This is a genomic window from Legionella septentrionalis, from assembly GCF_003989745.1.
Classification (GTDB): Bacteria; Pseudomonadota; Gammaproteobacteria; order Legionellales; family Legionellaceae; genus Legionella_A; species Legionella_A septentrionalis.
Genome location: NZ_RZGS01000001.1, coordinates 115,343 through 173,013, shown reverse-complemented (window position 1 = coordinate 173,013; position 57,671 = coordinate 115,343). Strand labels below are relative to the sequence as shown.

Below are 57,671 nucleotides of genomic sequence, written 5' to 3'. Positions count from 1 at the left end.
CCATGGCTGCTGCAGGAATTGTGCTGTGCTATAAAATAGCATATATCCCAAACGCCCGCCCAGGATAACACCTAACGCAGCGAAGAAAATTAAATCCCCGATTTGCTCGGATGTCCAGTTAAGCTGGTAACGCTTCACCCGCCAATGTGCCAGCAACCAAGCGCTGATAAAACCCAGTAAATACATCAAGCCGTACCAATGGACTCGCAGAGGGCCTAACGAGAAGGCCACCGGATCAATATGAGGAAAAACCAGTATGCGCATGGTTATAAAACCCTTATTAAAATTATAATCTTACGTTTTAAAGCATGAATTTTAAAGACCAAAAAACCATTATGATTTACCGGGACGGATTAAACCACCTAATCCTTCATCGGTAAGCGCTTTTTGCAAATACAAACGGATTTCATCGGAATGCTCAAATTCCAAAACATCGGCAAGAATTTTGCGGGCATGGGTTATCGAAAAACTGCGGATAACCCACTTTATGCGCGGCAAGCTGAACGAATTCATGCTCAACGTATCAAAACCCATAGCCAATAGCAAAATGACCGCCAGGGGATCACTTGCCATTTCACCGCAAATACTCACTTCTACACCTGCGGCATGCCCGCCTTCAACCACTTTGAGCAGGGTACGCAGCAAGGCCGGGTGCAAGGGATCGTAAAGTGCTGCAACACGGGCATTGTTGCGATCGACTGCTAAAAGATATTGGGTTAAGTCATTGGTGCCGACGGAGAGGAAATTTACCCGCCTTGCCAATTCGCGCGCTTGGTAAACTGCAGCCGGAACTTCAATCATCACCCCTATTTGCGGTTTTTCAATGGCGCACCCTTCTTCCAGCAATTCACTGTAAGCTTGCTCGATCAGTGAGACGGCCTCATCCACTTCGTTTAAAGCAGTAACCATAGGCAGCATGATGCGTAAATTATTTAAATGTTCGTTGGCACGCATCATCGCCCTTACCTGCAATAAAAAAACATCCGGATGATCCAGGGTGACGCGGATACCGCGCCAGCCAAGGTAAGGATTGTCTTCTTCAACCGGGAAATAAGAAAGCACCTTATCGCCACCTATGTCCAAGGTGCGCATGGTAACCGGATGCGGGGCAAATGCTTTGAGAATTTGGCGGTAAATGATGTATTGTTCATCTTCCGAAGGAAAACAATCGCGGCTCATGAAAGGTACTTCTGAACGATAAAGTCCAACGCCTTCTGCGCCAACGCTCATGGATAAACCAGCGTCCATGGCAAGTCCGGTATTGACCTGCAGGGATACGCGGTAATTATCCGTAGTTTCTGCAGGCTTGTCCCGTAAGCTGACTAAACTTTGATTTAATTCATCTTCTTCTTGCGCCAGTTTTTTATATTCGGCAAGCAAGGGTTTTGCCGGGGAGATAAACACATGACCGTAGTAACCATCCACAATGACAGCACGGCGCGATAATTGCTCGACATGAAGGCCACGCACCCCCATTACCGTCGGCACACCCATGGCACGCGCCAAAATGGCGACATGCGAATTGTTCGAACCTTTGGCGGCTACTACCCCGGCCAATTGTCCTTCAGGCACTTCTGCCAAAGCCGCTGCCGTGATTTCTTCACCTACCAAAATAGTGCGGCGCGGATAGACGATTTCCTCCTGTTGCGACGATTGCAGCTCAGCCAGCACACGGCGGCCGAGATCGTGAAAATCACTTGCCCGTTCACGCAAATATTCATCTTTCACGCTTTCAAACTGCAATACGTGTTTTTTTATCACGGCAGCCAGGGCGGCTTGTGCGCTGAGCTTTTCCGCTTTGATGACTTCAACTACCTCAGCGCCTAAGTTATCATCATCAAGCATGCGCAAATACACGTCGAATAAAGCATGCTCATTTTCGGCAACGCTTGTTTTCATGCGCCGGCTTAAGCGATGCATATTGTCGCGCGCGGCCTGCAGTGCCTGATAAAATACAGCGATTTCCTCAGCTGGATCATCCACGATAAGTCGCGGAACCGCATCGATATCGGCAGGAGGGTAGACGACCAAAGCGGTACCGATGCCAACGCCTGGCACACTGCCAATACCAGTTAAAGCAATCTGCGTGACTTCAGGGCGCGCCAACCCTACCGGGTGTGGTTGTGTTAATTGCATGAGTTCACCACTGGCTTCTGCATTGGCAATGACTCCACCCAATTGCGCCGCCAGTGTGATGAGAAATGCTTCTTCCGTGTCATCAAAAAAACGCAGCTCCGCTCTTTGTGCCACCAAAACTCCATACAATTTGCGGTGTTGAATGATGGGAACACCTAGGAATGCCTGGTAATTTTCTTCTCCCAACAGGGGATTTTGATAAAATTCAGGATGCGCCGGCGCATTGTCAATATTGATGGGTTCTTCACGGCGTCCTACCAGGCCAATTAATCCCCGGTCAAGCGTGACGCGCACCCTTTGCTCGGCTTTTTTATTTAAGCCATCAGTAGCAATCAATACATATTCCGCGTATTTATTATCAATGAGGAAAACAGAGACAGCTTCTGCGACGATGGCTTTTTTTACTCGCTGCACCAAAATACCGAGTGCATCCGATAAACGACTGGCTGTGGTTACGTCTTGTACTATGCGTTTTAATATCTTTAACATTTAACGACCATGATTGCCTCGTTTGCGGCGTAGCCCATAAGGATTACGCCGTCTTTTCAAGAAATATTCGAGTTCTTTTAAAGCCTGCATATAGACTTGTTTTTTAAAAAAAATAACTTGTTCCTGAGGCTCGTAGTAATCGATCCAGCGCCAGCTATCAAACTCTGGGGAATCACTTAAATCCAAACGGACTTTTTGTTCGCTGGCTACTAATCGTAACAAATACCATTTCTGCTTCTGGCCAATAACCAAAGGTTCGCTGCCGTGGCGCAAATATTGTTTGGGAAGGCGATATTTAAGCCAGCGCTTGGTAGAACCCAAGACTTCAATATCTTCACGTTCCAAGCCTATTTCTTCGCGCAACTCACGAAACATGGCTTCCAATGCGGTTTCACCGCTGGCCAATCCACCCTGAGGAAATTGCCAGGCATCGTGACCATGTCGTCTTCCCCAAAACACGCGGCCGGATTCATTGACTAGAATAATTCCAACATTTAACCGGTAGCCGGCACGATCAACTATCATGTTTACTGCTTACATTAACCATTAATACGCTGATTTTTTCATAAAATGCAAGACTTTGGCAAATAAACCTATAGCGCCACCTCTTCTAATAAATAGTTTAGTTTGTTTTGCCATTTCTTTGCTAAGATGCAAGCCTACGCAGAGGAACACGCCAGCATTCTGCATGATCATTTTTAGGCAAAGCAAACATGAAAAAAAAGATTTTAATTATCAATACAGGTGGAACCATCAGCAGCATTAAAACCGGCCATGGGTATGCGCCGATGCAAGGTTATGTAAAAAAAGCCTTGGAACGAATCCCCGCTTTCCTGCATAAAGACATGCCGCAATACGTCATTAAAGAATACACGCCGCTGCTTGACTCTTCGAACATGACCGTACGTGAATGGAACCGTATCGCCAAAGACATTGCACAAGAGTATGCCAATTTCGACGGCTTTGTTATTTTCCACGGTACCGACACCATGGCGTATACCGCCTCCGCCTTGTCTTTTATGCTGGAAAACTTGCATAAACCCGTTATTTTGACCGGATCACAAATACCTTTGTCAGAAATCCGCAATGATGCCATCGATAACGTCATTACTTCCTTGTGGTTGTGCGCGCATCAATCGCTTAAAGAAGTTTGCATTTATTTTAATCAAAGCTTGTTACGGGGAAACCGCTCGCAAAAAGTCAGTGCCCAGCGTTTCGCTGCGTTTGACTCCCCAAATTTCCCGCCGCTTGCTTCGATAGGAATTGATATCAAACTTCACGAAGACTTGTTGCTACCAGTACACAATAATCCATTCCGTCTACAAACCATAGAACCGCATTTTATAGCCAATTTCCGCTTATTCCCGGGTTTTGCCACCGAAGTATTAGCTTATATTTTGCAACAACCTTTGCGTGGTTTAATTCTGGAAACCTATGGGGCTGGCAACGCACAAAACAATGATCCGCGCTTTCTGCACTTGTTAAAAGAAGCCTGCGATCGCGGCGTCGTCATTGTAAATTGCACGCAATGCCAACACGGGCATGTTGAAATGAATCAATATGCGACCGGTTTTACTTTAAAGGAAGCCGGATTGATCAGCGGGCATGATATGACGCCGGAAGCTGCCCATTGCAAGCTTTTATATCTTTTGAGCAAAACTTCCGATATTAAGCAAATTAAACGGTTAATGGAGGCTAACCTATGCGGGGAATTAAGCCACTAGCTATGTACGTGCTTGGTGTTGGCTCTTTACTTCCTCTTCATTGTTTTCTTCTATGATGGATGAATTTGTCAAGCCTTGCACCACTTCCCCTTGCTGTTGCAGCGGTGGGATGGTTTCATTTTGTTCAACCGTTTTTTCCACCACCCCGCTCCCTGACTGCTGGGCATTTTTGTCAATGATCTTAGACTGTAGAGGGAGTTTTTCTCTGCGCCTCTCGTTTTCTTGCTTCTTTATCAGTTCAATGTGCTCCAGCGCATTATCCATACACTCGCCAAAGAAACCTATATGTTTGCGCTTCTGGGCACATTTATCTTGATTACCATGTTTTAAATTAGTAATGGCTTGCTGCACAATTTTATTGGTGATTACGTTATAGTTTTCACTTTCCTTGTCCAGAGTCTTCAAATGTTCCTTACAAGAATTAATTTCATTCTTTAAAATTTCTTCTTTTTCTTGCCTTATTTCCAGATTATTTGAAATAGCCGGGTTATTCAGGATTCTTTCCCAAAAACTAGTCTTTTTCAGGCGGACCACGTTTTGGGTATAGTAAGCAGCCCCGCTCAAAAGAAACATGCTCAAAGGGCTCTCTTTATCATAAGCAATATTGAGTAATTCTTCCGTTTCTAATTTTTTATGGATAAGCAGCATTAAATCCAATAAATCGCTTAAGGATTTTTCAGTCTCGCCGGTAGGGTGGGTATGCTTGGAACACAAACTGATGAGTTCTGTCTTGCAATCCGTTACCAGCGTGGATAATTTTTTATAACTTTCCTCATCATCTTTGCCCGCCACAAAATTGGTGATTTGATTGTGGAGCTCTTCTAATTTCTTACGTTTCGCTGCTGACAATTTAAGATCGCGCCCGCCCAAACCAACGGCCGAAAAAAAACCGTTCAGAAAAGACTGATCTTTTGCTTTTGAAGCTGCAATGGCTTCTGCAATTTCATCAATCAATAATTGTTTCATTAAATGAAGAAAAATACTCATAACACTACTCCTTTCCCGGCAATTTTTTTATCATAGCAGCATTTGTTAAGTCTGCAATTCATCAAGGAATTAAACATGAACCTTCATATTGTTGTTTTGGCGGCAGGTCAGGGAAAACGCATGCATTCAAAAACGCCAAAAGTATTGCATGAAATTGGCGGAAAACCGATGTTGCAGCGCGTAGTTGAAACCGCGCTTACCCTTAATCCTGAAAAAATCCATGTGATCATTGGGCATGAGGGTGAACAAATCCAACAAAAATTAAATGCATTACCCATCCATTGGGTGAAACAGGAACAGCAATTAGGAACCGGGCATGCCGTAATGCAGGCATTGCCTTTTATCCCGGCTGCAAGCCAAGTTTTAATTTTATCAGCCGATGTCCCTTTAATCCGTCAATCTACTCTGCAAGCGCTGGTGGCAGGCAATGTCAGGGAGCAAACTTCGTTAAGCCTATTGCTGGCAACCGTACCCGACCCTACCGGCCTTGGGCGCATCATACGCAATGGCGGATACATACAAACCATCGTTGAAGAAAAAGATGCGACCCCCGTGGAGCGCGATATTCAGGAAATTTACAGTGGCATTTGCTGCACGAATGCTTCCCTGTTACAACGCTGGCTGCCGCGATTAAATAATGATAATGCGCAGGGCGAATATTATTTAACGGAAATTATTCAAATGGCAGTAAGCGATGGCGTGCACATTGCTTCACAGGAAACTGCTGATTTTCGCGAAATCTGCGGCGTGAACAATCGCTTGCAGTTACAGCAATTGGAGCGCGTATATCAGTCATGGCTCGCAGAAGATTTAATGTTACAAGGGGTAACGCTGGCTGATGCAGCCCGCATCGATATCCGTGGCGAATTGCATTGTGGCATGGATGTATTTATTGATGTTAACACCGTATTTGCGGGCCGGGTCACCCTGGGCAATAACTGTAAAATTGCCCCCAATTGCCTATTGAATAATGTGACCTTAGGCGATAATTGCGAGATATTGGCCAACAGTATTCTTGAAGATTGCATCATAGGGGATGGTTGCCATATAGGCCCTTTTGCACGCTTAAGGCCAGGAACGCAGCTTGGCGTCCAGTGCAAAATCGGCAACTTCGTTGAAACCAAAAATGCGGTTTTCGCTGCCAACAGCAAAGCCAGCCATTTAAGTTATCTGGGCGATGTCAGCATAGGCAAAAACGTCAACATCGGCGCGGGAACCATCACTTGTAATTATGATGGCGCAAATAAACATCATACCATCATTGAAGATGGCGTTTTTGTGGGCTCGGATACCCAATTGATAGCCCCTGTCACCATAGGTGAAAATGCGACAATCGGCGCTGGCAGCACCATCCGGAAAAATGTTCCGCCGGGGGAGTTAACCCTGACTGAAGCCAAACAAAAAACCGTGTATGGCTGGGCCAGGCCTAAAAAGCGGGAAACTTGAGCATAAGCCGACGAAGAGCGGCTTATGCTCAAACAGTTATTCAATAGTCTTATGCTTATATTCACATAGATCGCGGATAATGCATGCAGGGCAATGCGGCTTTTTGGCAACACAAACGTAGCGCCCGTGCAGCACCAGCCAATGGTGGGCATTTACTAAAAATTCCTTGTCTACGTGTCGCAACAAAGCTTTCTCTACAGCCAGGGGAGTTTTTCCTTTGGCTATGCCAGTACGGTTGGAAACACGGAATACATGCGTATCCACAGGAATTACTGGCTGACCATATAGCGTATTTAAAATGACATTTGCCGTTTTACGCCCTACTCCCGGCAAGGCTTCCAATTCTTCACGCGTTTGCGGAACCTCGCCGTCGTATTTGCTCAATAGCAACTCACATGTTTTTATGATGTTAGCGGCCTTGCTATTATATAAGCCGATGGATTTGACATACTCTTTAAGGCCTTCTTCACCCAAAGCCAATATAGCTTTCGGCGTATTGGCGACTGCGTATAATTTGGCAGTCGCTTTATTTACCCCGGAGTCCGTAGCTTGTGCTGATAAAATAACGGCAATTAATAATTCAAATGGGGTTTTATAGCAAAGCTCGGTAGTAGGATGCGGATTTTCGGCGCGAAACCGCTCAAAGATTTCCCGTCTTTTTTCTTTATTCATGCTGATATCATCCCGCTTGTGCCTTTCTTGCCAAGGCTTGCAGAATGAATTCTTTTTTAGCCTGCAAATCTTGTTCCTTATCGGCAGCCTGCCGGGCGAGGCGTTTTTTGTCGCGGTAAGCTTGCTGTTTTTCATGCTCTTCACGCAACAGGCGAACTTGCCGTGCATGATGGCGCTCACGTGCAATTTCCGGGTTATAGGCAGGTTCCGGCAACGGCAATAGGTCAATGCAGTCCACAGGACAGGGTTCCACACACAAGCCACAGCCCGTGCATTCATGGGATAAAACCGCATGCAGCAGCTTGCCGCTGCCTATGATTGCATCCACAGGGCACGCGTTAATGCATTTCGTGCAACCAATGCACTCATCCTCACGTATCCTCGCCACTGAAGGCTGTCTGGTATTTGCATCCATGTCGGCCATATAGGGAGAAGCATCCACACGCAACAATTGCCCCAAAGCCTGCAATGTATTCACGCCACCCGGCGGGCACCGGTTAATCGAAGCATGTCCGCGTGCCAGGGCTTCAGCATAAGGTAAACAACCGGCATAACTGCATTCGCCGCATTGTGTTTGTGGCAATAAAGCATCGATATCTTTTACATCAACCATCAGCTTGCCTTCCCCGCCTCAAGCATTGCTGCAATTTTATCTTTTTCAACCCGCACCATGAGCGGCACAAAACTATTGATTTTATGGTTTGTTAACGGCTCATCAATACTGTCCCAGGTTAATGGTTCACAATTTAAAAATTGTTCAGCAGAGGCTGCCATCTGCGGCAGCACGGGTTTTAAGTAGGTAATGAGGATGCGGAATAAATTAAGCCCCATCGTACAGACTGCTTGCACATCTGCCAGGCGCTCAGGCTCCTTGGCCAAAACCCATGGCTTTTCAGCATCGATGTATTGGTTAACGCGTCCTGCCAAATCCATGATTAAACGGATGGCTTGTGCATAATCACGATCCACGAATGCTTGAATAACCTGGCGCCGCTCTGCCAAGAGTTCAGCATAAAGCGCAGGTTCGCTTATGCTATCGGCTAATTGATTAGCAAATTTTTTATTGATAAATCCGGCACAACGGCTGGCTATGTTGACGACTTTACCCACCAAGTCTGCATTAACCCGATTGGTAAAATCTTCAAAATTCAAATCCAAATCATCCACCCGCCCATTTAATTTGGCAGCAAAATAATAGCGCAAATATTCGGGGTTTAGGTGGGCAAGATAAGTGCGGGCTTCAATGAAAGTGCCGCGGGATTTTGACATTTTTTGCCCATCCACCGTCAAAAAGCCATGGGTAAATACAGCAGTCGGTAAACGATGCCCGCTGCCTGCCAACAAAGCCGGCCAAAACAAGGCATGGAAATAAACAATGTCTTTACCGACGAAATGATAAAGTTCAGTGCCTGCATCCTTGTCCCAAAACTCTGCAAAAGATACACCGTGCGTATCGCAATATTTTTTAAAACTGGCCATATAGCCGATGGGCGCATCCAGCCAAACATAGAAATATTTATCTTTTGCATCGGGAATGGGGAAACCAAAATAAGGCGCATCGCGCGAAATATCCCATTGTTTCAAGCCGGCTGCAAACCATTCATCCAGTTTGTTTGCCACTTCTTCCTGCAAATGCCCCTGGTGCGTCCATTCTTTAAGCAACGCTTCATAGCGGGGTAAATCAAAAAAATAATGCTCTGATTCTTTCTCGATAGGCTTCGCCCCTGAAATCGCAGAAAGCGGATTTAAAAGATCAATAGGTGCATAAGTTGCGCCACAAGCTTCACAATTATCCCCATATTGATCTGAGGCGCCGCATTTCGGACACGTGCCTTTCACATAACGATCCGGCAAAAACATTTCTTTAACCGGATCGTAAGCCTGGCGAATGACTTTTTTTATGATATCGCCGCGCGCTTGCAACTTGTGATAAATCTCGCTTGCCAGCTCCTGGTTTTCTCTGGAATGAGTAGTATGGTAACAATCGTATGCAATGCTGAACTGAGCAAAATCGCGTTCATGGCTTTGTTTCATTTCCAGAGTTAAGGCTTCCGGCGTCATGCCAAGTTGTTCCGCCTTTAGCATAATGGGGGTTCCGTGTGCATCATCACCGCACACGCTCACGCATTGATGGCCAAGCATCTTGTGCGTCCGTACCCAAATGTCGGTTTGTATGTGCTCAACCAAATGCCCCAAATGCAAATGCCCATTGGCATAAGGCAGCGCACTGGTTACCAGCATTTTACGCCGTGTTGTCATAACTCTCATCCACGCAGTGAAAATGCGGAATTATAACGCATCTATGAAGGGATTGCTGCATATACGTTATAATGCTTGCCATGCCCAGTCCGTATCTAGTTGAGACATATCATGAACAAACCACGTTTAATAATCGGTATTAGCGGTTCTTCAGGAATCATTTACGGGATCCGCATGCTTGAAGTGTTGCGTTCCATGCCTGTTGAAACGCATCTGGTGATCACCAAGGCCGGCCAAATGACACGTGCCTATGAAACCTCACTGAGTGCAAACGAGCTTAAAGCCTTGGCTGACGTCTATCATCCATGCAGCGACATTGCTGCCACAATAGCCAGTGGCTCCTATAAAACCATGGGAATGATCATTGCGCCCTGCTCCATGAAAACCTTAGGAGAAATCGCGCATGGCATTACCGGCAATTTATTGACTCGTGCAGCCGACGTGGTGTTAAAAGAACGCCGCCGGCTGGTCATTCTGCCGCGCGAGGCACCCTTGCATCTTATGCACCTACAAAACATGGCCACCATTACCCAAATGGGCGGCATTATCTTTCCACCCGTGCCTGCTTTTTATCATAAGCCGCAAAGCATTGAAGATTTGGTGAATGACACGGTAGGACGGGTTTTGAATTTATTTGATTTGGAAAATGATTTGGCAAAACCATGGGGAGAATAAAAACGCGGCAAAGCCGCGTTTAAACCGTTATTACTGCGAATTGTTCATATTCATGCTGATATCATGCTTTGGTTGCTGCTCTTGTGATTGCTGCTCTTTGGATACTTGAAACATAGCCACACCTGTTCTCAGTATTGATTGCAACTGTATCGCTTCCTCGACTGGCTGTTTTTCAACTTGCTGCACAAGAGTTTGTGTATCTTCTTTTGGTTCTTGCTGTTGCTGCACTACGACTTTAGGGCTTGGTTGTTTCGCATTTACGTTACTAGATTCTTCTAGGGCAATAACTTCTTCCGTTTGTGTTACCACAAGAGGCACTGGTTTCACCGGACTGGATGGTTCTTCTACAACAGGTTGTTTAACCTCTTCTTCCTCTTCCTCGCTTTCTTCATTTGCCTGAATGTCTAAGAGCGGGGTTGCCTGGTTGTGCAAGCCATTAGCCTTCACGCTGCGGTCTTCTAAGATAATAGAATTACTGGGATGGGAATCCTCGCTTGTGCTTGTGGCACTGGCTCTAGCGGCAATCATTTGGATGCCTTTAACAATCAAAGCCACCGCCCCGATGAAGAGCAAACTGGCTGCCAGAGTAACTGTAGCCGCGGCAACCGCTACAAGTGCTGCGGCAACTGGAACAGCAGCAGCGCCCAAAGCCCCGAATCCAAAAGCAAGAGCCTGAATGGCAGTTGCTAGAGGTCCAAAAGGTGCCAGTCCGGCAATCAAGCCTACTGCTAAAGCCAATAAGCCTGCTGCAAACAACGGCCAATATTTTCTAAAAAACATAATTTGCTCCTGGGGTTAAGAAACTCGTGGATTATATCAACGCCTTGTTAATTTGTGAAACAAGTCTACATAAAAACATAAGAATTCTGTTAAGAATACTTGGCAATGGCGAAGGCAAAGCTAGTCCTCCCCATCACCCGCCCATGCTTTTGCGCCACCGGCAAGCCACAATCTACACCCTATTTCAATCAGACTGCAACAGTTTTCGCGCCACTTAGTACCGAAGCTCCCGGGGGCTGCATTTAACCCATGATGTTTTTCACTTTTGTATACAGAATGAGCTATGCCATGAAGCAAGCCAAGAGTTACTTCCAGGTTGCGGGAAAGGCTTAGGTATTGTTAAAATGCTGCGCAATAAAATTGTTTTGGAAATCCATGAGGCAGAAAATTTTTCCCGTAGTATTAGCTGGCGGCTCCGGTACGCGTCTATGGCCTTTATCAAGAAAAAATTTTCCTAAACAGTTTTTGCGCTTGCAAAGCGATGCTACTTTGCTGCAACAAACCGTGCAACGCGTCATGAAACTGCCGCATACAGAGCTGATCATTATCAGCAACGAAGCCCACTATTTTCTTTGTCAGGAACAATTGGCAGATTTTAGCCCCACTTATCTGCTCGAACCCTGCGCCCGCAATACAGCACCGGCTATCGCTGCAGCCGCGCATTATATCACAGGAAAAGCCGGTGCTGATGCACTCATGCTCATCCTGCCTTCCGATCATTGGCTGGCGGATGACGCTGCCTGGGCCGCCGTCATGCAACAAGGTCTTAAGGTTGCAGAAAATGAAGCATTGGTTACCTTCGGAATAAAACCTAACGCTGCAAAGACAGGATATGGTTATATTGAAGCAGGGAAATCCTTCAGCGATGAAGTATACAAAGTACAAAGTTTTCGTGAAAAGCCCGATGTAAAAACGGCTGAGGAATTCATAGCCCATGGCCGTTATTACTGGAACAGCGGGATGTTTGCCTGCCGTGCTGACGCATACCTTAATGAGCTGGAAAAATTCGCCCCCGATATTTATGCCGCCAGTAAAAATGCCGTCAAACAAGGGCTTGAGCATCATAATTACTTGCGCTTAAACCTGGATGCCTTTTCACAATGCCGCAGCGAATCCATTGACTATGCAGTTATGGAAAAGACCAGCAATGCGATGCTCATCCCTACTGACATCCCCTGGAGCGATTTGGGCTGCTGGTCTGCTGTGGCCGAAGCCACTCCTGCCGATGCTAACGGCAATACCCTTTATGGCAAAGTGATTGCACAAGACAGCCGTGACTGCCTCATCAGCAGTGAAGACACGTTAGTGACTACTTTGGGCATCCGCGATCAAATCATTGTAGCAACTTCCGATGCAGTGCTGGTAGCCGACAAACGCTATTCCCAACAAGTTAAGGATTTAGTCCATGCTCTGGCCAAGGAGCATGAACAACTAGCCGATGAACATGTCCGGGTTTTTCGTCCCTGGGGTTATTATGAAATATTGGCGCAGGGGGAAACATTCAAAGTCAAACGCTTGATGATTAAACCGGGAGCGAAATTATCCCTACAAATGCACCAGCATCGCGCTGAACATTGGGTAGTGGTGAGCGGCAAGGCAGAAGTGGTGAATGATGAACGCATTCTCAATCTTTCGGTCAATCAATCGACTTACATCCCGAAAAAAACACGGCATCGGCTGAGCAACCCAGATATTGAACCTCTTTATGTTATTGAAGTGCAAAGCGGCGATTACCTCGGGGAAGATGACATCATACGTTTTGATGATGTGTATCAACGCGAAACCATAAAAACATAGTGAATCCCTTCCCTATAATGCAGCAAAAGTGCGCCTAATAATTAACAAATTATGTTTGCGTGCCATACCTTAGGCAACAAGTCAACCCATCTATCAAGTCAATAATTTTACACTAAAATTAGTTTATCGGTTGAAATTATAATTAATATGCAAATATTTTTCCCATTGCTTTGGGGTAGCAATTCATGTATTTTATATATGACAGAAAAAAATACACTTTGTTCTTTTTTGAGAATAACTAACATTAACCAATTAACGGGCAATATCATGACGACCAGCAGCATACTAGAAAGTACATCCTACGGGGCACTCAATGCAAATGCGCAAGCTGCTGTACGCCGTCTTTTCGAGCAATTGGAAAGAGGGGAAAAACTTGATTTTGCAATGAAAGATGTATTCCACAAACGAAATGAGCTACGCGGCTCAATAGACATTTACGAAAGCCGGGTCAATCGTTTAAACCCTGCTATTTTTCCTTACCTAAGCGATGCAAAACGCAAAGCGTTAGAACAGGATCTTAATTTTGCTTTTTATCTTTTCTCCGCGCAGTTTTTTTTGGATGAAGCCGAACACCGCCGCCAAAATCATGCCAGCCACTACGCACGCATCAAGCTTTGTGCGGATTTGCTCTTTAAGCTGCGGGCCGCGAAAGAGAAAAAAAACCCGGAAACCATTTTGCAAGAAGCGGCTGATGGTGACAAATTATTAAAATATTTAGGCCTCACACACATCGCCCCTGTTATCGTCGCGCAAGTGGATGATTTACTCAATACCAAAAATCCCAAGGCACAATGGGAAGCAACGCTTAAGGAAAATCTCGAAGATTTGAGCAATGCCGGCACCAAAGATACGAAAGACGCCATGCGTGCCGTGAATGAGCGCCGCCTCTATTGGGTGTGGGGCGGGACTTTCCTTTGGACCGTGCTTGATTTATTGCCGGCAAATTTTGCCAACAAGCTGCAGACTGAAGAAGTATTGACAAAAATTTCGCCCATCACAGGCTATATGAGCTGGCTTTTATACTACACCCGCTTTGGCATTGAACTGGGGTTGCTGCTGAAACACACCATCAAAGGCCCCTGGATGAGTGACGCAGAACAAAAAATGAGTGTTAATGAGTTATTTAAAACGCAGTGGGAACAACGCAAATTTGCCCTGCTCAACGATTCAATCTGGGCTACTGTAAATTTAGTGACTTTTTTCTGGCTGACCGGCAAAGGCATGGCGGGTTATGCCGGCAATGTGCTCACTGCAGGTTTATTATTAGTCGATGCAGCCTTGGTTTCCTGGAGCTTTTACGAAGAAAGCACGCGGCATAACGCCAATATATTACGCTACCAACGCGATATAGTGGCAATTGAGAAAAAACTAAAAAATGAAGCATTCACCAATGAACATGCCGCTCTTCAAGAACAACTTAACCAATTAAAAGCTGATAAAAAAGCATGCGAATTTAATTGGAAATATGAAAAAATAAAACTTGCCACGGGTTTGACTTATTCTGTGGCTTTATTGGCTGCGTTTATCGTCTTTGCTGCTTTCCTGTTTCCTCCCACCGCGATCGCTGCTTCCACTGCTTTAATTTTTGCCATAGTTGGGGCTGCCCTTTGTTTCAGCCTTAATGTCATCAGTGCTGCCATCACCAGTTCCTGCGACATTGCCAAGGCATGGGAACTTAGCAAGCCGCCGACTGACAAAGAATTTGCAGACATCATGCAGAAATTTAAGGAGGGTGACGAGGATTGTAAAAAACTCATCTACCTGGAGCTCAAGGAAAGGCGGGCAGAAACGGAATATCAAGCCCGCGTGGTTCGCTATCAAACCTTGCAATTGATACGTGCAATCTTCATTGATGCACTCATCCCGCCCCTGGTATTTGTTTCATTCACCTTTCTGCCATTGGGGGGAGGAATTGCTGTATTGGCCTTGGGGTTAGCGTTGGCAATTGCCTCACAGCTCATCCTCAAGCAATTTCAACCCAAGGAAGCTGAATTTCCTGAGTTTAATCAAGAAGAATATGAAGTCTTTGCACAGCATAAAACCTGGGATTCGCTGCAAACCAGAGAAAAACCCTCTTATTCTGCTAAGTTTTTTGATGGCCGCAAAAAAAATGACGAGGAAGAGCCGCCACTGCCTAGCGAATTAGGCTATCAGCAAAATTAAACCAGGATTTACTCTAAGAATAACTACGGCCGGATGCATTCAGCATCCGGTTCTGGCACTATACCTTGGCCTCAAGGCTGAATTTAACGCTCCCAGCTATGGCTTGCCGACTGCCCGGGCGCTGAGAATACTTTGACCACTATGCGTTCAATACGGTGGCGTTCTAACTCTGCCGTATCTTTAATCAACTCATTAATAAACCAGCGTGATAATTCTTCCACGGTGATATTGGCTAAAGGCATTAGCGTGACGTCTTCTTTAAGAAAAGGAATTTTTTTATGATTGAAGGTAAAATAATAATATTCATCATCTTCGGCATACTGTAAAAAAGGCGAGAATTGCGGCATCAGAAAAGTCTGGTTGAGTTGGCGGCAGAGTTCATGGATGCGTTTTTTATAATAACGGTAATCAAACGTCATGCCATTATCTTCAACCCAAGTGGTTAGTGCCAGATAAACCCCATACATATGCCCATGCAAGGGTTCGCGCTCGGTAGCTGAAAAAATGGTAGTATGGCCTGCAGAAAATTTCATGGATTCTTTCTGCAATTCCACGGTGGTTAAATATTTCCCCATCACAAACTCGCTCGTTTATCGTGCAATTGAAATCCGTGCAAATCCATATCCATGTTTTTTGTTAATGCCATCACTTTAAACAATTCCCCCATTTCACTTTCCTGCAATAATTGTTTGGCTGCTTGCTGGGCTTTAAAGCGCGCACGCTCATCAGGAATAGAAGCAAGCAAGCTTAACAAACCGTTAGCCAGTAAAAAAGATGCCTGATTAGTATAGCCTGCCACGTGAAAGCCTGCTGCATACGCAGCTTCTGCTACATGGGTAAAATCCACATGCGCCGTGATGTCTTCCTCGCCCGGATGTGCCAATGGGTTGGCATGCGCTTGGTGCCGGTAATGGCACATTAAAGTCCCTTGCCTACGCTCGGGGTGGTAATATTCATGCTGTGGAAAACCATAATCAAAAATGAAAAAAGCGCCGGCAGCAAGCATAGCTGAGCAATGGCAAAACCAAGCGTCTAAAAATAAATTCGCCTCCGATTGATAAGGATACAGGCCAGGCGGCAAAACAGCACGGGCACGCGCCAACAAACGCTCATTTTCACAAGGCTTATAAATCTCAGCAAGCCTGCCTTCTGCATCAAGGCGAATATAACTTTCCAATAGCCCGTCTGCTGTTTGCATGAAACGGTGCACAGGCATGGCGTCCAATACTTCATTGGCAATGATCACGCCTGTAAACGGTTTGTGCGGCCATTGCGACAACCACTCCACCCTGGAAGCCAGATGCGGAATTTCGGTATGGATCAATGTTTCCTGCCGTTGGCGCAGCGTACCGCTTACCTCCAAAATATAATAAGCTTCAGGCAAACTGTTTAAGTGTTGCAAATGCTTTAAAATATCCACGCATAAACGCCCGGATCCTGCTCCAAACTCAAATAAGACAGGAGTATCTAAGGTATCCAGCACTTGCTGGCATTGGTTCGCCAGTGTTTGTCCGAATAACGGCGTTAATTCAGGCGCGGTTATAAAATCTCCCGCTACGCCAAATTTTTGCAGTCCGGAACTGTAATAACCTTGCCCTGGTGCATATAATGCGTATTGCATGAATTCAACAAAAGGTATTTCGCCCTGCTGGCGTAGACGTTGGCAAAGAGATTCGAGCAAATTCATAATTGTTATCTAAAATAAAAACAATAATTGGTTTTAATTAACACAATTGAGGGAGAGAACCATACCTTGAATCCGCTAAATACACAAGCGCCCGTCGCTTTAATCACGGGTAGCGCGCGGCGAATTGGAGCCACCATTGCTGAATATTTGCATGGTGCAGGTTATCAAGTAGTGATTCATTACCGGCATGCAAAAGAGGACGCTTGTGCACTAACACAACGGTTAAATCAAGCACGGTTAAATAGTGCGTTTGCATTATGTGGCGATTTAACCCATCCGGGTGTATGCGAGAAACTAGTGCAAGAAACCATTGCATGGGCAAAACGGCTGGATTTATTAGTAAACAATGCATCTTTGTTTCTGCGCACAGATATTACCAAACCTGACGAACAAGACTGGCACAACTTGTTTATGGCCAATGTGCACGCTCCATTTTGGCTTAGTAAAAGTGCATACCCTTATCTTGCAGAGCAAAAAGGCTGCATCATCAACATTACGGATTTGCATGCGACAAAACCTTTAAAAGACTATGCAATCTATTGCCAAAGCAAGGCCGCTTTTGCCATGCAAACTAAAGTTTTGGCACGTGAGTTTGCGCCGGATGTACGCGTTAATGCTGTAGCACCGGGTGCTATTGCTTGGCCGGAAGGCGAGAATCAACTGTCTAAAGCCATACAAGAAAAAATCATCGCGCAAACGCCGCTAAAAAAACATGGAGAACCTCTCTATATTGCCCAAGCATTACTCGCACTGGCGCAAAATCCTTTTGTGACCGGTGAAACCTTGCACGTAGATGGCGGCCGGCATTTGCTGTAATTTTTAAGTAATGGAGTTTTTATGGAAAAACAATTTTTAAGCCCGCTGGAATTATTAAACATTGCTACTCAACATGCTTATTGCGCTGAATATTTGCTAAAAAGCAACGGCGAAATTCCCATTGATGAACAATTAAGCGTGGATGCATTATTGCCTGTGATTTCCCTAATCCATATTGCTTTTGAGTTAACTCTGAAAGCTTATTTAATGCACGATCACCGCAATGGCAAGCAATTTAAAAACCTAGAGGAATTACTTGAGCTTAACCAACATTTGGGTCTTTCCAAACAAGAAAAGCAGCTGCTCACGCTGCTTGCCCGTCAACAAGCATTCCGCAAAGGTTCAGATTACCAATTGTGGGAAAATCGCCAGCAGCTGCATGTATTTTGCGAACAACTCATGAGCTTGTACGTACGCCTGCAGGAATTGATGCCGCTTGAACTGCAAAGCGATTATAACAGTTAATATGCCGCAACTCTTCCACATTCGAATATCCGAATTTCAACCTTAACTACAATGTGAAATGATCCACTCCGCAACTGAAAATTGATCCATTTTTAACGACGATGTTTTATCCAAGAGACAGGAGCAATTATCAAAAAATAGAGGATATAACTACACATGCACTATGATAATGCCTAAGAAGGGCAAGCTATCATGAAAGTATTTTTTATAATTATATTTGCTGGATACTCTAATTGTTTTGCAGCAAATGAAATTTGGTTGCAAGATACTGATTGTAAAATTCTCAGCGGCGATGGCTATTCAGTGAAAGTAGCTAAGGGATCGCTCATCACGTCTATATGCAAAAAAGAAAATATTGTAATAACTTGTTCCAATACTTCAAGCGACGGCACCATGTATAATAAAAAGCCTTCGGCAATTAATAATTATATTGATAATGATTTTGTGTTTTGGAAGCCACTTCTTTTGCAGGGGTGGTTCTGCTTAATTTAAGAAATAAACGATATTTGGCTACAGGTACTTATTTTATTGGAGGAAAGCTTTTAAATAAATATTGTGTTGGTGAAATTAAAATTAGAAAAATATTGCGAAAAAACATTAGCTCTTTTCGAGCGTATTGATATCACTGGGTAACTCTTGTTATTTGCACCCCCAACTCTAAACAACCATCGGAATAAGTTTGTAGCTGACAAATGATAAGAGCGCTGATTGTGCATAAGTTGACTCCATTTTTGCCTAATAACAAAATTCTACGGCGTTTATTTGTTTGATACAGTCCATAAAGGTAAGCAAGCTTCCTTACGTACCGTTTGCCGAATAGATTAGAACGCATTGGTGATGGCAGGCTAAAATCAAAACGCCCGCCTGCACACATAGGCAAATCATCCGCTTTAACGGCATGGAGGGAGCCAGTCTGTATTGACTACTGCAACCATAAAAAAAGACTGCTTTATTCAAGCAACCACTTTGTCGCCCAGTGGTTTCGCCATTCCTTGTTTAAACTGCCCCCAGGTCAAAACGCGGGCAATTTGCTGATTGGGGCTTAAATATAAAATCCCGCTTTTTTCGTTAACACCTAAAGCAGGGAACAAGAGTAATTGATTTAATTGGGTGGCTAAAGCATAACTATCCATGCCTAGGGCATATAAACGATTGTAGCTGTTAAACTGTTCCGGCCAGTTTTTATTCCCTGAATGGTGTGTAAAAACCCAAGGCATATCACAAAAAATGATCCCGTTTAAATCCCTATCTTTTAATGCATTGATACTGCCGGCATAAACGCTTGAAGTCGAATAAACCGGCACATCTCCTGCATAGTAATATTTTAACAGGGGCATAATTTGCCGGGCCTTGCTAGGATAAGCCAGGAGAAAAATCATATCAAAATCCTGCCTGCGCATGGGTACTCCTTCAAGGTTGCGCCCGAATAAACGCTGCAAATTTTTTTTCCGCGCCTCTCCCTGGGTAATGCGTAGAAATTCACGAACCGAATTGTCTAAATCTTCCTTCGGCTGGTAATGCCAGGTATCCACCACGCGCCCACCGCTAGCTCGCCATTGGTTCATGAAAGCCAAGGATACTTCATCACCCCAAGTTCCTGCAGGGGCGATGATTAAAGCCCGGCTGTGGCCTTGTTTTCGGGCTTTAACTGCCACTTGTTTAGCTTCATTACTGGGAGAAAGTCCGAATTGATACACGTTATTTTTAGCGGATCCATTGTAATCATTCAGCAATAAAGTAGGGACCGGATGCTCAAGCCCCCCTACTATTGCCACATCTGCCTTGGTCAAAGGGCCGACGATGTAATCTGCTCCTTCATCCACCGCTTGTTCATAAAGCGTCGTTATGTTTGCAGAATGGGTGTTATAAACTTTTATTTTTGTATTCTGTCCCTTCCCTGCCGCGTGAGCTGCCATGAACCCATCCCGAATTGCGTTTCCAGGACCTGCCAAGGGACCCGTGGTCGGCAGCAACAATGCAACTTGTCTTGGCGATGCAAGCAAACGCTCTTCACTACGATGTAGGGGAAAAATCCTATTGGCAGGGTGCTCTGGGTATTGCGCTTGCCAATGCCTTATGTCAGCGGCCATAACCTGCGGATCACGGTAATTCTTGCGTGAAATCAAAGCCAGCTGCATCCACCCTTTTAATTCGGAACCATCCGCAGTTTCTATAGCCAATGTGTTAAGCTCAGCTACAGGCAATGTCGTCAACGTCAGCCATAATGCACGCAAATTATTAGCCTGCGATTTTACATCAGGAAGTAATTGGCCGAGCTTGATGCGTTCTGCTACCGATTCCACGGCATTGCCACTGGATTGATAAGCTTGTGCCAATACATCGTGAAATTGTGCCTGATAATAGACAGGTAGTGAATTTACCGTGCTTACTGCCGCCAAACGGCGAATTGCCGAGCGTGGCTCATCTTTCGCCAAATCTATTTTCGCCAGTAATATGTTCCTTTCACGCTGTGATGAGGGCGTTGTGTCGTGCATTCGTGCTAGAATTGCATTTGCCTGCTTTAACTGACCATCATGAATTAAACGGCCTGCGGCCATTAAATAATAGGATTGCTGTTCATCTCCTGCATGATTTTTGCCCAAAGCAAGATATGCGTCAGCAGGCAGTGTGTAGGGGTTGGCTATTGCCAGGGTTTCTTGAAGAGTTTCCTGCGGCGGGTTACTGTTTGATACCTGCGTGCAATTTGCCAAGGCAAGCACACAAACCAATATAATCAACTTAAATGAGGGAATATTTGACCGCATGAAACTTCCAAGGCTAGTTGAATATTTACAAGAACCACAGGTGACATGGCTTACCATGCAAAATACGGGCTCATAAATAAAAAATAGAGAGGATAAACCATGACCGCCAGTTCAGCAACCACTCCAGGAACTCTCTATGTGGTGGCCACTCCCATCGGAAACCGCGACGACATCAGTGTACATGCCCTGCATGTTTTGCAAGCAGTTGATGCCATTTTGGCTGAAGACACCCGCCATTCACAACCATTGCTGGCTACCCTGGGCATTAAAAAACCCTTGATTTCCATGCACGCACACAATGAGACTAAAAAATGCGAAGGCATTGTTGCTGAATTACTTGCCGGCAGAACATTTGCCCTCATTAGCGATGCAGGCACTCCCTTAATTAGCGATCCAGGGTTTCCTTTAGTGCGCTTGGCACGGGAAAAACAAATTGCCGTGGTTCCAATTCCTGGAGCCTGCGCATTAATTGCGGCACTCTCAGCTGCTGGCGTCCCCTGCGACACGTTTACTTTTGCAGGATTCTTGCCCGCAAAACAAACAGCAAGGCTTGCGCGTCTGGCGGCTTTAAGCAAGCTTACGCATACATTGGTTTTTTATGAATCAACGCATCGCATTAAAGACAGTGTTGCCGATCTCATGCAAGTACTTGGAGCATCTTGTGAATTGGTTTTAGCGAAAGAATTAACCAAAACATTTGAAACCTTTGTCACAGGAAGCTGCGAGCAAATCTTACGCTGGTTAACCGAAAATCCTGCCCATTGCAAAGGTGAATTTGTCTTGATTGTTCCGCCTCGTGCAACAATAGAAAATATGGAAGTACAGCACCACGTTTTACGGATACTGCTTGCAGAACTCCCGCTTAAACAAGCAGTCAAGTTGGCATGTGAAATCACCAATGGCAATAAAAATGAGCTCTATAAAATAGCCCTGCAGTGGTCACGTACTCCCTAACCATTCCTATACTTAAATTAGCAGAAATAAAGCCAAGGATAGGCATATGCTTTTAGTGAAAAACCAACTTAAGCAAGCTATGGCAAGCAAAAATACAGTTTCTTTCATCTATAAGGGCAAGCCACGCACTGTAGAACCGTATCATTACGGACAGTTAGGGGGGAAAGAGCAATTGCATTGCTATCAAATTCGTGGGGAAAGTAATTCCCGCGTGCCGGAATGGAAGAATTTTATGCTTGCTAAAATTCAGCAATTAACCGTAAATTTTCAGGAGCATTTTACCATCCGCAACAGTTATAAGCCCAGCAACTCACACTACACAACCATTACGCAGGCTGTGCACACATCTCATGAAGGCTAGGCTCTGTTGGGTCAAGTGAACCTAGCCCCGACCTTATAAAGAAAGCACGGGTTGCGACTCAGCTTCCCCTGTTTTTATCAAGTTCAAATACCCTTTACTGCATTCGTAAGCAATATAAACCGCGGTAAATATCAAGGCAACTTGCCAGGATATAGCCAATAAAGACATGATAAACAAAGGCATGGCAGTATTTTTAACCATGCTCCATAAAAATTCATCGCGCGCCTCAGCGACCTCGGCTTCCATTTTATTTTTTTGCGCTGCCGTCAAATCGACCTGCTGCGCTTTCAGCACTTTTTCTTGATAAGAACCATATAAATCCGCCGACAGATACATGGAAATCGCCAGAGTGCATACGAGAAAACAAACTGGCGTAGCAGCGGGAATTGCAAGAAGCAAGGAAGCAGAAAAACCACTCATTAGTAAAATTGCAGCAACAATATTAAAGTTAAAGCTCGCCTGCTGCGCCTGCCAACTGATTTCCAATTGGGCGGCTTGTTCCTTTACCATAATGCAATATGCTTCATCGTCACTGTTTTCTTCAATTTCCAGGCGATATTGTTCTTTTTTAGTCAAATAATCCTGTTCGGCCAGATGACGGCGGTAAGCCAGCAAAGCAACATCAAAAAATAAAAACCCTGCTGTAAGCCAATTGGCTACAGGAGCTGAAATATTAAAATAACCGGCAAAATTGGATGTCAAATTAACCATGGCCCATACAGAATCATTAAGAAAAACAGCATGCCGTTTTTTTAACTCATCTTGAAAGCGCGCCAATAGTCCGCGTTTTTCTGCTTCTGCCGGAATAAACACGTGCTTGCACATCATCGCGGCATTAATGACAAAACGTGCCACAAACAAACCTACGCTTAGTACGTTAAACACTGGGTTGGCTTTATTTAAACGAGAGAGCATGCCATCGACATCGGTATGTCCACCGAAAAAAGCATCCCACTTATCAAACCATTCCATGCTGCGGGCAAAGTTAATCGTTTGCGCAACCGTAATTCGCGAAAAAGTAATCTGTAAACGGGTGATGTTGCTGAATGCAACCCAATCTCTTATTTTTGAAATGTGCAAAGGGGTACTTATTAACTCGGATAAATCGCTGCCGATTTTTTTCTTGAATTCTTTAAAAAATTCTTCCTCAACGACATGTGGTGGCGAATTTTCTCCGCTCAAATATTGAATTTGTGCACATAAAGCTTGGTATTTTTTCACTTCGGCTTGCTTACCGTACGCCTGATAATAAGATTCAAGCATGGCGCAACAGTAATAACAATAAAACCAGTAAGTTTGCCGGTTTTTGGAATTTTTTTTAAGGCTTTCTAATAAATTACTCCATTCTTGCTCGAGTAATAACCGGTGGGTTGCCAGAAAATCATAACTGGCCACAGCGGCCATTTCTTTTGCAGCCGGGAGGTCTCGTGGCGGATTCGTAAAAAAAGCTCTTTTATTTTCGAGATATGGCCGGTACGCAAACTCAACCATAATAACCCCTCCCAATTAAACAAAAAATTAACAAAAAGACAAAAATAATACCTTACAGCGAGTTGTAAATGAGATCAATAGATTTTGTGTGTATTTTTTTCATGGTGGTTTTATAAAGGCAAATTGAAAAATACAGGAACGGTATGTTTTATCAGGAAAATGATAATTTATTGAATTATTGTTTATTTACCGATACAAAAGCTTGAGAAAATTTTGCCTAACAAGTCGTCGGAGGTAAACTCGCCGGTGATTTCACACAAGGCCTGGTGTGCTAAACGTAAATCTTCTGCCAGTAATTCCCCGGCCTTATGCAGGGTAAGTTGTTCTTGGCCAGTGCACAAGAAATTAAGCGCTGCATCCAGTGCTTGCAAGTGCCTCCTGCGTGCTAAAAACTGGCCTTCTTCCGCATGGTAGCCGACCATTTCTTTGATTTTTTCTTTAAGAACAATCAATCCTTCCCCGGTTTTAGCCGAAATATATACGGCGTCAGCCTCGCTTTTAATTTTACCGGATTGATCAATCTTATTATAAACGCGAAGAATTGGTACTTGTGCCGGCAAAGCCTTGCGGATTTCAGCATCCAAGCGCGCCACTTCATGCTGTACTTCGTTTGCATCGATAACGAAAAGCACACAATCGGCACGCTCTACTTCATCCCAGGCGCGCCGGATCCCTTCTTTTTCCACAGGATCATCACTCTCGCGCAACCCGGCTGTGTCAATTAAATGGACTGGAATATCATCCAATAAAACATGTTCACGCATGACATCGCGGGTGGTGCCAGCAATATCGGTTACGATGGCAACTTCCTTCCCCGAAAGCGCATTGATTAATGTCGATTTACCAGCATTCGGGCGTCCGGCAATCACCACCGATAAACCTTCGCGCAAAATAACGCCTTGGGCGGCATTTTTCTTGATGGATACCAATTCCTGAATTACTCTTGCCAACTGTGCGGCAATTTTGCCATCGCTTAGGAAATCAATTTCCTCTTCCGGAAAATCAATAGCAGCTTCAACATAAAGACGTAATTGAATCAATTGTTCGTTTAAGTTATGGATTCTGGCAGAAAATTCTCCTTGCAATGAGCGCATTGCCAAACGCGCGGCAGTTTCGGAAGTTGCGTGAATCAAATCAGCAATGGCTTCTGCCTGGGTCAAATCAATTTTATTATTAAGAAAAGCGCGTTCAGAAAATTCTCCGGGTTTTGCCAGGCGTGCACCCAATGCGGCACACACGGCAACCAATTTATCCAATACAATGGGAGCGCCATGCCCTTGTAACTCCACTACATCATCACCGGTAAAGGAATGTGGCGCCTTAAAATAAATGGCAATGCCTTGGTCAATGATTTGGCTGGATTGGTCGTGGAATGTGCAATAAACAGCCAGACGCGGCGGCATGTTTTTTTGTTTCGTAATGGATTGAGCAATCGTACAGGCCAGGGGGCCCGAAAGACGCACTATCCCTACCCCGCCCCGTCCGGGCGGAGTAGCGACAGCAACAATGGTATCTACCATCATTTTGATTTGACAGCCGCCAGTTTTTTAGTCGGCTTATCATCACTGTATTTGCGAGTGATATACCACTGCTGCAGAATGGACAGCGTATTGTTCACAATCCAATACAACACTAAACCTGCAGGGAAGCTCCAAAATAAAGCCGTGAATAAAACCGGTAAAAACATCATAATCCGGGCTTGCATGGGATCCGGCGGTGCAGGGTTCAATTTTTGCTGCACCAACATCGTAGCTCCCATAATGATGGGCAATACGTGGTAGGGATCCGCTGCAGCCAAATCATTAATCCATAAAATGAATGGCGCCTGACGTAATTCCACGCTTTCCAACAATACCCAGTACAATGCGATGAACACGGGGATTTGGATTAAAATCGGTAAACAACCGCCTAATGGATTTACCTTTTCCTGCCGGTACAACTCCATCGTAGCTTGGCTTAATTTTGCTTTATCATCGCCATAACGTTCACGCAATGCAGTTAGCTTAGGTTGTAATTTTCGCATGTTGGCCATCGATTTATAGCTGGTAGCTGATAAACGATAAAAAGCCAGCTTAATCAATACCGTCACTAAAACAATAGACCAGCCCCAATTGCCGACGAACGAATAAATTGCTTTCATCAATGAAAACAGCAGTGAAGATAAAAACCACAACCAGCCATAATCTACCGTGAGTTCAAGACCGGGAGAAATGGTTTTTAAAACTGCGGTATCTTCAGGACCTATATACAGTTTAGAACTTATGGAAGCATTTTCCCCAGATGCCACCTGGATCGGTTGGCTCACCGTACCAATGGTATAATCACCAGAAGCAGCACGGGTGTAAAAGCGGTTTTTACCAGCTGCATCAGGTACCCAGGCACTTAAAAAATAATGTTGCTGCATGGCAATCCAACCGCCTTGAGCTTCCGTATCCAGATTGTTTTTAGTCATGTCCTTAAATGTGACCTTTTGATAACGATGCTGGCCAGGACTTGAATAGGATGCGCCGGTGAATGATCCTATGTGGAACATGCTGGATTTATCTTCCTTAGGCGAACTGCGCAACAATTGGGTATTCATATACCCTTTCCAGCTGTCGGCGGAATGGTTTTGCACTTCATAACGCACTTCAATAAGGTAGCTGTCTTTGGTGAAAATAAATTCTTTTTTCACCTCTAACCCTGCAGACGTTTTCCCCAGCAAAGTAACAGTCAGTTGCTGTTCATCCGGGGACATTTTGTATTCTTGTTTTTCAGCAGTAAAATTTAAATCCACATTCTTTATCGTTTGTCCGCTTACGGTAAACAGACTGCTGTTAGCCACATAACGTTCTTCTGGATTATTTTGCAATAAGGTAAACGGCTTATCTTTTTGCTCAACGCTAACCGGATAATCCAGTAGTTGTGCATGTACAATATCTCCATGTTGCAAATCGATGGCCAAATCAAGGACATCAGTCTTCACCTTAATGATTTTGCCCTGTTCAGTGTCTTGTACTGGAGAGGTTGCAACGGTTTGTGCTTCACTGCCAGGCATGGAGGGAAGCAGCGGATCATTAGCCGTATTGCCCTGCAATCCATCAATCGGAGCCGAATGGACGGCAGGAGGTGGATAATCAGCCTGCCAGCTGGTCCACAATGAATAAAGCACCAATATCAGTGCTGAAAATAATATAATGCGTCGAATATCCATTAAAACTTCTCTTCTTTATCAGGTAATACAGGATCGTAGCCTCCAGCAGACCACGGGTTGCATCTTAACAAACGCCAGCAGGCTAACCGTAATCCCTTGCCAATGCCAAATGTCTCAATAGCCGTTAGGGCATATTGAGAACAACTTGGATAAAAACGGCAACAAGGTCTTAAGAATGGACTTAGAATATAGCGGTAAAGCTTAATCGGAAAGCAAATTATGTTTTGCATAAAGCGGATAATTTGTCCCATGCCTTACCTAATTTGGTGGTTATGATTGAATTGTCCACATTGCCAACACCATGCCTACCTAATACGACTATGTCAATGGCGGGTAACTGCCTGGTACGAAAGGTTTCACGTACAATACGTTTCAAGCGATTTCTGTCATGGGCTTTAGCAACCACTTTTTTTGAAAGTGCCAACCCAAGCCGCGCCTGACCCACTGTGTTTTCACAATATAAAAAAATAAATTCAGACGTTACCAGTTTTTTTGCTTGTTTAAAAACACAATCATAATCGCTTTTTTTCAATAAGCGTCGTGTTTGATTAAAACAATACACCCTTAAGCAGATAAACGTTTACGGCCTTTTGCACGGCGGCGTTTCAGCACCAATCGGCCAGTCCGTGTTGCCATACGGGCACGAAAGCCGTGATCACGTTTGCGCTTAAGATTGCTGGGTTGGAAAGTACGTTTCATGATGAACCTGTCATTAATTTTTTCAAGGCGGCAATGATAGAAAACTTTATATCAACTGTCAAACACTTGCCATGGCTGCTCAGAAGCTGGATGCGTACCGACGTTAAGTTGCATTGGCTAGGTCGCATCCTCTTTTACAAATTTTTATCGAAATGGATGCACGTAATCATAATAAATTAAAAAATGATTTATTTTTTATTTGTTATATAGCAGATTTTTTCTGTGCATAAGTAAAAAAAACTAAATAAATTAAATAAGTTACACAAATGGTTAGCTGTTTGAAAACTCTGTTTTAAGAAGGGAATATATCGGGGAAAGTTCTTTAAATTGGCATCATGGCTCCCTATATACACGTCTTTTACAACACTTTAATGAAGAGTTATCCACAATTTTTATTAAACACTATACGTTTTTACTTATTTGAAATGTTTTCGCCTTAAATTTTTTTTCTGCTGCTTATTTTTAGAAAAATTCCAGATCCTATAATTAAAACAAAATTATTTAATTTTTTATTTATATTGATTATTAGCAAATTTTTTTATGTGGATTTGTTTTTAATTTATTTTTAAATCAAATAGTTAATTAAAAATATTCCCTGTTGATAAATCCTGATTTCAGTGGCTAACAAGATCTGCATAAGAGCCCAACAAGCAGTTTTTGCAAATTTATGCTGATGTTATCCAACTTGTTATTTCAATCTTATCCACGGAATTATCTATACGTAGTTGAGTTTGTTTCGTTATAATCCTCTCTTTGCAATTTTATTGTGATTATTCTTTAGCTGGTTTGCTTAAGTCAGAAAAGCTATTGATTTACTGTTATGGTTTGTACTTGCCCATGAGGTCGATTCAATGGCACTATTTAAGATGGTTACTTGGTTATAGCGGTCAAAATGATTTAAGCCCACCTGTTGCACCATCATGTTGAGCTTTTAAAAACAAACCCAGTTTTGTCTATGCATAAATCATTTTGAAATGGTGTACGGTTTCCTTTTGCCAAAGCCTAGAATTTTGAGGAGTTACCTGTGTCTGCAAATGTTTGGCAGAAATGTTTGGAGTTGTTACAAGAAGAATATCCTGCTCAGCAATTTAATACATGGTTACGTCCATTACAGGCTGAAGCAGAAGAAAATACCTTGTTGCTTCTAGCTCCTAATCGTTTCGTGGTTGATTGGGTGAAAAAACATTTTTATTCCCGTATCAAAGAGTTGGTATCCCAGTTGAGTGCTGATGCCATTAAATTGGTTAGCATTGAAATTGGTAGCAGAGTGGCTACAACTCCTCTTCCCGGCGGTGATATGCCTTCTTCCATTCCAGTAAGCGGAGAAGCTTTAAGGGAAGCTGCAAGCCCTAAGGCAGGCAGTAAAAAATCTGCGGATCATTATAAAAACAGTTACTTGAACAAAAAATTTGTATTTGACAGTTTTGTTGAAGGAAATTCCAACCAGTTGGCTAAGGCTGCTGCCTTGCAAGTAGCTGAACGGCCAGGAGATGCTTACAATCCACTATTTATTTATGGTGGGGTAGGACTTGGTAAAACACATTTGATGCACGCAATCGGCAATACCATCCTTAAAAATAACCCTGAGGCTAAAGTTCTTTATCTGCATTCAGAACGGTTTGTGGCCGATATGGTTAAGGCATTGCAAACAAATACCATCAATGAATTCAAACGTTTCTACCGCTCTTTGAATGCCTTGCTGATTGATGACATTCAATTTTTTGCAGATAAAGATCGTTCGCAAGAAGAATTTTTCCATACATTTAATGCATTATTGGAAGGTCAGCAGCAAATTATTTTAACCAGTGATCGTTATCCAAAAGAAATTGAAGGAGTTGAGGAACGGCTTAAATCGCGATTTGGTTGGGGATTAACCGTAGCGGTGGAACCTCCTGAATTGGAAACACGCGTAGCCATTCTCATCAGCAAGGCCGAACTTGCAAACATTGAATTGCCATATGAGGTTGCCTTCTTCATAGCCAAACGCATCCGCTCCAATGTGCGTGAACTGGAGGGAGCATTAAGGCGGGTTATTGCCAATGCCCATTTCACTGGTAAACCGATTACGATTGAGTTTGTAAGCGATGCATTGCGTGATCTATTGGCACTGCAAGATAAATTGGTCACCATAGAAAACATCCAAAAAACCGTGGCTGAGTATTATAAGGTCAAAGTGGCTGATCTTTTATCTAAACGGCGCAGCCGTTCCATTGCAAGACCAAGACAAATGGCTATGGCGTTAGCTAAGGAACTTACCAACCACAGTTTGCCAGAGATTGGCGATCATTTCGGTGGGCGTGATCACACAACCGTTATCCATGCTTGCCGCAAGGTGAAAGAACTGGTGCAGGAAGCTGGTGATTTTGCTGAAGATTACAAAAATTTGATGCGTACATTATCCTCGTAAATTGAGAAATTTATGTTTGAACTGACTATTAGTAAACAAGAGTTATTATCTCCTTTGCTCACGGTTGCGGGTGCAGTGGATAAAAAGCAATCGTTAGCTGTTTTGGCTAATATTCTTATCAAGTTGGGTGAAAAAGAACTCTTATTGACCGGCACGGATTTAGAAATAGAGATCACGGCACGTATTCCCTGTAAGTCTAAGGAAGCTGCAGGTGCCATCACGGTACCTGCTAAAAAGATGGTGGATATTATTCGTTCTCTTGAAGACAATGCTCAGCCTATCATTGCCTGCGATGCAGGTGTTGTCACCATTAAAGAAGGCCGCAGTCAATTTAAACTTGCAACACTTCCTGCAGATACTTATCCTAACAGTGAAGACGAGGTAGGCGAAGTTGAATTTTCTCTGCCACGTCTTAAATTAATCCATCTCTTGCAATCCACCCATTTCGCCATGTCGCAACAAGACGTACGCGTATTTTTGAATGGATTGCTGCTGGAGCTGGATGCACAAATGATTACTGCAGTAGCTACCGACGGGCATCGTATGGCTATTTGCCGCCTGCCTTGTGCTGCCGGCAATCAACATCAACGTCTGCTGTTGCCGCGCAAAGGAGTGCAAGAAATGTTGCGTTTGCTTAATAATATTACGGATGAGCAAATTTCCATTTCTGTAGGGAAAAGCCATTTTAAATTAATAACCAGTCAATATACTTTTCTATCCAAACTCATCGAAGCTCGTTTTCCTCCCTATGCCAAAGCCATTCCCAGGGAGCAAGACAAGCAAGTCATTATCGAGCGGGATTTGCTAAAACGTGCTTTATCGCGGATTATTATCCTTGCTCATGAAAAATCACGGGCAGTTCTGCTGCACGTCCAATCATCTCAGCTTACCCTGATTGCCAATAATCAGGAACAGGAAGAAGCTATTGAAACTCTGGAAGCACAGACGCAAGGTGATGAACTAAAAATTGGCATCAATGCCAGTTATTTATTGGATGTGCTGAATCATATCAATGATGGCCAGCTGCGTTTATCGATGACCAATACAGAAAGCAGTATTTTAGTAGAAGACTTGACTGATGAGCATTATCAATACGTCATTATGCCTATGAAGATTTAGCTTGTCTGTTAGCTTACAGGTAGAGTGGAAATAAGTTACTAATTTTTACCTGCAATAGCCAATTTTGTATTGATTATTATCAGTAATTTTTACGGCATGCTTTTTTACTACAGGATCGGTCTAAACTGCGTATAATATTATGAATCTTGTTGTCACGCCTACATTGCAATAACGAATGACTCTAAAACAATTGCATATTCACTCTTTGCGCAATATTGCCCTGCTGCGCCTCGATCTTCATCCTCGCTATAATGTTTTTATAGGAGCAAACGGCAGCGGCAAAACTTCATTGCTTGAAGCCATTTATTTATTAGGGACAGGGCATTCATTTCGCACGCGCGAAATTTCACCATTAATAAACTATGCGCAGTCTAAACTTACCGTGTTTGCGCGTACTGTAAATGAAGAAACGGTCAGTATTTTAAAATCCGTCTCCGGACCAACATTGGTAAAATTGAATCAACAACCTTGTAAAAGTAATAGTGAACTTGCCCGATTTCTCCCCTGCCAAGTTTTTTATCAAGATATTTTCCAAATCATTGATTCAGGGCCTTCCATTCGACGCAGTTTACTGGATTGGGGATTGTTTCACGTGGAACAAAGGTATCATTTGCTTTGGCGTGATTATAAGCGAGTGTTAAAACAAAGAAATGCACTGCTACGACAAAAGCCTACCTATCAACAATGTGTGCCCTGGGATGAACAACTGGTGGGCTTAAGTGAACAGCTACATCAATTGCGCAGCCAGTATTTTTCTGTATGGTCACAAGATTTTCAAACATTGCTTGCGCAACTCAGCGATATACCCTGTAGCATTGAATATCAGAAAGGTTGGGATAAAAAAAATACCGGCGTCTCCCTGGCAACTATTTTAGTGAATCAATTTGAAAGTGACTGTTTGCGTCAATACACCCAGTCTGGTGCACATCAAGCTGATATCATTTTCAATAATCCTCATTTTGCTAAAGTGAAACAAACTTTTTCACGTGGACAGCAAAAAATAATTTTGATTGCGCTTAAATTGGCACAAGCCCAATTGCTGGGTAAATCCTGTATTTATCTCATGGATGATTTGATGGCTGAGCTTGATGACATCCATGCACAGCGTTTGTTTCGATGTTTGCAAACCATCCCTGGGCAGTTTTTTTTGACTGCCACGAGTAAAGACTTAATTTCTGCTGGTGCTGCATTGCAAGATTTTCTTTGTTTTTCACTCAATGATGGGAAAGTGTTTCACGTGGAACAATAGAGAAAAAATATCCATATGTGTTACAATTTTGGCCACTTATTGCCGATATCGTTTTTAAAGGAGGCCACATGCCTTTTGCAATTAATTTTTTTGCTGAAATGCGTAATGCATGCGCTAAGCAACAATGCCCGGACAAAAATAAAAATTTTTTCCAGAATTATGCTGACCATTTAAAATTTTTGAGCCTAGAATTTCAGGAAAAAATAAACGCACTATTTGAACAGGAAAATTTAGAGCAAGTATTTAAGATGCTTGCCAATGAAACGCTCGCACGCATCTCCGTATTTGACAAAATTCGTGATGGATATGACTACTTTGATGAAGTTCTTGGGGCAACGGTGGTGCCTGTACTTGCATTGGGAGCATTTGCTGCAGGAATAGGCATAGCCATTTGGCAAGGGATACTTGCGCTTGGCTATACATTAGGAACTAATCCCGCCAATGATGAAACACTTGGCCAAAATGCTGCGGTTGCTTTGATTATAGCAGGCGCATCAATATTATTTGGATTAATAACCTGTATAAAATCCACGTTAAGTTTGGTCACTCGTCCTCTCGTTACGCTTTGTTCGCAAAGCTGGGGCGAGCAAGACAAGGCTCGCTTTTATAATGAGGAAGCTTGTGAAGTACAGCTAGTGAATACGGTAGAAGCTATATCCAATGTCGTTGCAGATGCAGTGAGTTCCATCCCGGATCGGGGCTGCACCATGATGTAAAATTAGCGGTTGCAACGAATCACAGCGTCACATATTGGTAATAGCACGAAGGTAAATGGCTTCTTACCTTCGTCTGCCCTGGTGAATCAATCCTTCGAGAAGAGTTATCATTTTTCTCGCTCATATTGGCTGCGGCTCATACAAACATGTAAACGCTGGCTGAAAGATGATATAATGCATTTATTTTTCGCCCTATATTTTTGGCATGAGGTCACCTTATGAGTGTTGAAACCAGCTACGATTCAACCAGCATCAAAGTTTTAAAAGGATTGGATGCAGTTAGAAAACGACCGGGGATGTATATCGGTGATACCGATGATGGTACCGGTTTGCATCATATGGTTTTTGAAGTAGTTGATAACTCCATTGATGAAGCTCTGGCTGGATATTGCCGGGAAATTCATGTGACCATTCATGCCGATGAATCGATTACTGTAAAAGATGATGGGCGGGGCATTCCGGTAGATATCCATAAAGAAGAAGGCCGCTCAGCGGCAGAAGTCATCATGACCGTACTGCATGCGGGAGGTAAGTTTGATGATAATTCCTATAAGGTTTCCGGCGGTTTGCACGGTGTAGGCGTCTCCGTAGTCAATGCTCTTTCCGAAGAATTGCACTTGTTGATTCGACGCTCAGGCAAGGTGCATGAGCAGCATTACCGTAACGGTGTACCCGATGCGCCATTAGCAGTGACAGGGGAGGCGGATTCAACTGGGACACAAATCTGGTTTAAACCTAGCGCTAATACATTTACCAATATTGAATTTCATTATGATATTTTGGCCAAACGATTGCGCGAATTGTCATTCTTGAATTCCGGTGTATGCATTCATTTGTTTGATGAACGTGCTAATAAACGTGATACGTTTCGCTATGAAGGCGGTATAAAAGCATTTGTGGAGCATTTAAATCGTAATAAAACTCCAATCATTCCCATGGTATTTTCTATGCAGGGCGAGAAAGAAGGCGTCAGTGTGGAGTTGGCTTTGCAATGGAATGATTCTTACCAGGAAAATATTTTTTGTTTTACAAACAATATCCCGCAACGCGATGGTGGTACTCATTTGGCTGGTTTTCGCGGTGCATTGACTCGTACTTTGAATAATTACATCGAAGCAGAGGGTTTTGCTAAAAAAGCTAAAATAACAACCACCGGGGATGATGCGCGCGAAGGGTTAACGGCAGTCTTATCGGTTAAAGTTCCCGATCCTAAGTTTTCTTCGCAAACCAAGGATAAGTTGGTTTCATCCGAAGTAAAACCTGTTGTCGAATCGTTGGTTTCGGAAAAATTACATGATTTCTTACTGGAAAATCCAACAATTGCACGCACCATTGTCGGTAAAATAATCGATGCAGCCCGTGCCCGCGAGGCAGCACGCCGCGCTCGCGATATGACCCGCCGTAAAGGGGCATTGGATGTGGCTGGATTACCAGGTAAATTAGCAGACTGCCAGGAAAAAGATCCAGCATTATCGGAATTGTATATCGTCGAGGGTGATTCTGCGGGAGGTTCTGCAAAACAGGGACGTGATCGCAAATTCCAGGCAATTTTGCCTCTTAAAGGTAAAATTCTCAATGTTGAAAAAGCCCGTTTCGATAAAATGCTTTCCTCACAGGAAGTTGCAACATTAATCACTGCTCTAGGTTGCGGTATAGGTCCCGATGAATATGATCCTGATAAAATTCGCTATCATCGCATCATCATCATGACTGACGCGGATGTAGATGGTTCACATATTCGTACTTTATTATTAACGTTTTTTTATCGTCAAATGCCTGAATTATTGGAAAGAGGTTATATTTACATTGCGCAACCACCACTTTATAAAGTTAAAAATGGCAGGCAGGAGCGTTATGTTAAAGACGATGATGCTTTATATGACTACTTAACCCAAACGGCCCTGGATGGGGCGGAATTTTATCCAAACGCTCATGCCCCTGCAATTAAAGGTGCAGCTTTGGAGGAGTTGGTTAGACAAAGTAGACGCATGGAAAAAATTATTAAGCGTTTCTCCCGCCGCTATCATCCTGAAATTCTTAAAAATCTTGCTTACCTGCCTTTGCTCACCCAGGAAGATTTCAATCACCGTGAACGGGTTGAATATTGGGTTAAGCAGCTTCAAGCTCGTTTACAGGAAGCGGATGCAAAATTACAGAAATTTACTGTAGATGTTTGTCTTCATCAAGAGAGCGATCATTATTTGCCAAGAGTAATGGTTATCCAGCATGGAATGGAGCATGAAATTTTATTGAGCATGGAGCTCTTTTTATCCAAAGATTGCAAGGAGTTGATAAAATTAGGTGGTAATTTGCACAGTATTGTGGAAGAAGGAGCTTATATCCAGCGCGGCGATAAGGTAAAAGCTATCCAAAATTTTGCCGAGGCACTACATTGGCTTATGGAAGAAGCAAAACGTGGTCAATCCATCCAAAGATATAAAGGTCTTGGAGAAATGAACCCTGAGCAATTATGGGAAACCACCATGGATCCTGCCGTAAGAAATATGATGCAAGTAACCATTGAAGATGCAGTGGGCGCAGATGAAATTTTTACAACGTTGATGGGCGATCAAGTTGAACCAAGACGTGAATTCATTGAAGCCAATGCATTGGAAGCGGAAAACATCGACGTATAAAAGAGGTTATGGTAAGGGAGAGATAAAGAGGGCATGGTATTTATAAAAAACCGCATCCTTGCGGTATAACTGCGGCTCTATCCCTAAGTGACTCCTTGTCAGACTCTCCCTGTCAATCCTTGGTGTAAGTATAACTTTTTTGCAGAGTGTGTCATGACAGCGAGTTCTTATTGTTTTGTAAGAAATATCTCAAAAAATAAAAATTAATTAACAGACTCGCTAAAAGATGAGCACCAGCTTTAACCAATTAGACACCTAAACGACTCAAGCTTTTTACCACGGACTTTTGCACTTTTACCTTTAAAGTCGCAATGGTACTTAAGAAAACCAGACTGCCAAATTGCTTAAATAATTTTAATACACTGATTTTTTTAGCCGTAGACCAACCTACAAAAAAAGCAGGAATCAGCAGGGCCAGAAACAAGGCGCGGTTTGACTTAAACCAATAAATTGCGCCTGCTTTGTGCTTATTCGCTTCGTGTCGTTGTTGTTGCAAGGTTTGTTCCAGCTTTTCGATAGCTGAGATCAGCTCCTTTCGTGTCGTCATCATCCCCATCCTGAGTGGCTAAAAACTTACGGGTTTTTGCAAAACTCATATTTTTTAAATTGAATAATAGATATTTCAGCAAAAGGGCCAGCACAATAAGATTGAATATAAATACGCAAGAGAGGGCTACCATGATGCTGTCATACAAATAAGTAACTCCGTAACCCAATATGACCATTAAAGTAAGCCACGCTGAAATCACAATGATAAACAGTAGAACCAGGGTTACCAGAAGCGGGAATATGCTCATCCCAGCCAACCTTGTTTCCAGCTTTACCAGTCTAAGCACACCTTTGGCGATGTGGACTTTACTGGAAACAAGGCTTAAAAGCTCATCAAGAACATTCATTTTATTTTCTTAGCAAGGCAGATAATAAGAATCCTACGCCCGCAGCAATCAGCACCGAAGTCATTGGATTTTTACGCACTTTTTCCAGAACTTCATCTGAATATTCTTTAACGTTTTTTTGAGCGTCCTGTACCTTATTCAACCCTTCTTCATAAAGCTCGCTGGCCAGCTTTTTACCTTCCTGAATTAATTCGCTGGCAGCATCCGTGACATTCGCTGTTCTGGAATCAAAAGATTGTTTTTTCTTTTCAAAATTATCCATGTTCATATTCCTTTATTTAGTTCATCGACAATGCAACGCCTTCAGAACATGCGGCGCGGTTTTAATTTAAAAGAGCAAAATAAGCTCCTATATAAAAACAATAGGTTGCATTCCATATAAGTCAAGTTAAGCAATCAATTTCCGTTGCAAAAATGTTGCGAGACTGTCGCTAAAGTTTTATTTGCCAAGGACGATACTTCAAGTAGCTTGTTTCTAAAAAAACATTTAATAATGGGAATAAGCAGTGTTTGGAGCTGGCTCAAAATAAAAATTACAAGGAGTAGCCATGTCAGAGAATCGAGAGTTACAAAAAAGCTTTCTTGAGGAATTAGCTGCGGAAAAAATGCCGGTATCTGTTTTTCTGGTCAATGGAATAAAATTACATGGTATCGTTGACAGTTTTGATGAGCAGGTAATCATGCTAAAAAATTCAGTTACCCAGATGGTTTTTAAGCACGCCATTTCTACGGTTGTGCCATCACGTGCTGTTAAAACCCAATATGGCGAACCGGGCAAAAATATGGCAGACTGAATCATTTTATTGGAATAAGGCGCTGCTTTGTTTGAACGTCCAAAAGGTGGGGAGCGAGCTATTATCGTGCAGCTTGCTCTCCCTGATTTAAATGTAGAAACAGCTTTTGCAGAGTTTAAAGAATTAGCGGCTTCTGCCGATGCTGAAATAGTGGCTACAGTGCGCGGTACACGTGCCGTGCCCGAAGCCAAATACTATGTTGGACTTGGCAAGGCTGAAGAAATCAGCGAGCAGGTTCTTACCCATGCTGCAGATTTAGTTTTGGTAAATCACGAACTCTCGCCTTCGCAAGAGCGAAATTTGGAAAGGCTGCTGCAATGCCGTGTAGTAGATAGAACCGGGTTAATCCTCGATATTTTTGCGCAACGCGCCCGCACTTTTGAAGGCAAGCTGCAGGTAGAACTTGCACAGTTACAACATTTATCAACTCGATTAGTGCGCGGTTGGACTCATCTTGAAAGACAGAAAGGTGGCATAGGCTTGCGTGGCCCCGGAGAAAAACAATTAGAAACAGACCGGCGGTTATTGCGCGAAAGAATTAAAGTCATACGCAAGCGTTTGGAAAAAGTGCGCCAAAATAGAGATCAAGTCAGGAAGGCAAGACAAAAGGCAGCTATGCCTACAATTTCCCTGGTCGGATACACGAATGCGGGTAAATCTTCTCTGTTTAATGCTTTGACTGGTGCGGAAATCTATGCAGCGGATAAATTATTTGCGACGCTGGATCCCACGATGCGCAAGCTCGAATTGCCGGGCAGTGCCGCAGCTATGCTTACCGATACAGTGGGATTTATCCGCGACTTGCCGCATCAATTGGTGGATGCTTTTCATGCGACACTTGAGGAGACGAAAGAAGCTGATTTGCTGCTGCATGTAATCGATGTGGCTGATCCCAACTGGCGTGAGCATGTGAATGCAGTGGAATCTGTATTAAAGGAAATTGGTGCCGATAAGATTAAACGCATTTTAGTGTTTAATAAGATTGATTTACAAAAAAATTGGCAACCCCAAATCGATTGCCAAGATGATTATTGCAAGGTATGGGTCTCTGCTGCCACAGGGGCGGGCCTTGAATTGCTACGCGAAGTAATTGCACAACAATTACATGGCTCGGTCACTGAAGAAGAAATTTTTATAGCTTCTGATGAGGCAAAATTGCGTGCGCAGCTATACGCTGCGGGTGCAGTTTTACAAGAAGAAATATTAGAAGGGGGATGGCGCTTATTTATTCGGCTTAGTGCTGAAGAAAAACAGCGTTTGTTTCGCAAGCAGTAAGCATTCGTCAAGGCTTTTGCCAGACGAATGCGAAAGATCAGTTTTATCTGGAGGCAACTATTTGGCTTAAGCTCCTGGATGTTTGTCCACCATACAATGTGCCGCTTAATTCTCCTTGCGGATTAAATACAAAGGTAACAGGCACTCCACGGATATCTCCTAATTTTAAAAGAGTAGCGGGATCGTTTGTTAGGGCAGGGTAACGGATATCATATTCTTTAACCAGTTGTTTTTGCTCGGCTACAGGTAATGCTTCATAATTGACGCCAAAGATAACTACATTGTCATTTTTATATCGTTCATAAAATTCGTTAAGCTCGGGAATTTCTTCGATGCATGGTTGGCACCAACTGGCCCAATAATTGATAAAAACCCATTTTCCGTTCAAGGCTGAGAAAGGAATTTTTTGGCCATGTAAATCTTCCAGCACCACTTCTGCCTGAACAGTAGTCGAGATAAAAAAACTTAAAAAACAAGTGAGAATAAAGTGTCGCGTTCGCATAACCTAGCCTAAATCTTTTAAATAATGCATTTTAGCATGATTAAATTTAATTCCGTCAAAAGTGGCAAGAATTAACGGACGGGCGCACAATATGGAGATATGTTTTGCTGCAGCTAAAAGCAAATCTTGCATAAACTTTGCTTGCGGCAGCGTCTGGATAGAATAGAAGCAGTGCCTTTGCAAATTGGCTGCTGCTCTGGGGGGATGATGAAAAAAATTAAAGTTGAGCATGTGCTTGCCGGGAATTTATTGCGGGAGGGCGCGGGTGTTAAGTTGCATCGTTACATAGGTATGGATCGTAAAAATAATTTTGATCCCATCTTACTGTTTGATGTATTTGACAGTGAGGATCCCATGGATTATTTGGCAGGTTTTCCTGCGCATCCCCATCGCGGTTTTGAAACCATCACGTACATGCTTGAGGGGCAAATGGAGCACCGCGATAACCATGGTCATCATGGCATTATAGGTCCAGGTGATGTGCAATGGATGACCGCGGGCCGCGGCATCATTCATTCTGAAATGCCAAAGCAATCGCAGGGGCGATTATCCGGCCTGCAAGTTTGGCTCAACCTGCCCGCGGCACATAAATACGATCCGCCTCGTTATCAGGAATACACTTCGGCTCAATTCCCATTGGAACAAACGGCTGACGTGCATGTTAAAGTCATCGCAGGAAAAACTAATAATGGGACAGAAGCTCCTATTCAGGGAATTGTAACGGCTCCTATTTTCCTAGACATAACATGCTCTGCCGGTAAGCAATTTACTCAAGACATACCACTTTCCCATCAAAGCATTGTGTTCGTGTTATCCGGCGCAGTAACGGTATTTGACGGGGAGCAAAATCAAGTCCTTGAGCAAGGCATGCTTGCTGGGTTGAGTACGGGGGACTGTTTGACATTAACAAGTGAACAAAGTAGCAGATGTTTGCTATTAGCTGCAGCAAGAATTGGTGAACCGGTAGAGCGCGCTGGTCCTTTTGTGATGAATACACGCGAAGAAATTTTGCAAGCAATCGATGATTTTCAAAATAATCGCTTTTAGAGCTTAATGTTATGGTTTACAACCCATGTTGTGGTGAGTTTGAGTCAACGGAATAAGATAAGGAGAGGGTAATGGCAAAAATTTTGGTGTTGTATTATTCAAGTTATGGGCACGTGGAAACCATGGCTAAAGAAGTGGTGAAAGGGGTCAAGGAAATAGATGGTGTTTCGGTGGATTTAAAGCGTGTGCCCGAAACTATGCCTGACGACATCGCTAAAAAAGCCGGGGTGAAACTGGATCAGGAGGCAGAAATCGCTAAACCTGAGGAATTGGCAGATTACGATGCCATTATTTTTGGCACACCTACGCGTTTTGGTAATATGGCAGCGCAAATGCGTAATTTTCTCGATCAGACTGGAAAATTATGGGTGAATGGCAGCTTGATTGGAAAAATAGGTAGTGTATTTACCTCAACCGGCACAGGCGGTGGTAATGAAACGACGATTACTTCTTTCTGGAACACGCTTATTCACCATGGTTTTATTATTGTAGGGGTACCTTATTCGGAAAAAGGATTGACTGATCTCAACACTATGCGCGGCGGCTCCCCTTACGGGGCTGCGACTATTGCCGGGGCAGATGGCAGTCGTACACCTTCTGATATTGAACGGCAGATTGCCCGGGCCCAGGGACGCCATGTAGCTGGACTTGCGAAGCGTTTATTTAACTAATACTTAATGATTTCTTAATATTTTTTATTCTAGAATCAGCGACACGTTGTTTGTTGCTGGTTCCTTATGTCTAACAATAATGATACTCAAAAGAATACTTCCTATTATCCATTCCCCACGGCCTGGGAACTTATGAATCTGGGAACAAGTATACTTGCCACCAGCACGGTCATATCGCTTATACATCCTCCCATTAACTATATTATTTTCAAAAAAATGAAATCCGCCGGCATGGGCAATGCAGCTGCTAATGGTGAGCAAGCCAGTATTTTATCCTTTATCAATTGCTGCTATAAAAATTCCAATTTTGCCGGGCAAAGTGCTCGCACGGCCTATGTGACAGGAACAAAAAAAACTTCAATGAGTGAAGAAAATGCCTTGCCCCATGAGGCAAGTGAGCTTAAGGAGAATGTAGCAACAACGAAAAAATTAAAGCAAGAAGTGGGATTTATTTTTTCAGCATCTCTTGGAGAAGCAGGGCTCACGCAACTTTTTACGATGAAGGCGTATCTAGGGCAAGCTGGAATTATTGATTCCAAGTTTAATTGGAAAACTTACCATAACATAAAAGTGTTAAGCAGGTTGGGATTTTTTCCTCGCTTTTTGGCTAATGTCGGAAATTTTTCAGCGTTATGCATTCTGGAAGAATTTTTTACCCAAAATGTATTTAAAAATAATTCGGCTTCCTCACATTTTTTTGCAGGTGCCCTAAGTGGAATGACGGCTTCTCTGGTTACTTCTCCGTTGACCTATTGGCGAGATCAACTGGTATGCGGTTCCAAGGTACAGGAAGGTAAGCTCTGTAGCCCGCCCACTTTTAGCGTTTTACATGGTTTTCCTGCCCACATGCGCACCCCGGCATTTTTTATAGCTGTCAGTCTTGGCATGACACGCACGGGCTTAACCTTTGCTTTTGTTTCAGGATTAATGGCAGCGCTTGGAAATGAACCTTTATCGAAGTTCAATATTCAGTGGGGCAAAACAAAAGAGCAAACTCCTGCAACAAACCATTCCCCCGGTTTTTTTAAATCCGAAACAGTAAAATCAGTGGTGGTAAAAAAAGAGCAGGATGCGTTGGAAGCAAGCGCTGTAGAGCCGCGCAGATCAAAATAAAATAGCACAATTCTGTATAATATGCTCGAAAATTAAACTTTTTAATTGCCTGAAAATTTAGTATGCTGCTACACTCATGCATTTAAGATTACAAGGATCTTAATGATGCGCTTCTTTAAACCGGCAAGGATAGCTTTGGTTAAAGAGATGACCCGAACGATTGTGCAAGATGCAGCGCAGACAAGCATGAGCAACTTACTAGGTTTGGGCATTTATTATTATGGAAATAAATTTCTGGAAGCGTTTAGCCGAGAAAAAGAAGTAAAAACTGAAATAAAACAATAATTTTATTTCAGTAAACCTGATGAGACTGTAATGACTATAATTTTTATTATTGCTGCCATACTTGTATTTAGTTTATTTTGCGTTGCCGTGATGCTTTATAAATTAAAACAGCAGCCAGCTGTGGCCGTATCTCCCCTGGAGTATGTCAAGCTCGGGGTGAGCGGCATTGTCGCTTTCGTGGCGGATACACTCGGAGTGGGCAGTTTTGCTGTGAATGTGGCACTGGCCAAACTTTTGCGAACGTTTCCTGACGATGAATTGCCTGCGGTAAACAATGGTGCACAAGTGATTCCGGGTACTATCGAATCGCTCTTCTTCATGCAGTTAATTGATGTGGATTTGACGACACTGCTCACTTTGGTCACAGGAACGTGCATAGGCGGCTTAATTGGAGGAACTGTGGTAAGCCGCTTGAGCAAACAAGCCATCCGTCTCGCTATGGTTTGCTGCTTCATAATGATTATCGCTTTGCTGCTTTGCCACCAGTTTCGCTTATTGCCCGTAGGCGGTGATGTAGCAGAATTGCATTCTTGGAATGCTTGTAATTGGTTTTTTTGCCCTGGTAATTTGTGGCGCTCTGACTTCCGTTGGCATTGGTTTGTTTGTAATGGTGCAAGGCGTGTTGTTTCTGCTAAATGTTTCCCCCGTTGTAGCCTTCCCCATAATGACTACGGCAGGTGCTTTGCAGCAGCCTTTAACCACGTTGGTATTTTTACGCCATGATAAAATTCCTTTAAAAAAGACATTAATCTTAAGTCTTTTTGGTTGCATAGGCGTGTTTATTACCTTGCCATTATTTACTCATTTAACGGTCACTTGGCTGCATTTCCTGCTGCTTGCAATCATGATTTATAATGTATTTGCCATAGGCCGCGCGTATTTGCAGGCACGGCCAAAACAAAGAATTTTTGCTTTCGCAGGCGAAGAAAATGCAATTACCTAACAATTTGCTTTTTATATAAGCCTTGCTAGAATAGATACTTGCAACCTGTCGTTTTTGATTCTAGACTAAACTTTCCATGGAATACAAGGATGAAAAAATGAAAAAAATAATAACCAAAGTAGTAAACCGTTATACAACAGGATTGTTTGTTGCTCTGTCAAGTACACCTGCTTTAGCTCAGCCAGTTATGGGTGGTAATGTGGGCTGGGTAGCTGCAGGTGCAATCGCTATTGTTACAATTGTAGGCGTTGCTGCTGTCTCAGCAAAGTCAAATGATGACAACGACGATTTTGTTGCTAGCTAATTTTCCAAGTAAAGCAGCTAATTTCTGCAGTGTAGCTGCTTTATTCATAGAATATTCCGAGATTTTCCTATGACACACCAAATACGTGCACCTTGGCAGGTCATGTATGCATCAGTCTTCGCAATTGTTATTCGTGATATTCAAAAGAAATTTATTAAGAGCGTAAACACGCAACGTTCCCTTGGGTTTATCTGGATTATTTTAGAGCCCATGCTGCATATTGGCTTATGGATGTTAGCCCGCACGGTCATCAGGCATAGTGTGCATTCCTCCAGCATGTCCGCGCCTTTATTTATTTTGCTTGGTGCCATGCCGTTTTTGCTATTCAGGAATATCGTTAACTACAGCAAAACCAGTATTAAAGCCAACAAGAATTTTTATTTATTCAGGCAAATTAAACCGATAGATCCTTTGATAGCAAAGCTTATCAGTGAATCATTAATAAAAACGCTGGTATTTATTATATTGCTGGCAATTTTCAGCTGGTTCGATGTGGACTGGCATATTTACGATTTTTTATTTTGGCTGCTTAATATTATTGCTTATCTTGGCTTTTTGTTTGGTTTGTCCTTGATTATTGGTGTGACGTGTTTCTTCCTTAATTTCATTCAAATTTTCCTTACTATTTGCATGCGGGTAATTTATTTGTTTTCCGGTGTTTTTTTTAGTGCAGATATGTTGCCGCCTGCAATTCGGGACATGATGTTGTATAACCCCATATTTCAATTCATAGAATTAACCCGCGAATGCTTTAGACCCGCATTTTCGTATATTCCCTATGCTTCAAGTATTTATCTGATTAAGTGTGCTTTAATCGTGCTAACGTTTGGTTTGGCTTTGTATTTGTCATTACGTCAGAAAATAATGATTGAGATAGAACAACGATGATTGAAGCAATCAATGTCAGTAAGCACTACATCGTGCAGGGCAAAAAAAAACAGATTTTTAAAAATTTGTCATTAACCATTCGCGCCGGCGAAAGAGTGGCTTTAATGGGTAAAAATGGTGCTGGAAAGTCCACACTCTTAAGACTTTTATGCGGTATAGAAAAGCCAAATAGTGGTACTGTAAGTATCACCAGCAGTTTATCTTGGCCTGTAGGCGTTGGCGGCGGCTTTATCCCAAATTTAACCGGAAAGGAGAATGTTAAATTTGTTTGCCGCTTGTTTATGAACGATCCTGAGGAAACGAAGGAAAAATTGCGTTTTGTGAAGGAATTCGCCGAGATTGGGGATTATTTTGATATGCCCATGCAAACATACAGTTCCGGCATGCGCTCCCGTGTGGCATTCGGATTATCCATGGCATTTGATTTTGACTTCTATATCGTTGATGAAGCCTTGGCAGTGGGCGATACAGCATTTAAGATGAAGTGTAAGGAAGTATTCAGCGAAAAACTAGAAAATAAAGGGATTATTATGGTATCTCATAGCAAGAGTACCATCCGGCAGTTTTGTGATCGGGGTATTTTTTTGAATAACAATCAAATCGTCCAGTCGGATGATATCAATGAAATTATCTCTTTGTACAAAGCGCTGGCTAAAAATCCACAAAAAGAAGAAAATTAGCATGTTCTTGTGGTTATAAGATAAATCACTTATCATTTTTGCGGAACTGTGAAATATTTAAAGTCAAAAGTGCATGGCACGAATTGGTAGGAATTCGATTAATAAATGGATGAAAGACTTGAGAAAGTTTCGGCATATCATCAAACGTGGAACTGCATTAATACCGGTTGAGTTAAAGTCACTTCAGCAAAACAAAACGTATTTAGTGTTAAGGTCCCATCCTCTGGCAGAGCGCGTTATTTATTTTGTTAAAAAAAGAACACTGCTTTCGCTATTAGTAATTTTTCCCTGGCTAATTGCTGCTTTCTATGTATTACTCTTGCAGGCACCAGTTTATCAAAGCACGGCAAAAATTTTAGTTGAGAAGGATGAAAAAGATCCCATGAACATCTCCATGGGAATTTTAGGTGGAGGACATGCAGCTCCCTCGGAAATTTATCTTGCCCGCGAACACGTATCTTCACGCGAAGTGCTGGAAAATGTAGAAAAGCAAGTAGGGATTAAACAGCATTTCCAATCGAGGCAAGTTGATTTTTTATCCCGATTAAATAAATCCGCTACGCAAAGCTCTTTTCTTAAATATTACCGGCAAAAAGTGAATGCAGTGGTGGATCCTGAGACAAATGAAATCATCATTTCAGCTTCCGCATTCACTGCGCAAAAAGCCAAGCAGTTGCTAGCGGCCATCATTCTGCAAACCAAGGAATTTGTAAACAGAGTGTCGAATACGTTGGCGAAAAAACAATATTCCTTTGCCAAAATGAAATTGCATCTTGCCAAGGAAAAACTCTTTGAAGCTCGTAAAAATGTAATTGAATGGCAAAACCAAAATGGTTTGTTTGACCCAAAAGAAACTGCCCAGGTCGTTTCTTCGGTTATGGCCAAGTTGAAAGGCACATTAGTAGAAAAACAAACAGAATTAATCACCTATTCGTCCTTTATGCAGGCTAACTCAAATAAAGTCGTAACACTTCAGGAAGAAATCAAGGCGTTGAAAGCCCAGATTGAAAGACAAACCAGCATCTTATTAGGGCAAAAAGAAAAAAACGGCAAGCTTAATAAAATCATGTCTGATTTTGAGTGGGTGCAATTGCAACTGCAATTTGCACAGGCAGAATATCAAGCCGCACAACAGGCATTTGATGCTGCAGCGGTTAACCTGGCAAAAAATCAGAACCTTGTAATTGAAGTCGAGCCCCCCAATCTGCCTGATGAGCCGATAAGCCCCAAGCCTTTGTTTGATTTAGTCAATTATTTATGCGTATTGTTGATCCTTTTTGTTTTGACTAAGATGGCTATTATTATTGTGAAGGAGCATATTGATTGATGAAAAAACTGCTTTTCTTTTTTTTAATCATCCCGCTACTGGTTAGGGCGGAATCAGCTCCCAACTCTACGTCAGCGCAAGGACCAGTTTTTTCCTCTTTTGACAAGGAAAGCGAGCATGCCGCACAAACTAACTCTCAAAGCTCAAAAATTTCGGCAGTGGGTTTTTCTGCAGCGAGCAACAGCGTCGATAAAATAGCGGAAATGATGGACGATGATCTTAACATCCGCATGAAATCTTCCACTCATATGGGGGATGTCTTAAATAATAGGTTGCCTGTTTTTGGCCAAAATTTATTTGGTGCACAGTGCGGTAAATTACATCAAGCGCGATTTTTTAATCCACAGTATAGACTCACCGTTGGCGATGAGGTAAACGTGCAAATGTGGGGGGCATACCAGCTGTCGCAAAAGCTTGTTGTTGATACCCAGGGAAATATTTTTATTCCCGAGGTCGGCCCGGTTAAGGTAGAAGGAATAGAAAATCAAAAATTAAATAACATCATACAGATGCATGTTAAAAAAACCTTTAAGAAAGGCGTAAACGTTTATGCTGATTTAGTCACGGCACAACCGGTACAAGTCTATGTAACCGGTTATGTGAATTCCCCTGGCTTATACGATGGTTTATCTTCGGATTCCATCATATATTTTCTATGTGCTGCCGGCGGCATTAATCTTCAAGAAGGAAGTTTCCGCGATATTGATATTATCCGTGAGGGCAGAGAAATTAGGCAGGTGGATTTATATGATTTTCTGCTAAAGGGAAATATAAATCCGTTTCAATTGCATCAAGGGGATACCATCGTTGTTAAGCCGCAAAAATATATTATTTCCGTGGCTGGTGATGTGAAAAATCCTTATCAATATGAAATTTCCACGCCCAATATTTCCCTGGCGACACTTGCTAAACTGGTTAATGTTGAACCCAGTGCCACCTATGTACGCATTCAACGTAATCAGGGTATGAAACCAATGTTTATTTATCAGGAAATAAAACAATCCCATCCAATACAAATTCAGGCCGGTGATCGGGTTACTTTTGTTGCCGACAAGGAAATCCAGCAAACCTTGATTACGGTGAAAGGACAAGTCAAAGGTCCGCATCAATACATTGTTAAGCAAGGAACTACGTTGGATGAATTTCTTAAAACATTAACCTTGGCGGACGATGCCAATATCGACAATGTCCAATTATTCCGTGACTCGGTTGCCAGGCAACAGAAAGACGCGCTTAACACAAGCCTTGCGCGCTTGCAACGTCAAACGATGACCGGCGAAACACTTACGGGGGATGATGCCAAGCTACAAGCCACCCGCTCTGAGTTGATTACCCGGTTTGTTCAGGAAGCGAAACAAGTGGAGACGAAGGGGCAGGTAGTGCTGGGCGATCGCTCGCATTGGAAGAAAGTGAGGCTGGAAAATAATGATACCATTAACATTCCTCCTAAAACATCCGTGGTTACTATCAGCGGAGATGTAGTTAATTCCATTTCCCTAACCGTCAATCCTCAATATAGGCTTATAGATTACATCGAGGCAGCCGGCGGTTTTCAGAAAACAGCCAACCAAAAGGAATTTTTGCTGATGCGACAAAACGGCCAAGTGCAGATTGTAAAAAATACCAATTGGCAGAAGAGCCGTTATCCTATCCAGGGCGGCGATCAGTTGGTTGTTCTGCCAAGAGAGACAGAGAATGGCATAAAAGTTACTGGTATGATGTCATCCATTCTGTACCAACTTGCGATTGCAGCCCGCGTGGCAATGCGGATCTAGAGTGCTCGAGCTAAGCCGAATTACCATATAATTCGGCTTATAGCTTTAACCCTGTAATAATTTGGTGACAAGGATAAGTTGAATTTGTTATCCATAAGGATCTTAATACTCGTTTAATGATTTGAAGATGTAGGGATGAATCACTTAAGATCATGAAATTATTTAAAAACATTTATTATTATTGCAAATTCTTTTTGATCCGCACGTATCCTAACAATATTCTAGTCAGCATTGTTATTCCTGTTTTCAATGCCGAGGCGCACCTTAAAAAAACTATTCCGACATTGCTCAAACAAAGTTATTTTAATTTGGAATTTGTTTTTGTGGATGATGGTTCATCTGATCGTTCCATCATGATTTTGCATGATTTTGCAAAAAAAGATGCACGGATAAAAGTGTTAATGCAAGAAAATCAGGGACCCGGGGCTGCCCGCAATACAGGATTGTTGTGCGCACGGGGAGAATATATTTTATTCCATGATGCAGATGATTATTTATATAAAAATGCCGTTAAGCGTTTGCTTGCCATTGCGATAAAGACCCGCTCAGAAGTTATCGCAGGCAATTCTTATGTGCAAAAAGAAAACAGAGGAATTAAGCGCGATTCGCTTTTCCGCCGTTGGGATTTGAATATAAATTTTCATGAGCAGGATAAAAAGGCCAAACATTACACAAGTCATGTTAGTGTATGCAATAAATTATTCTTAAAGCAATTTCTTATAAAAAACAATTTATTATTTATGGAAAAAGTATATTTTGAAGACAGTGAATTTTGGGCCAGGATCATGTTTTACAGTAAAAACTACAGTCAATGTCCTTATCCAATCTCATTGTATCGCTATCATCGTGATTCATATACCCGTGGTGATGTCTTCATAGAAAAAATAGATTCAATCCTGACGTCATTTTTCATAATTTCCGCACGGTTTAATTCCCTTCACAAACAACTTCCTTCAAATCTGTTTTCTCGTTATTTCAATTACATAATTTTGCATAAACCGTTTGGTTTTACTCTGCGGCGCGTTATTTTTTCCTCTTCTGCAACGCAGCAATTGCATAAAATACATCTTTGGCTGCAAGAAATTCCAGAGGAACACTTAATTGATTTTTATTATGATAAAAATCAACGCTTGAGTTTAATTTATCTGGCGATGAGAAGAGGCGATTTCATGGTAGCCAAACGGTTATATCAACATGCTTATCGCAAAAAAATTATTAATCGCTTAAAAAAGCTTCAACATGAGGGAACCGCAGTCTTTTATCAGCAATTCTTACAGGAAATGTGGGAACACATAGAATTTTATGAAAAATAAAAAATTCAAAAAATTAAAGATTGCGCTGATTGCGGATGAGATAACTGCTCCTTGTTTATCTTATGAATGCTGCGTCGCTCAGGTGACACCACAGAATTATAGATTGGTATTCCGCTGGTGGAAACCTGATTTCTTATTGGTTGAGTCCGCTTGGAATGGCTATAAAAGAAAATGGCGGAAACAAATAGTCAAAAATCCTGCTGCAGATGAGAATAAACTGCGACAAGTGGTGGAATATGCTCAGTTTTGCGGTATACCGACCGTTTTCTGGAATAAGGAAGATGGTGTCCATTTTGAAGATTTTATCGATAAAGCACTATTATTCGAACATATTTTTACTACTGACGTGAACATGATCGCTGAATATAAACGCCGTATAAGGCATCAGCCGGTCACTGTTAATTTATTAATGTTTGCAGTCCAGCCTGCAATTCATAATCCTTACCCTGTTGCAGAACGGTTCAAACAATTTTGTTTTGTAGGAAGCTACACAAAAAACCGGCATCCTGAGCGCCTTAAATATCAAAATTTGCTATTTGCCGCTGCGCAAGATTTTGGGTTAATCATTTACGATAGAAATTCTTATATTAAATCGGATAATTACAGGCTACCTGCCCATATAAAAGCCACGGTGAAGAAAAGAATTTCACATGCCAAAACCGGAAAAATTTTTAAGAAATATCAGGCATATCTAAATATCAATACGGTGATGAATTCTCCTACCATGTTTTCACGGAGGCTTATTGAAACACTAGCATGCGCCTCTCCCATCGTTTCATCGCCGGCCTTAGCCATAGAGCATTACTTTAAGGATTATGTTTACACTGTAAACACATTGGAAGAAGCGCAAGAAGCTTTTTTTAAATTATCTAAACCTTATGATCCCAAACTGTGTGAGCAGCTTATGGCAGGGTCTCAATATATTTTAAGCCAGCATACCTATGAGCAACGCTTAGAGCAAATGCTTGATGTTATTAAATAATTTGAATTTACCGCAGGCTTTGTAGTATTGCATTCATGTAAAGTTAATATGATAATCATTCTACAATTTATAAGCAAAAAGGGAATTTTATGCTAAAAAAAGTTTGCGTAGTTGGGTTAGGGTATGTGGGCTTGCCTACTGCAATTATGCTTGCCGATAAGGGAGTTGATGTGCATGGATATGACATTAACGAGCAGGCTGTTAACAAAATTAATCAGGGCATAGCTTGTATAAAAGAAACGGATTTGGATGCATTACTGGAAAAAGTAGTCAAAAAGGGTAAGTTGCAGGCTGCTACCAGCCCTGTTGCCGCTGATGTTTTTATCATTGCTGTACCTACTCCCATCTTGTCTGATAGTTCACCTGATATGCGTTTTGTATTAAATGCAGCAACGTCAATCGCCCCATATTTGACAATGAATAATTTGGTGATTTTGGAATCTACAAGCCCTGTAGGCTCAACGAAAATGTTAGCTGAACATTTGGCAAAACTCCGGCCTGATTTGGATTTAAGCAGTGATGATCCGGATGTCTTGATGGCTTATTGCCCCGAACGCATCATACCAGGTAACGCTTTGGCCGAATTGGTTAATAATTCGCGCAATATTGGCGGTTTAACCCGCAAAGCAGCTTTGCGCGCACGAGATGTTTATGGCATTTTTTGCCAGGGCGAATTAATTGTTACAGACGCAGAGACTTCGGAGCTTTCCAAATTAGTTGAGAACAGTTATCGTGATGTCAATATTGCTTTTGCCAATGAGCTTTCCTTAATTTGTGAGCGGTTTGGGATAAATGTGCATGAGCTTATTTCCCTTGCCAATAAACATCCTCGGGTTAATATCTTATCGCCGGGAATTGGCGTAGGGGGCCATTGCATTCCAGTAGATCCATGGTTTATCGTTCACGCCGCACCAGAGCAGGCTAAATTAATCCACCAGGCCCGCTTAACCAATGATTTTAAACCCAAACATATCGCGCAAAATTTGGTACAAATAGCGAATAAAAAAAATGCAACTACAGTAGGTATATTAGGCTTAACCTACAAGCCGGATGTAGATGATTTCCGCGAGTCACCGAGTTTATTAATTGTCGAAGAGTTGGCCAAATATCCATTGAATATATTTGTGCAAGATCCTTATCTGGATGCCTATAAAGGTAATCTTCCGGTAGAGGTGGAAAAAATCTATTCAGCACAAGCTGTAATAGACAAGAGCGAAGTATTACTGATTGCAACGCCTCATATGGCATACGTTGAGTGTGATTTTAGTAAGCACATTGAAGGGGCGACATTATTGGACCCAGCAGGTTTTACATATAAACACCAGCATGCCAAAAACATGCAGGAAGTTGTGTAGAAGGGAGCCGGGACAAACCCGGTTTCTCATTTAAGCTATTTGCAGCTCATTGGTTGCATTAATCTTTTTTCGGTTTTGCGTCGAAAGATCCATTACCGTGGTATTAATGTAGTTAAAGACATGCTTTAAATAAATTTCACCATACGCCGCATTCATATGCCTGACATTGTCTGCAGGCGCAAAGCTTTCTTCTTTTTTGGGAACGCTACCCAGTCCCAATCCATTTTTATTAAATTCTGCTTTAGTGTAAAAGAAATCCGCCAGTGTTTCGTCAGGTTGAGGAATATAGTGTAGCCCTAATGCATTAAAACGAATGGACATGAAAGAGCAAAGTTCGCTGTACTCGGCCGGCGAAATCAATTGTTTCCGTTCCAATATTGCCGGGTTTGGCTTAGGTGTGAAAATAAGCGGGAGCTTTGTGCAAGCGGTAATTTCTTTAATTAAATGTTGCACTATGGGATTAAATGTTTCAATGCAGGCGTCAATAAATGCGCGGCTGTAAAAGATATTTTTCCTTAAATCCCGCCATAAAGGAAACCAGTTTCGCAGGGGCGTTAAAATGCCATGTACAATACATATATCGAATTGAGTGAAATCTACTTCTTCCTGGCCGCCGGATGTGATGCTAAAGCTGCGTTTTACCTGAGCGTTAGTGGGCGTGAATTTCTTATCTTGTGCTTGAGTATTTAACAAGGTATCGGCATGCGAGCCAAAAAAAGTGATGGTGAAGGGGTATTGGCTTGCTAGTGAATCCCATGCTTTTTTTATGCAGGCAATGTGTGAATTACCGATTAGACAAATTTTCATTATTTCCCTCCGAAAGCGCTAAGAATTTCTTCTTCGCATACCACATCCTGACGGTTTTGGTGGTTTTTTGCTGCTTTTGTAGAGCGCTGGTTAACAACGATGGCTGTATCATATTTTGCAATTAAAGCATTAAAAAACGAATCCATGACAAAGCTTACGCCCCTTGGGTTCACACTTCTTTGGTTAGGTTCAAAGAATATTCCTTTAAAGGCAGGACTGTTAATGATTTCATAACTGGGAAAATAATCGATGGCAGCACGGCTAACCAGTTTGGCTGCTACTGCCCGTAAAATGGATTTGGAAGCCATGGTCGCTACTAAGACATGAAGGCCAGAATTAGTAGCAGTTAACGGTACCGGGGAAATGGTCAGAATAAATTTAAGTTTAGAATTAACTCCCCTCATCAATTGAATGGCTTCATTTAAATTCTTCAAAATGAAATTGTAATCTTGATTGTGAAATTTATGAACATCTGAGGAAAATTCTCCCGCTATTGTCCCTGGACACATGGGGTATTCGACATGCATTGCTTGATTTACCCAGCTTTCTGTTAAACCCAAGGTAAAAATAAAATAGCGAGCATCTGTAATGGCTTTACGGAAAGCAACAATGGTTTGCTGCCTTGATGACAACATTTCTTCTTTATCTTGAAATCCATTCGGTTCGATATTGGGTCTGAAGGGGTCGTAATATCGATTGGCTATGGCCCAATATTCATCCGGAGGCTGTTTAAGCTCAAGTGCCCATTCCACCCATTGTTTGAGCAAGGAAGCTGTGTATATATTGCCTGTACGCGCGGAAAAAACATTATAGTTAAATAGCTTGGCTGTTTTCTCAGGAACATTGCGCGGTGCAGGTTCTGTGTTATGCCACAAAAACCCTCTTTCTTGTAATGCTCGGCCAATATGTTGGGCAAAACAGCTTCCGAAAGTAACAATTTTATCTTTTGTAGTTATGTTGAATTTAGGATCCCAGAGGCTAGATATATCAAAAAGATTGCGATTCGCTACGGCCAATTTCCAGAATGCTTTATCATCCAGTGCAGTGTATGGATTCATTTTTCTTCCCTTAAACGAGCTGTTATCAAATGTTTTCAAACTATTAGTGCATTTTGATTCGTATAAGTGTATTTTGCACGACGCTTATTTTTTAACAATCCACGCTGGGTAAGAAGATGCACGATCCAATCGGCTTTAAATCGATTCCCTGCAGCAGATAAATGCGTAGAACTTGCACTAAAGAGTTTACGCTCTTCATCCGAGATAGCGAACCAGGCATTACCAAAGTCGTATAAAGGTACTGCATATTGTTCGAACCAATGGTGCAAGTGTCTCATTACTTCCTCATGGTTAGATTGGCGTCCGCGCACACCGCGAATATATGGATCTACAATGATAAACGCGTCGATACAACCACGGGATTTGGCCAAGGTACAAAATTCACGCCCCAGCAGTGCAAATATTTTACCTTGCTCTCCACGGGCCAAATTAGCTAAGTATTCTTGTGATTTGGTATTCAATAACTTATTTTCATTGCCTGAATTGGCTGCTAGAAAGGCTTTGTAATGATCATCGTATTGATGGAAAAAATCCGAATAATTTTGCAGATTGCATAATTCACTTTTTTCTATAAAAGGCCTCATGATGAGTTGCAGGGAATCCTCGCCACGTAAAGTAAATCTGGGTTTGACTGCCCAAACGTTACCTCGCTCGATGTAATGTTTATACACTGAACCTATTCTCAATAAAGAAAGGCTTTGGACTACGATGACTGCGATACTGCCGTGTCCAGATAATTTCCGGTTAGCTCTTAGTAAAGCCTGATCAGCACCATAATTACCTACACCAAAATTTTTGCAAGGTCCGATGCCGTAATCATTTTCAAGATAATATTGAAAGGTTTCATCTGGATTAACTTCATTACAAAAACAGCGGGAATCGCCAAAAAATTCTATCTTTGGTCCTTGTAGGGCTTGTTTCGCAGGCGGTTGATAGCGGGTACCGTCTTTATCGATTTGCCGGGTTCGCCGTGTCATTTTTTCTGCAGGAATACCTTCTATTTCATAGGATGGTTTGGGCTCCCAGCCTAAAAATTCGTCATAATTGACAAATTTGTTTAGAGTGTTTAAATCCACTTTGGGAAATTCTTCAATTGGTGAATCTACAATATTTTTTTTATTGGGGTTTTCCCAATCGCCAAGTAAGTTTTTTGTGGGTTCATCATCGGGATATTGCTTTAACCCAGAACGTAAAATCTGTATTCCCTCGTCATGTTTTCCTGTTTTTATACATACCTTGGCCAAAGTGCGATAGAAGGAAACGGATAATTTGGTGTTGCAACTTTGTGCTTTACGTAGGTAAGTTTCAGCCTTGGCATAATCTTTTAACTGATAAGCAACATATCCCATCTCCAGCAAGCAGCCGAAGTGAGCAGGATATTTTGTCAAAGCTTCTGCAAGCAGTTGTTCAGCTTGTGAAAGCTGTTTTTCATTCCTATATTGGCGCGCGGCCTTATGAAAATCCCCTGCAGTTTTCACTGGGCATACTCCTAGTAATTTATTTATCCTTATACGGCAGTGGTTGCAGCAATGCGGTCAAGATCGCAGTATGATTTGAGCTCGCCTTGAATTACCATTTTTTCATATAAATTTTTATCTTCGACTGTATCTATTTCAAGCCAACCATTTTGAATCAAACACGCACGAACATCCCAGTTTAAGTTGATTAAATGTTGCAAAAAGCTGGTCATATACATATTGTTAAAATCTTTTCCATCAAATAACGCAGTTCTATCCATTTCATCGTAAACGTTAAGGAGTCGGGTTATATAATCTTTGCGTATGCGGATAAGGCCTATGTATTGTGCTTTAATTTGATCGTATGAATTTGGTTTTTTCCCTAACTCAATGACTCGATTTTCGGCATCCATTTGAAATGTTTCCGCATCGGTTAACGGATCTTCCATGCGTAATTTCCATAACCGGCGCCAATTTTTATCGGCTGCGATGCTAACCGGCGCATCAGAACATAAAACCGCCTGTAAGACTTTGGGTTCGAAAACGATATCCCCGTAACTAATCAATAAATCCATCCCCGCTTTCATGTATTCACGCGCACAAAAAAGTGTTGCCACCATATTGGTGTGCTCATAGTCAGGGTTGAGCAGTATCTTCGCATTCGCAGCGATCAAATTTTCTATTTGATATCCGCCGACCACGATGATGTTGCTATCTATATTGCATTGCCGGAGCGTTTCAAATTGCCAATGTAATAAAGGTTTATTGGCTAAAGGAACCATGCATTTTGGTTGATGGTTTGTAAAAGGGCGCAGGCGGGTGCCTTGTCCTGCGGCAAGGATAATGGTAAGCATTTCAGCTCCGAAATAACGTGGAAATTAAAGTTTTATCATGCTCATTAAAAGGGTGCTCACGCTCAGGATGCCACATGATGCCAACCCACGGTAAATTTTTATGGTACGCAGCTTCTATCGTCCCATCATGGCTTTGCAAGGCTGGAAGCATCTTGCTCGCAAGCGATTCATGGTTTATGCCCCAGGCATGATAACTGTTTACCCTGGTATAGAATGAAAACAGTGGGTGATCAGTAACAGCATTCACAGTATGCTTGCTTCCTACATGTTCTGCCACAGGGGTGAGGTTGCCGCTTAAATAAACGTTCATTATTTGAAAGCCGCGGCATACGCCAAGAACAGGTAGTTTTTTATTTTCTGCAATAGTTAATATGTTATGTTCCGTACGATCTCTTTCGGGGGCAATTTGTTTTGCATCTTCCAGATAAGCCAAATCATTTCCACCCGATAAAATAAACCCATCGATGCCAATGCATTCAATCCAGTTTTTTACATCGGTTAAGCACCCTGGGACCGGTACGGGTAACAAATTGGATGACTCTAATAGAGAAAACCAACGTTGATCAAGACAATCCCTACGTTCCTGATAATGATCAATAAGATCTACGCGCTGGGTGATACCTATTTTTTTCATTAGCGAATAATCCGTATTTGCCGGTTCCCTGCATTTAATTCCAGCGTGCTCGCGCCAGCCAAACGTTGATAGACAGTTTCTCCTATCCCAATAGCGGCAGGTAATCCAAACTCGGCCGAGCGGATGGCCATGTGGGAGTTAGCTCCCCCATACATCGTGATCAGGCCAACAATACCTTGTCCAAAAACCCAATCATAACCCGGATCAGCTTGTGGGATCATGGCAATTTTCCCGGCTAAATTAGCATGCAGCTCGGTGGAAAGCAGGTTAATTTTATCTAGGTTGAATAAATCTGCCGTAACTCGGCTGCTGCCTATATAATTAGGTTGATTATTTGGATACATGAATAAATGCAAATCCTGAGGGCTCAACAATAAGGGCGGCAGCTCAACTGCACTTGATATTTGCCGCGCCGAGGAACCTTCACCGGCTCGTGCACGTAGCCATTCGCTCACGTTTCCAGTTATAACGCTTCCTGTTCTTAATGCGAAAAACGCGTCAAGGGGAATGTTGGAAAGTTCCTCCCGAGAAAGCCCTAAGTTTTTGCCAAAAGCGGCCAATTCATCCAGAGCAAAAGAAAGATTGCGGCTGAAGATAAATTTTGCATATTCGCGACCCTCAATTGCATCGCGCATGAAAATTTCCATTTGCTCAATATTAGCGTCAATTTCCGCCTCCATGAGCGCACGTGCAAACCGTTCTCTTTCAGTATTCCATGCACATAAATCAATTTGCTTGGGTGAATGATGTTCTTCTGCTTTTTCCACGATGGGGCGAAGAAAATGCTCTGCATCTTCTTTATAGCTTGGGGAGGTAATATCATAGGTACCGGGACGCAAATGCGCGTATCGTTCTACGAATTCTTCCCAGGTTAGCTGCTTTAAAGCAGTAGATTTCGCATCATCCGTAAGAGAATGGGAAACGGTGCGGATGGAACTTAAGAAGGCATTCATGGCTTCTTGGGAAATGATGTTGGTTTCAACTGCAGATTTTAATAACGAGATAGCTACAAAAGCATTGCGGGC

General features: G+C 42.6%; 56 protein-coding genes and 1 pseudogene (2 of these 57 running past the window's edge). 30 read left to right on the top strand and 27 right to left on the bottom strand.

Annotation, left to right across the window (positions count from 1 at the left end):
- The 3 genes from lgt to ELY11_RS00780 form a co-directional block, all read right to left on the bottom strand.
- A protein-coding gene (lgt, locus tag ELY11_RS00790) for a prolipoprotein diacylglyceryl transferase (RefSeq protein ID WP_127032339.1) crosses the window boundary here: on the bottom strand, window positions 1-258 show its 5' portion. The gene continues 537 nt to the left of window position 1, outside the view; the window shows 258 of its 795 coding nt (coding positions 1-258); it begins with the start codon at window positions 256-258; its stop codon lies off the left edge, out of view.
- Between the two features lie 75 nt (window positions 259-333).
- Window positions 334-2,625: a phosphoenolpyruvate--protein phosphotransferase gene (ptsP, locus tag ELY11_RS00785; protein ID WP_127032317.1), complete on the bottom strand. Its 2,292-nt coding sequence runs from the start codon at window positions 2,623-2,625 to the stop codon at window positions 334-336.
- Entirely contained in the window at window positions 2,626-3,150 is a 525-nt protein-coding gene (locus ELY11_RS00780; protein WP_126953275.1) for an RNA pyrophosphohydrolase, read from the bottom strand.
- Between the two features lie 188 nt (window positions 3,151-3,338).
- Here ELY11_RS00780 and ansA point away from each other — a divergent pair, with 188 nt between their 5' ends.
- On the top strand, window positions 3,339-4,349 hold the full coding sequence (ansA, locus tag ELY11_RS00775) for an asparaginase (RefSeq protein ID WP_126953274.1): 1,011 nt from the start codon (window positions 3,339-3,341) through the stop codon (window positions 4,347-4,349).
- On the opposite strand, the gene ELY11_RS00770 is transcribed toward ansA, so the two are convergent.
- On the bottom strand, window positions 4,350-5,336 hold the full coding sequence (locus ELY11_RS00770) for a hypothetical protein (protein ID WP_127032316.1): 987 nt from the start codon (window positions 5,334-5,336) through the stop codon (window positions 4,350-4,352).
- 75 nt (window positions 5,337-5,411) lie between these two features.
- Between ELY11_RS00770 and glmU the strand changes: the two genes are divergently transcribed.
- On the top strand, window positions 5,412-6,782 hold the full coding sequence (glmU, locus tag ELY11_RS00765) for a bifunctional UDP-N-acetylglucosamine diphosphorylase/glucosamine-1-phosphate N-acetyltransferase GlmU (RefSeq protein ID WP_127032315.1): 1,371 nt from the start codon (window positions 5,412-5,414) through the stop codon (window positions 6,780-6,782).
- Window positions 6,783-6,818: 36 nt separating this feature from the next.
- On the opposite strand, the gene nth is transcribed toward glmU, so the two are convergent.
- The 3 genes from nth to metG are packed head-to-tail and all read right to left on the bottom strand — an operon-like array spanning window position 6,819 to window position 9,713.
- Entirely contained in the window at window positions 6,819-7,454 is a 636-nt protein-coding gene (nth, locus tag ELY11_RS00760) for an endonuclease III (protein ID WP_126953271.1), read from the bottom strand.
- 7 nt (window positions 7,455-7,461) lie between these two features.
- Window positions 7,462-8,067 carry an RnfABCDGE type electron transport complex subunit B gene (locus tag ELY11_RS00755; protein ID WP_126953270.1) on the bottom strand — a complete coding sequence of 202 codons (606 nt, stop codon included), beginning with the start codon at window positions 8,065-8,067 and terminating at the stop codon, window positions 7,462-7,464.
- Window positions 8,067-9,713 (bottom strand): methionine--tRNA ligase, encoded by a 1,647-nt coding sequence (gene metG, locus ELY11_RS00750; protein WP_127032314.1) that lies wholly within the window; start codon window positions 9,711-9,713, stop codon window positions 8,067-8,069. The genes ELY11_RS00755 and metG overlap by 1 nt, the downstream gene beginning before the upstream one ends.
- 108 nt (window positions 9,714-9,821) lie before the next feature.
- On the opposite strand from metG, the gene ELY11_RS00745 reads away from it, so the two are divergent.
- On the top strand, window positions 9,822-10,388 hold the full coding sequence (locus ELY11_RS00745; protein WP_126953339.1) for a UbiX family flavin prenyltransferase: 567 nt from the start codon (window positions 9,822-9,824) through the stop codon (window positions 10,386-10,388).
- 30 nt (window positions 10,389-10,418) lie between these two features.
- Here ELY11_RS00745 and ELY11_RS00740 read toward each other — a convergent pair whose 3' ends face one another.
- Window positions 10,419-11,168 (bottom strand): hypothetical protein, encoded by a 750-nt coding sequence (locus ELY11_RS00740; RefSeq protein WP_127032313.1) that lies wholly within the window; start codon window positions 11,166-11,168, stop codon window positions 10,419-10,421.
- A gap of 375 nt (window positions 11,169-11,543) precedes the next feature.
- On the opposite strand from ELY11_RS00740, the gene ELY11_RS00735 reads away from it, so the two are divergent.
- Complete coding sequence (locus ELY11_RS00735; RefSeq protein ID WP_127032312.1) at window positions 11,544-12,965, top strand: mannose-1-phosphate guanylyltransferase/mannose-6-phosphate isomerase; 1,422 nt, start codon at window positions 11,544-11,546, stop codon at window positions 12,963-12,965.
- A 267-nt stretch (window positions 12,966-13,232) separates the two neighbouring features.
- On the top strand, window positions 13,233-15,128 hold the full coding sequence (locus ELY11_RS00730; RefSeq protein ID WP_127032311.1) for a hypothetical protein: 1,896 nt from the start codon (window positions 13,233-13,235) through the stop codon (window positions 15,126-15,128).
- 83 nt (window positions 15,129-15,211) lie between these two features.
- On the opposite strand, the gene ELY11_RS00725 is transcribed toward ELY11_RS00730, so the two are convergent.
- Together ELY11_RS00725 and ELY11_RS00720 are read right to left on the bottom strand one after the other, a co-directional pair.
- Window positions 15,212-15,703, bottom strand: a complete 492-nt coding sequence (locus tag ELY11_RS00725) for a 6-pyruvoyl trahydropterin synthase family protein (RefSeq protein ID WP_126953265.1) — start codon at window positions 15,701-15,703, stop codon at window positions 15,212-15,214.
- Window positions 15,703-16,815 carry a class I SAM-dependent methyltransferase gene (locus ELY11_RS00720; RefSeq protein ID WP_127032310.1) on the bottom strand — a complete coding sequence of 371 codons (1,113 nt, stop codon included), beginning with the start codon at window positions 16,813-16,815 and terminating at the stop codon, window positions 15,703-15,705. The genes ELY11_RS00725 and ELY11_RS00720 overlap by 1 nt, the downstream gene beginning before the upstream one ends.
- A gap of 66 nt (window positions 16,816-16,881) precedes the next feature.
- On the opposite strand from ELY11_RS00720, the gene ELY11_RS00715 reads away from it, so the two are divergent.
- The 3 genes from ELY11_RS00715 (at window position 16,882) to ELY11_RS00705 (ending at window position 18,588) form a co-directional block, all read left to right on the top strand.
- The gene (locus tag ELY11_RS00715; RefSeq protein ID WP_126953263.1) at window positions 16,882-17,631 is read left to right on the top strand and encodes a pteridine reductase; all 750 of its coding nucleotides are present in this window, start codon (window positions 16,882-16,884) and stop codon (window positions 17,629-17,631) included.
- A 21-nt stretch (window positions 17,632-17,652) separates the two neighbouring features.
- Window positions 17,653-18,096 carry a hypothetical protein gene (locus tag ELY11_RS00710; protein WP_126953262.1) on the top strand — a complete coding sequence of 148 codons (444 nt, stop codon included), beginning with the start codon at window positions 17,653-17,655 and terminating at the stop codon, window positions 18,094-18,096.
- Window positions 18,097-18,288: 192 nt separating this feature from the next.
- A complete protein-coding gene (locus ELY11_RS00705) occupies window positions 18,289-18,588 on the top strand; it encodes a hypothetical protein (protein WP_126953261.1) in 300 nt (99 codons plus the stop codon).
- A gap of 461 nt (window positions 18,589-19,049) precedes the next feature.
- Here the strand turns inward: ELY11_RS00705 and ELY11_RS00700 are convergent, their stop codons facing one another.
- Window positions 19,050-20,861: a penicillin-binding protein activator gene (locus ELY11_RS00700; protein WP_127032309.1), complete on the bottom strand. Its 1,812-nt coding sequence runs from the start codon at window positions 20,859-20,861 to the stop codon at window positions 19,050-19,052.
- Window positions 20,862-20,960: 99 nt separating this feature from the next.
- Here ELY11_RS00700 and rsmI point away from each other — a divergent pair, with 99 nt between their 5' ends.
- Both rsmI and ELY11_RS00690 read left to right on the top strand, forming a co-directional pair.
- Window positions 20,961-21,815: a 16S rRNA (cytidine(1402)-2'-O)-methyltransferase gene (gene rsmI / locus ELY11_RS00695; protein ID WP_127032308.1), complete on the top strand. Its 855-nt coding sequence runs from the start codon at window positions 20,961-20,963 to the stop codon at window positions 21,813-21,815.
- Window positions 21,816-21,861: 46 nt separating this feature from the next.
- Window positions 21,862-22,176 (top strand): WYL domain-containing protein, encoded by a 315-nt coding sequence (locus ELY11_RS00690; RefSeq protein ID WP_126953258.1) that lies wholly within the window; start codon window positions 21,862-21,864, stop codon window positions 22,174-22,176.
- Window positions 22,177-22,209: 33 nt separating this feature from the next.
- Here ELY11_RS00690 and ELY11_RS00685 read toward each other — a convergent pair whose 3' ends face one another.
- The 6 genes from ELY11_RS00685 to rpmH all read right to left on the bottom strand — a co-directional run bounded on the left by ELY11_RS00685 (window position 22,210) and on the right by rpmH (window position 27,559).
- Window positions 22,210-23,667 (bottom strand): hypothetical protein, encoded by a 1,458-nt coding sequence (locus ELY11_RS00685; RefSeq protein WP_126953257.1) that lies wholly within the window; start codon window positions 23,665-23,667, stop codon window positions 22,210-22,212.
- 182 nt (window positions 23,668-23,849) lie between these two features.
- Window positions 23,850-25,190, bottom strand: coding sequence for a tRNA uridine-5-carboxymethylaminomethyl(34) synthesis GTPase MnmE (mnmE, locus tag ELY11_RS00680; protein ID WP_126953256.1), 1,341 nt, complete (start codon window positions 25,188-25,190; stop codon window positions 23,850-23,852).
- Complete coding sequence (yidC, locus tag ELY11_RS00675) at window positions 25,187-26,860, bottom strand: membrane protein insertase YidC (protein ID WP_126953255.1); 1,674 nt, start codon at window positions 26,858-26,860, stop codon at window positions 25,187-25,189. Before yidC ends, mnmE begins: the two co-directional genes overlap by 4 nt.
- A complete protein-coding gene (gene yidD / locus ELY11_RS00670) occupies window positions 26,860-27,090 on the bottom strand; it encodes a membrane protein insertion efficiency factor YidD (RefSeq protein ID WP_456085483.1) in 231 nt (76 codons plus the stop codon). The genes yidC and yidD overlap by 1 nt, the downstream gene beginning before the upstream one ends.
- Window positions 27,078-27,392 carry a ribonuclease P protein component gene (gene rnpA, locus ELY11_RS00665; RefSeq protein WP_233579533.1) on the bottom strand — a complete coding sequence of 105 codons (315 nt, stop codon included), beginning with the start codon at window positions 27,390-27,392 and terminating at the stop codon, window positions 27,078-27,080. The genes yidD and rnpA overlap by 13 nt, the downstream gene beginning before the upstream one ends.
- 32 nt (window positions 27,393-27,424) lie before the next feature.
- Window positions 27,425-27,559 (bottom strand): 50S ribosomal protein L34, encoded by a 135-nt coding sequence (rpmH, locus tag ELY11_RS00660; protein ID WP_126953252.1) that lies wholly within the window; start codon window positions 27,557-27,559, stop codon window positions 27,425-27,427.
- 1,024 nt (window positions 27,560-28,583) lie between these two features.
- Here rpmH and dnaA point away from each other — a divergent pair.
- From dnaA to gyrB, 5 genes are all read left to right on the top strand, one after another.
- Complete coding sequence (gene dnaA / locus ELY11_RS00655) at window positions 28,584-29,966, top strand: chromosomal replication initiator protein DnaA (RefSeq protein ID WP_127032307.1); 1,383 nt, start codon at window positions 28,584-28,586, stop codon at window positions 29,964-29,966.
- 12 nt (window positions 29,967-29,978) lie between these two features.
- Window positions 29,979-31,085 carry a DNA polymerase III subunit beta gene (dnaN, locus tag ELY11_RS00650; RefSeq protein WP_126953250.1) on the top strand — a complete coding sequence of 369 codons (1,107 nt, stop codon included), beginning with the start codon at window positions 29,979-29,981 and terminating at the stop codon, window positions 31,083-31,085.
- Between the two features lie 175 nt (window positions 31,086-31,260).
- Window positions 31,261-32,334: a DNA replication/repair protein RecF gene (recF, locus tag ELY11_RS00645; protein WP_126953249.1), complete on the top strand. Its 1,074-nt coding sequence runs from the start codon at window positions 31,261-31,263 to the stop codon at window positions 32,332-32,334.
- A 68-nt stretch (window positions 32,335-32,402) separates the two neighbouring features.
- Window positions 32,403-33,050, top strand: coding sequence for a hypothetical protein (locus tag ELY11_RS00640; protein WP_126953248.1), 648 nt, complete (start codon window positions 32,403-32,405; stop codon window positions 33,048-33,050).
- Between the two features lie 218 nt (window positions 33,051-33,268).
- A complete protein-coding gene (gene gyrB / locus ELY11_RS00635; protein ID WP_127032306.1) occupies window positions 33,269-35,686 on the top strand; it encodes a DNA topoisomerase (ATP-hydrolyzing) subunit B in 2,418 nt (805 codons plus the stop codon).
- A gap of 247 nt (window positions 35,687-35,933) precedes the next feature.
- Here gyrB and ELY11_RS00630 read toward each other — a convergent pair whose 3' ends face one another.
- The 3 genes from ELY11_RS00630 to ELY11_RS00620 are packed head-to-tail and all read right to left on the bottom strand — an operon-like array spanning window position 35,934 to window position 36,844.
- A complete protein-coding gene (locus tag ELY11_RS00630; protein ID WP_126953246.1) occupies window positions 35,934-36,182 on the bottom strand; it encodes a hypothetical protein in 249 nt (82 codons plus the stop codon).
- Window positions 36,154-36,582 (bottom strand): hypothetical protein, encoded by a 429-nt coding sequence (locus tag ELY11_RS00625; RefSeq protein WP_127032305.1) that lies wholly within the window; start codon window positions 36,580-36,582, stop codon window positions 36,154-36,156. The genes ELY11_RS00630 and ELY11_RS00625 overlap by 29 nt, the downstream gene beginning before the upstream one ends.
- A 1-nt stretch (window position 36,583) precedes the next feature.
- A complete protein-coding gene (locus tag ELY11_RS00620; protein WP_127032304.1) occupies window positions 36,584-36,844 on the bottom strand; it encodes a DUF883 family protein in 261 nt (86 codons plus the stop codon).
- A 286-nt stretch (window positions 36,845-37,130) separates the two neighbouring features.
- Between ELY11_RS00620 and hfq the strand changes: the two genes are divergently transcribed.
- Both hfq and hflX read left to right on the top strand, forming a co-directional pair.
- Window positions 37,131-37,376 (top strand): RNA chaperone Hfq, encoded by a 246-nt coding sequence (hfq, locus tag ELY11_RS00615; protein ID WP_127032303.1) that lies wholly within the window; start codon window positions 37,131-37,133, stop codon window positions 37,374-37,376.
- Between the two features lie 27 nt (window positions 37,377-37,403).
- A complete protein-coding gene (hflX, locus tag ELY11_RS00610) occupies window positions 37,404-38,651 on the top strand; it encodes a ribosome rescue GTPase HflX (RefSeq protein WP_126953242.1) in 1,248 nt (415 codons plus the stop codon).
- Window positions 38,652-38,694: 43 nt separating this feature from the next.
- Here hflX and ELY11_RS00605 read toward each other — a convergent pair whose 3' ends face one another.
- Window positions 38,695-39,153 (bottom strand): TlpA family protein disulfide reductase, encoded by a 459-nt coding sequence (locus ELY11_RS00605; protein ID WP_126953241.1) that lies wholly within the window; start codon window positions 39,151-39,153, stop codon window positions 38,695-38,697.
- Between the two features lie 207 nt (window positions 39,154-39,360).
- On the opposite strand from ELY11_RS00605, the gene ELY11_RS00600 reads away from it, so the two are divergent.
- The 13 genes and pseudogenes from ELY11_RS00600 to wecC all read left to right on the top strand — a co-directional run bounded on the left by ELY11_RS00600 (window position 39,361) and on the right by wecC (window position 51,836).
- On the top strand, window positions 39,361-40,200 hold the full coding sequence (locus ELY11_RS00600) for a pirin family protein (RefSeq protein ID WP_126953338.1): 840 nt from the start codon (window positions 39,361-39,363) through the stop codon (window positions 40,198-40,200).
- Between the two features lie 71 nt (window positions 40,201-40,271).
- The gene (gene wrbA / locus ELY11_RS00595; protein ID WP_126953240.1) at window positions 40,272-40,871 is read left to right on the top strand and encodes an NAD(P)H:quinone oxidoreductase; all 600 of its coding nucleotides are present in this window, start codon (window positions 40,272-40,274) and stop codon (window positions 40,869-40,871) included.
- A 66-nt stretch (window positions 40,872-40,937) separates the two neighbouring features.
- A complete protein-coding gene (locus ELY11_RS00590; protein ID WP_126953239.1) occupies window positions 40,938-41,984 on the top strand; it encodes a hypothetical protein in 1,047 nt (348 codons plus the stop codon).
- 102 nt (window positions 41,985-42,086) lie between these two features.
- Window positions 42,087-42,269: a hypothetical protein gene (locus tag ELY11_RS00585; RefSeq protein WP_127032302.1), complete on the top strand. Its 183-nt coding sequence runs from the start codon at window positions 42,087-42,089 to the stop codon at window positions 42,267-42,269.
- Window positions 42,270-42,299: 30 nt separating this feature from the next.
- Window positions 42,300-43,212 (top strand): annotated as a pseudogene (locus ELY11_RS00580) (sulfite exporter TauE/SafE family protein).
- A gap of 97 nt (window positions 43,213-43,309) precedes the next feature.
- A complete protein-coding gene (locus ELY11_RS00575; protein WP_126953236.1) occupies window positions 43,310-43,516 on the top strand; it encodes a hypothetical protein in 207 nt (68 codons plus the stop codon).
- 69 nt (window positions 43,517-43,585) lie between these two features.
- Window positions 43,586-44,404 carry an ABC transporter permease gene (locus ELY11_RS00570; protein WP_126953235.1) on the top strand — a complete coding sequence of 273 codons (819 nt, stop codon included), beginning with the start codon at window positions 43,586-43,588 and terminating at the stop codon, window positions 44,402-44,404.
- Window positions 44,401-45,084, top strand: a complete 684-nt coding sequence (locus ELY11_RS00565) for an ABC transporter ATP-binding protein (RefSeq protein ID WP_127032301.1) — start codon at window positions 44,401-44,403, stop codon at window positions 45,082-45,084. The genes ELY11_RS00570 and ELY11_RS00565 overlap by 4 nt, the downstream gene beginning before the upstream one ends.
- 118 nt (window positions 45,085-45,202) lie before the next feature.
- Entirely contained in the window at window positions 45,203-46,411 is a 1,209-nt protein-coding gene (locus ELY11_RS00560) for a Wzz/FepE/Etk N-terminal domain-containing protein (RefSeq protein ID WP_158614957.1), read from the top strand.
- Window positions 46,411-48,186 (top strand): polysaccharide biosynthesis/export family protein, encoded by a 1,776-nt coding sequence (locus ELY11_RS00555; protein WP_126953232.1) that lies wholly within the window; start codon window positions 46,411-46,413, stop codon window positions 48,184-48,186. The genes ELY11_RS00560 and ELY11_RS00555 overlap by 1 nt, the downstream gene beginning before the upstream one ends.
- Before the next feature lie 152 nt (window positions 48,187-48,338).
- Window positions 48,339-49,499: a glycosyltransferase family 2 protein gene (locus ELY11_RS00550; protein ID WP_126953231.1), complete on the top strand. Its 1,161-nt coding sequence runs from the start codon at window positions 48,339-48,341 to the stop codon at window positions 49,497-49,499.
- Window positions 49,489-50,481 carry a CgeB family protein gene (locus ELY11_RS00545; RefSeq protein WP_126953230.1) on the top strand — a complete coding sequence of 331 codons (993 nt, stop codon included), beginning with the start codon at window positions 49,489-49,491 and terminating at the stop codon, window positions 50,479-50,481. Before ELY11_RS00550 ends, ELY11_RS00545 begins: the two co-directional genes overlap by 11 nt.
- A gap of 89 nt (window positions 50,482-50,570) precedes the next feature.
- A complete protein-coding gene (gene wecC / locus ELY11_RS00540; RefSeq protein WP_126953229.1) occupies window positions 50,571-51,836 on the top strand; it encodes a UDP-N-acetyl-D-mannosamine dehydrogenase in 1,266 nt (421 codons plus the stop codon).
- Window positions 51,837-51,866: 30 nt separating this feature from the next.
- On the opposite strand, the gene ELY11_RS00535 is transcribed toward wecC, so the two are convergent.
- The 6 genes in view from ELY11_RS00535 to ELY11_RS00510 are tightly spaced (at most 35 nt apart) and all read right to left on the bottom strand, a layout consistent with a single transcriptional unit that may run on beyond the window.
- The gene (locus ELY11_RS00535; protein ID WP_126953228.1) at window positions 51,867-52,643 is read right to left on the bottom strand and encodes a hypothetical protein; all 777 of its coding nucleotides are present in this window, start codon (window positions 52,641-52,643) and stop codon (window positions 51,867-51,869) included.
- Window positions 52,643-53,701: a GSCFA domain-containing protein gene (locus tag ELY11_RS00530; RefSeq protein WP_126953227.1), complete on the bottom strand. Its 1,059-nt coding sequence runs from the start codon at window positions 53,699-53,701 to the stop codon at window positions 52,643-52,645. Before ELY11_RS00530 ends, ELY11_RS00535 begins: the two co-directional genes overlap by 1 nt.
- A gap of 35 nt (window positions 53,702-53,736) precedes the next feature.
- Window positions 53,737-55,179, bottom strand: a complete 1,443-nt coding sequence (locus tag ELY11_RS00525; RefSeq protein ID WP_158615156.1) for a tetratricopeptide repeat protein — start codon at window positions 55,177-55,179, stop codon at window positions 53,737-53,739.
- 29 nt (window positions 55,180-55,208) lie between these two features.
- Window positions 55,209-56,012, bottom strand: a complete 804-nt coding sequence (locus ELY11_RS00520; protein WP_126953225.1) for a phosphocholine cytidylyltransferase family protein — start codon at window positions 56,010-56,012, stop codon at window positions 55,209-55,211.
- 1 nt (window position 56,013) lies between these two features.
- Window positions 56,014-56,646, bottom strand: a complete 633-nt coding sequence (locus ELY11_RS00515; RefSeq protein WP_126953224.1) for a gamma-glutamyl-gamma-aminobutyrate hydrolase family protein — start codon at window positions 56,644-56,646, stop codon at window positions 56,014-56,016.
- A protein-coding gene (locus ELY11_RS00510; protein WP_199739152.1) for a PEP/pyruvate-binding domain-containing protein crosses the window boundary here: on the bottom strand, window positions 56,646-57,671 show its 3' end. 2,121 nt of this gene lie beyond the right edge of the window; 1,026 of the gene's 3,147 nt are visible here — the last part of the coding sequence; the start codon falls outside the window, past its right edge; its stop codon occupies window positions 56,646-56,648. The genes ELY11_RS00515 and ELY11_RS00510 overlap by 1 nt, the downstream gene beginning before the upstream one ends.

Coding starts and splice junctions, on each gene's coding strand:
- ptsP (WP_127032317.1), bottom strand. CDS start 2,625: ATGTTAAAGATATTAAAACGCATAGTACAAGACGTAACCACAGCCAGT.
- ELY11_RS00780 (WP_126953275.1), bottom strand. CDS start 3,150: ATGATAGTTGATCGTGCCGGCTACCGGTTAAATGTTGGAATTATTCTA.
- ansA (WP_126953274.1), top strand. CDS start 3,339: ATGAAAAAAAAGATTTTAATTATCAATACAGGTGGAACCATCAGCAGC.
- ELY11_RS00770 (WP_127032316.1), bottom strand. CDS start 5,336: ATGAGTATTTTTCTTCATTTAATGAAACAATTATTGATTGATGAAATT.
- glmU (WP_127032315.1), top strand. CDS start 5,412: ATGAACCTTCATATTGTTGTTTTGGCGGCAGGTCAGGGAAAACGCATG.
- nth (WP_126953271.1), bottom strand. CDS start 7,454: ATGAATAAAGAAAAAAGACGGGAAATCTTTGAGCGGTTTCGCGCCGAA.
- ELY11_RS00755 (WP_126953270.1), bottom strand. CDS start 8,067: ATGGTTGATGTAAAAGATATCGATGCTTTATTGCCACAAACACAATGC.
- metG (WP_127032314.1), bottom strand. CDS start 9,713: ATGACAACACGGCGTAAAATGCTGGTAACCAGTGCGCTGCCTTATGCC.
- ELY11_RS00740 (WP_127032313.1), bottom strand. CDS start 11,168: ATGTTTTTTAGAAAATATTGGCCGTTGTTTGCAGCAGGCTTATTGGCT.
- ELY11_RS00735 (WP_127032312.1), top strand. CDS start 11,544: ATGAGGCAGAAAATTTTTCCCGTAGTATTAGCTGGCGGCTCCGGTACG.
- ELY11_RS00730 (WP_127032311.1), top strand. CDS start 13,233: ATGACGACCAGCAGCATACTAGAAAGTACATCCTACGGGGCACTCAAT.
- ELY11_RS00725 (WP_126953265.1), bottom strand. CDS start 15,703: ATGGGGAAATATTTAACCACCGTGGAATTGCAGAAAGAATCCATGAAA.
- ELY11_RS00720 (WP_127032310.1), bottom strand. CDS start 16,815: ATGAATTTGCTCGAATCTCTTTGCCAACGTCTACGCCAGCAGGGCGAA.
- ELY11_RS00710 (WP_126953262.1), top strand. CDS start 17,653: ATGGAAAAACAATTTTTAAGCCCGCTGGAATTATTAAACATTGCTACT.
- ELY11_RS00705 (WP_126953261.1), top strand. CDS start 18,289: ATGAAAGTATTTTTTATAATTATATTTGCTGGATACTCTAATTGTTTT.
- ELY11_RS00700 (WP_127032309.1), bottom strand. CDS start 20,861: ATGCGGTCAAATATTCCCTCATTTAAGTTGATTATATTGGTTTGTGTG.
- rsmI (WP_127032308.1), top strand. CDS start 20,961: ATGACCGCCAGTTCAGCAACCACTCCAGGAACTCTCTATGTGGTGGCC.
- ELY11_RS00690 (WP_126953258.1), top strand. CDS start 21,862: ATGCTTTTAGTGAAAAACCAACTTAAGCAAGCTATGGCAAGCAAAAAT.
- ELY11_RS00685 (WP_126953257.1), bottom strand. CDS start 23,667: ATGGTTGAGTTTGCGTACCGGCCATATCTCGAAAATAAAAGAGCTTTT.
- mnmE (WP_126953256.1), bottom strand. CDS start 25,190: ATGATGGTAGATACCATTGTTGCTGTCGCTACTCCGCCCGGACGGGGC.
- yidC (WP_126953255.1), bottom strand. CDS start 26,860: ATGGATATTCGACGCATTATATTATTTTCAGCACTGATATTGGTGCTT.
- yidD (WP_456085483.1), bottom strand. CDS start 27,090: ATGCAAAACATAATTTGCTTTCCGATTAAGCTTTACCGCTATATTCTA.
- rpmH (WP_126953252.1), bottom strand. CDS start 27,559: ATGAAACGTACTTTCCAACCCAGCAATCTTAAGCGCAAACGTGATCAC.
- dnaN (WP_126953250.1), top strand. CDS start 29,979: ATGTTTGAACTGACTATTAGTAAACAAGAGTTATTATCTCCTTTGCTC.
- recF (WP_126953249.1), top strand. CDS start 31,261: ATGACTCTAAAACAATTGCATATTCACTCTTTGCGCAATATTGCCCTG.
- ELY11_RS00640 (WP_126953248.1), top strand. CDS start 32,403: ATGCCTTTTGCAATTAATTTTTTTGCTGAAATGCGTAATGCATGCGCT.
- gyrB (WP_127032306.1), top strand. CDS start 33,269: ATGAGTGTTGAAACCAGCTACGATTCAACCAGCATCAAAGTTTTAAAA.
- ELY11_RS00625 (WP_127032305.1), bottom strand. CDS start 36,582: ATGAATGTTCTTGATGAGCTTTTAAGCCTTGTTTCCAGTAAAGTCCAC.
- ELY11_RS00620 (WP_127032304.1), bottom strand. CDS start 36,844: ATGGATAATTTTGAAAAGAAAAAACAATCTTTTGATTCCAGAACAGCG.
- hfq (WP_127032303.1), top strand. CDS start 37,131: ATGTCAGAGAATCGAGAGTTACAAAAAAGCTTTCTTGAGGAATTAGCT.
- ELY11_RS00605 (WP_126953241.1), bottom strand. CDS start 39,153: ATGCGAACGCGACACTTTATTCTCACTTGTTTTTTAAGTTTTTTTATC.
- ELY11_RS00600 (WP_126953338.1), top strand. CDS start 39,361: ATGAAAAAAATTAAAGTTGAGCATGTGCTTGCCGGGAATTTATTGCGG.
- wrbA (WP_126953240.1), top strand. CDS start 40,272: ATGGCAAAAATTTTGGTGTTGTATTATTCAAGTTATGGGCACGTGGAA.
- ELY11_RS00590 (WP_126953239.1), top strand. CDS start 40,938: ATGTCTAACAATAATGATACTCAAAAGAATACTTCCTATTATCCATTC.
- ELY11_RS00585 (WP_127032302.1), top strand. CDS start 42,087: ATGATGCGCTTCTTTAAACCGGCAAGGATAGCTTTGGTTAAAGAGATG.
- ELY11_RS00575 (WP_126953236.1), top strand. CDS start 43,310: ATGAAAAAAATAATAACCAAAGTAGTAAACCGTTATACAACAGGATTG.
- ELY11_RS00570 (WP_126953235.1), top strand. CDS start 43,586: ATGACACACCAAATACGTGCACCTTGGCAGGTCATGTATGCATCAGTC.
- ELY11_RS00565 (WP_127032301.1), top strand. CDS start 44,401: ATGATTGAAGCAATCAATGTCAGTAAGCACTACATCGTGCAGGGCAAA.
- ELY11_RS00555 (WP_126953232.1), top strand. CDS start 46,411: ATGAAAAAACTGCTTTTCTTTTTTTTAATCATCCCGCTACTGGTTAGG.
- ELY11_RS00550 (WP_126953231.1), top strand. CDS start 48,339: ATGAAATTATTTAAAAACATTTATTATTATTGCAAATTCTTTTTGATC.
- ELY11_RS00545 (WP_126953230.1), top strand. CDS start 49,489: ATGAAAAATAAAAAATTCAAAAAATTAAAGATTGCGCTGATTGCGGAT.
- wecC (WP_126953229.1), top strand. CDS start 50,571: ATGCTAAAAAAAGTTTGCGTAGTTGGGTTAGGGTATGTGGGCTTGCCT.
- ELY11_RS00535 (WP_126953228.1), bottom strand. CDS start 52,643: ATGAAAATTTGTCTAATCGGTAATTCACACATTGCCTGCATAAAAAAA.
- ELY11_RS00530 (WP_126953227.1), bottom strand. CDS start 53,701: ATGAATCCATACACTGCACTGGATGATAAAGCATTCTGGAAATTGGCC.
- ELY11_RS00520 (WP_126953225.1), bottom strand. CDS start 56,012: ATGCTTACCATTATCCTTGCCGCAGGACAAGGCACCCGCCTGCGCCCT.
- ELY11_RS00515 (WP_126953224.1), bottom strand. CDS start 56,646: ATGAAAAAAATAGGTATCACCCAGCGCGTAGATCTTATTGATCATTAT.